The sequence below is a fragment of the Psychrobacillus antarcticus genome (genome assembly GCF_029533155.1).
Taxonomy (GTDB): Bacteria; Bacillota; Bacilli; order Bacillales_A; family Planococcaceae; genus Psychrobacillus; species Psychrobacillus antarcticus.
This window is the reverse complement of sequence record NZ_JAIZDB010000038.1, coordinates 1-57,671: the sequence shown is the minus strand read 5'-3', so window position 1 is coordinate 57,671 and position 57,671 is coordinate 1. Positions and strand designations below refer to the sequence as shown.

Below are 57,671 nucleotides of genomic sequence, written 5' to 3'. Positions count from 1 at the left end.
TTCTGCCATCGAATGGAATGTGTTTCCACTATGTGTAAAGAATACTGCTCCTCCACCTAATGGATATAGAGAGTTTTCTAGTAAAAATTCAGAGTCAGACGTTTTCCCTAATCCTGTTTGATGATAAAAATTTGAGAAATAGAACGTGTCTTTATCTTGCGTTAATGAATTTAAAAACGGAGTAACTACATTACCATTCATATCATTATTAATAACAAAAGATTGTAAGGATTCCATCGAAACTACGATTAAATTACGACCCTCAGCAACTCCAAACATTTCTTCATTCGCATCTACTTGGTTTGATCGGACATAGTTATTTACTTCTACTAACTCACTTCCATCAGCAAGTGCTCTTTGCGCATGTGATTTAGATTGGACATACATATCATACAAATGATAATTATATGGACCAATATTCTTTACAAGCACTTCACGATCAAAGCTTCGTGTTAATAGTTGTGGTCGTTCAATTTCAGATAAGCCTAAGTTTAAAAATAGAATTGCCGCGGACATGACAAAGTAAACTCTTCTTACTGCAGGCTTTACAACTGTAACTTTGTCTCCCATTTTGAACCATTTCAATGCTATGATGATAATCGCAACATCTGTAAAATAGAAAATATCAGTTAAAAAGATACTTTCTGCAGCAGATGAACCTAAATCACCAAAATTACTTGTTTGAAATAGTACCGGTATTGTGATGAAATCTGTGAAAAAACGGTAAAATACAGCATTTGCATATACAACACCCGAAAGAATTATACTAGTAATTACAATATATCTATTTCTACCTTTGGGACTCTTAAAGAACAAGGAAAGTCCGTAGATAAATAGTAAAAAACTAAGTGGATTTATAAAAAGTATCAGTTGTTGCATCATATTTTCAATATCCATATCAAAGCTGGTGTGGTAAGTAACATATGTTTTTATCCATGTTGCCACAATAGCTAGAATTAGAATAGAATGTGTTGGCCAATTTTTCTTCATCAAGCCTACACCCCCTCTTATTATTCTGTAATATTATTAATTTCATTTAAAGCAGCAGAATTAATCTTAATCCTTTCTTAACAATAAATCAATATATAAGAAGAAGGATTTTGTTACAATTATACAAGTCTTTCATACCATACCCTATATAAGACGGATTCAACCAAGAAAAGTTTCACTTATCTTGTAAAAACATAACACGTCAGAGCAAAATAACTCTGACGTGTTCTACATATTACTATTCCTTTGTTCTCTTCTTAATAATAAAATAGCTATCTGATAGTCATTTGACTCAATCATCTGCATTTTGTATAGCTCTTTAATTTCATCTTCCATTATTTCTAAATCTGCTAGGCGATCTTTTGTGTATACATATATTCCAAATCGTTTTAATAGTTGCATAACGTCATATACTGAATTCATCCTACTCATCCTTCTCACGAATCTGTTTGCATAGAAAAACAGTGTTCGGCGTTATAATTTTATCTACAGGTAGATCAAATACATCGCATTCAACATACTTTACCACTTGGATATCAAATGCCAACGACAATGTATCTCCCTTATAATTCACTAGGAAACGGTCATAATAGCCTCCTCCATATCCTATACGGTATCCTTTTTCACTATATACAATCCCAGGAACCACTAGCATATCAATCTCCTGCGGAGTGACTGCTCTAGACAAATGTGGATTTGGTTCTCGTAAATGCATATACACCTGTTCTAATTGGTCAAAACTTTCTATTTGATAGAATACCATAGATCTATCCAATGGTGAACACTTAGGTACGACGACGTTTTTCCCTAAACTCCATAATTTTTTTATAATGCTCCATGTATCGACTTCTGGGAAGTTAGAAATCGTTATTCCAATAGTAGAAACATTTGAATTTGCTACATATTGAAAAAACTGATCTTCAATTTGCTTAGAATAATTAGTATATGCCACTTCATCTAAAAAGATTAACTTCTCTTTCATATCGTTTCTCATAAGTTTCTTTGTCATTGTCATTCCTCCACACAATAGAAAAAAACCAAAACCATACTAGGTTTTGGTTTAGGTTATTATTTAGTTTCTCTATGAGTAGTCATTTTTTTATCACGAGAGCAATATTTTTTAAGTTCAAGACGTTCTGGATTGTTACGCTTGTTTTTCTTAGAAATATAGTTGCGCTCTCCGCAATCTGTACAAGCTAGTGTAATATTAACGCGCATGGTTGTCCCTCCCACTCTTTGTCAGGATTAAATATAAAACTTGAGCATGATTTATACGACTAACCAATTATAGCATATATCCAAATAAAATCTACTATTAATACAAGAATTTATTCTAATTTTTTTCGAATATGTTAGTATGAGTGTAGGAATATAACAATATGAGGTGAATATTATGGACGTTTCCATCATTATTATGGTTGTAGGTATTGTATTAATTGCAGTTTCTTTTTTCATCAAGGATTCCTCCAAAAAATTAGAATCAGAATTAGAGGAACTATCGTTCACAGTTTATCAAGAAACGAGCAATATTAAGCGCAGACTTAAAGTAATAGAGGAAGAATTACTCATTGAATCTACAAAGGTTTCTACACCACCAAAAAAACAAACTAAGCCCACTATCCATGATATTATAAAAAACCAAGTCTTGGAGTTACACAAACAAGGCTTCTCGTTACATGAGATAAGTGCACGTTCTTCTTTATCCATTGATGAAGTAAAATATGTTATTGGTGGTGGAAAGTGATGAACAAAACCATTCGGAATATAGGAATTGGATTATTTCTTGCTGGTGCTGTCTTTCAAATAGAGGAAACTGTCGATAAAGAGAATATTACTTCTACTAGTGCAATTACTGAGGATGCTTATAATCAGTCTCAACAGGAACTTACTGAAGTAAAAAAACAACTTGCTGAGCTACAACTAGATTTAAGTACTGCACAACAAGTTCAAACGAGCGCACCAATAGAAATTGTTGAGACCGAAACACCGATTGAAGATAGTCCATCTGATGGGTCATTCACTCTTTCCATTCAATTAGGGATGACATCTTCCGAGATTAGTGCAATATTAGAAGATGCCGGTATTATTCTAAATAAGGTGGATATGGATAATTACTTAACGGATCAAGATCTCTCAGGACGCATTCAAGTTGGTAACTACGAGCTGAACTCTTCCATGTCCTTGAAACAAATTGCTGAATCCATTACTCGCTAAAAAACAGACAATAGACGCAAGGTATAGTGTAAGTTTAAAACCTATTTCTATTGTTTTCGAAGGGCTTTGGACAGACTTATCGCTATATAATTGCCGTTTGATTTTTTTAGATGCTGGTCGTGACTGAAGTCACGACCAGCATCTTTTTTTTGATTGTAGTGCAAGTCGACGACTCCGGCGGGAATAGCGTTTGGTGAAGACCCCGCAGCGCATTGAGGAGGTTGAGGCAATGCCCGCGGAAAGCGTCCGACTGGAACGAAAATTAGTAGCATTAATCTATCTTTAAAGTTCTGTAAGCTCAGTGTTCATTCTGTATTTTTATATGCTTTCTTTGAACAAAGGCTAAGAGCGACACCTTGTGTGGCAACGCCTTCGTGACCAACTTTCTATTGGCCTGAGGAGGCTCTGCCCGTCCGCGGAAGTGTCCACCCGAAACGGCAATCAGTAGTATTCTTCAGTCTTGAAGTCCCAAGAATTCAGTGTTCACAGGACTTATTTAAAACATAAAATGGTAGGTATCTATGTTAGATACCTACCGTTATATACAATCACGAATTAATTATTTAATTCGTAATGCTTTCCTTTTAGTAAATATAAAAGGCGTTCTGCAATATTTGTGGCGTGGTCTGCAGATCTCTCTAAATAACGACACACAAAAGATAATTGTGTGACCTGACTTAGCAGGGCAGGATTATTAATCCCCGCAGTCAGAAGTGTACGAATAATATGCCCGTACATTTCATCTACTTCATCATCTAATTTTGCTATATTTTTAGCCTCTTCAATATTCTGAGTTGTAAATGCATCGAGAACCTGTCTTAGCATTATAATCGTTTTGTTGCGCATTTCATCTAGTAATACAATCGGTTCAATATGCTCGTCTTTTCCAATACGGATTGTTTCCTTAGCAATATTACATGCATAGTCACCTATTCGTTCCATATCCGCAGCAATTTTGACAAGCACCATTAATCGTCGCAAATCAGTTGCAACTGGTTGTTGTTTTGCTATTAACAAGATAACTCGATCATTTACTTCTTCTTCCATACGATTAATTTGTTCATCCGAATCAAGTATAGACAATGCACCTTCAATATCTTTCTCAAAAAGATAGTTCATTGAATTATCTAACGTATCAATTGCTGTATTACTTAAATCCAGTAACAAAGACTGAACTAAGTTCAAATCTGCATCAAATTTCTCTCTTCCTACCATTTTAAATAACCCCTTTCATCATCCAAAACGACCTGATATATAATCCTCTGTTCGCTTATCCTCAGGTGTTGAAAAAATAACATCAGTCTTATCGAATTCTACTACTTCTCCATTTAAGAAAAATGCTGTTTTATCTGATATACGTGCTGCTTGTTGCATATTATGTGTCACAATAATAATGGAATAATCTACTTTCAATTCTTGTATTAATTCCTCTACTTTAAGAGTGGAAATTGGATCTAGTGCCGATGTCGGTTCATCCATTAAAATAACATCTGGTTCAATCGCAAGACATCTAGCGATACAAATACGCTGCTGTTGACCACCAGATAAACTATATGCATTCGTCGTTAAACGATCCTTCACTTCATCCCATATAGCAGCTCCACGTAAACTTTTCTCCACGATTTCGTCTAAAATCTTTTTGTTCTTGATACCGTGGATTCTTGGACCATAAGCAATATTGTCATAAATAGACTTTGGAAATGGATTAGGTTTTTGGAAAACCATCCCTACTTTCGTACGTAGTTCCTCTACTCCGTAATTTGCATCAAAGATATTACGTTCACGATATAGGATTTCTCCGGACGTTTTAACTGTTGGAACTAATTCTACCATACGATTTAAAGTTTTAATATATGTTGACTTACCACAGCCAGATGGCCCAATTATAGCAGTAACTTCATTTTCTTTTATTTGTAAATCAATATTTTTTAGTGCATGATGATTACCATACCATAAGTTCAACTTTTGTGTATCATAAACAATACTAGATGTTTCTATTTGTCTTACTGACCCTTTTTCTAACGATTGTACCATTTTATTTCCTCCTAATTTTCATCGCGTTTAATATCGTTTTGAGAATTTATTTCGGATAAAGATAGCAATTGAGTTCATGATAAGTAAGAACCCCATGAGCACAAGAATACCCGCGGATGCAACGTATTGGAAAGCCTCTTGAGGTCTTTTCGCCCAATCATAGATTTGCATAGGTAATGCTGTAAATTGGCTAAGTAAATTATCCGGAAGAAAGTGTACAATTACTGGAATACCAATTACTACTAAAGGTGCTGTCTCTCCAACTGCACGAGAAAGTGCTAATATTGCTCCAGTTAAAATGCCTGGAATAGCTGATGGCAATACAATGTTAATAATGGTTTGCCATTTTGTCGCCCCCATACCATACGAAGCTTCACGTACATCTTGCGGAACAGCTCTTATAGCCTCTTGCGCCCCGACAATGATCACTGGTAATATCAACAAACTCATAGTAAAACCAGCAGCTAATATACTATTTCCTAGAGCTAAAGCACGAACAAAAATCGTTAATCCTAATAAACCAAAAACTACAGATGGAACACCAGCAAGGTTAGATATATTCATTCGAATAAAATCATTTAATTTATTTTTTGTAGCATATTCTTCAAGATAAATAGCTGTACCAACACCTAGAATTATAGATACTGGTGCAACTACGCACATCAACCAGATCGAACCAATTAATGCTGCTTTAATACCTGCTTTTTCAGGCACACGTGATCCAAAATTTTGGAAGAATTCAGGAGTTAAATAACTTACTCCCTGAGAAATAATACGGTAGAAAAGCACCCCTAAAACTAATAAGGCAAACAAAGTTGCAGCAAAGAATATAGTTTTGAAAATACCGTTCACCATTAATCGTTTGTTCATTTTCTTTACAACTGCTTCATGATTTACATATCTCATATTAATACTCCTCCCGATACTTTTTGGAAATAACGTGAGCAAGATAATTCATTAACAGCGTAAAGAGGAATAACGTAAATCCAACTGCATAAATCGAGTAATAAATAGTTGTTCCATAACCTGCATCACCTGAAGAAACTTGAACGATATATGCTGTCATTGTTTGAATTGACTCCGTAACATCCAGATCGAATTTTGGCGTGGATCCACCAGCTAGGGAAACAATCATCGTTTCACCAATTGCACGTGAAACTGCTAACACTACCGAAGCCATAATTCCAGAGAGTGCTGCTGGTAATACTACCCTCAATGCTACCTCTAACTTAGTAGAACCCATAGCTAATGCACCTTCGCGTATCGAATTAGGAACAGAGGACATCGCGTCTTCCGATAACGATGCAATCATAGGTAAAATCATTACTCCCACCACAATCCCAGGACTTAGTGCATTAAAAATCTTTAATCCCGGAATAAATTGTTGGAGTAAGGGTGTAACAAATGTTAGAGCAAAGAAGCCATACACAATAGTAGGAACTCCTGCTAACACTTCTAAAATAGGCTTAATAATTCTTCTTGTTTTGTCAGTTGCATACTCACTTAAGAATATTGCTGATGCAATACCAAATGGCACAGCAACAACAACAGCAATACCAGTAACCTTCAATGTCCCAGCTACTAATGGTAGTATTCCAAATAATTGTTCTGTATTTCCAAAAGGATACCATTCAGTACCAAATAAAAAGTCTGTAATTTTCACATCATTAAAAAATATGACCGTTTCAACTATCAGTGTTCCAACAATTCCAAATGTCGTTAGAACAGAAACAGAGGCTATCAATAAAAGGATAATCGGAATCATTTTTTCTATTAATTTCTTCTGCTTTTTGCCACTCGATTTCTGGATAAGCTCTTGTACCGAAAGCTTTTCAGCCTTTTGACCCACGGTGAATCCCCCTTTACCAAACGCAAGAAATGAGTAGCATGAGCTACCCATTCCTCACCTTTTCGTTTACCTATTTACCCCGGTTTAACAGACTGTAATACGTCTCGTCAACTTTTGAAAGATAACGATAAACAGTCTGTAAAACCCCGATTGGTTTAACTAACATCAGTGAGGGATGAAGAAAATCCATACTGATGGAAGTTTCACTTTATTGCAAATTATTTTAAACCTTCTAGTGTAGATAAACCACTTACATAATCAGCATCTTCAAGACGAACATATCCAACTGCTTCAGCCATATCTCCAGCATTTTCAAGAGAGTATTGCATGAAGTTATAAAGTGCAGGATTTTCTTTAAGTGCTGCGTTACTTACGTAAGTGAATAGTGGACGTGAAAGTGGAGAATATTCACCAGATTCAATAGTTCCATTATTAGGCTCAACCCCACCAATTTTAACAGCTTTGAGCGTATCTTGGTTTGCTAAGTAGTAAGCGTAACCGAAGAACCCAATTGCATTTTTATCCGCTTGTACACCTTGTACTAGAACGTTATCATCTTCTGAAAGTGTCGCTGCTTTTACAAGATCAGCTTCATCCAAAATTACTTCATCAAAGTAGTCATATGTTCCTGAATCTGTTCCAGGGGAGTAGAAGATAATTTCTTCATCAGGCCATTCAGCATTAATATCCGACCATTTTTTTGTTGTTCCATCTTCAATCCACATTTTTTTTAAATCTTCCACTGTTACATCTTCAACCCAATCATTATCTTTACTTACAACAACTGTTAAACCGTCGTTTGCAAGTTTAAATTCTGTATAATCAATTCCTGCTGCTTCTAATTCTGCTTTCTCTTCATCTTTAATCGGACGAGATGCATTAGAGAAATCTGTTGTGCCAGCGATGAATTTTTCAAATCCTCCACCAGTTCCCGAAACACCCACAGTTACTTTAACTTTTTCTTGTACAGCTGCGTATTCTTCAACAAGTGCTTCCATTATTGGTGCTACTGTACTTGAACCATCACCAGAAACTTGTCCTTCTAGAACTGCTTCTTCTTGAGTATCACCTGTTGCAGCCTCTTCTGAATCAGCTTCTTTTACTTCTTCTGTAGTTGAATCATCGCCACATGCTCCTAGTGCAAGTGCCGAACCAACCATTGTTGTTAACATAAAATATTTCCAGCTTTTCATCAGGTAAATCCCCCTATATGTTTTGTTTTCTTTTTTTCTTACAAGCTTTACTTTAAAGGGTTTATGTTTAGTCGGTATGAATGGAGTGTAAAGCTTTTGTAAATAGAATTATGCGGAGAGTTCTAAAATTGTGTGGAGTTTTTGGAGTAAAGAACATTATATAGAAGAAGGTACAGATGTTTTTATAGAAGGTCCTTTAAAAATAGACAAAGTAAAAGGGAAGTGATTCACTCACTTCCCTTTTACTCCCCGGTTGTCGAGAAATTATTCAATTTCTTCTTCATCAATTTTAGCATTTGTAAATGCTGGTTTTATAAGAGATGTTGAAGTTGAATCATTGACTAATGTTGCATTATTTTTTTGTTTAATCTCAAAATATTTGTCTACAAGTCTTCTTGCTATCAGTGTAGAAAAATTGGTTTTATAATTAGTTTCCAAAGAAGCATTGGGGATTACAAGTGCATATGCTATTTCTGGATTGTCATATGGTGCAAAACCGACATGAGTTAAGTTTACAGTGTAAAATTTTTTCCATAATTTGGTGTCAAAATAACTAGCCTGAGCAGTTCCTGTTTTTCCTCCACCAGTGAATGGTGCGTTTCCAAAGGCTTTATTCGCTGTTCCTCTATCACCAAAATACACAAGTCTCATGCCTTGGCGAACACGTTCGATTTCCTCCCGTGTGTTGTCTACTGTGTTTAATATAGTAGGAGTAATTTCTTTAACCATATTACCTAGTTGGATGCCATCTTCAGAAGGCTCTCTAATTTCTTTGACGACATGCGGTTGAATTCTACTACCACCATTAGCAAGTGTAGAAACAAATTGAGCTAGTTGCAATGTAGTGTACGTATCGAACTGTCCAATGCTAAGATCTAGTAGCTTACCATCTTCAAATCCACCAGTGGTTCCGTTTACCTCTCCAGGCAAATCAATACCAGTTAATGCTCCAAGTCCTAATTGAGCATACCCACTTCTCATTTTAAGGAAAGCTTCAGTTCCGAAGTTAATAGACTGGTTCGGTCTATAAGTACTTCCGGCAACTCCAAAAGCTGTCTTAAACATATACACATTGGAAGAACGTTCTAGCGCTTGTAAATCATTCATTCGTACACTTCCGGATCGGTTAAATACGGAACTTTTTGGTTCCGAACCCTTTATACGGATAGGTTCATCCACTAAGGAGCCTCCAATTGGATATACTCCTTCGCGGTAACCTGTAAGTATAGTGCCTGGCTTCACAGTGGAACCAACTTCATATGCATTTGTAAATGCACCAAATGCATAGTCACTAATTTCTTTTGCACCTGTTTCTTCATTTTTTTTAATTCGTTTACCTACTAGCGAAAGGACTTCCCCCGTGAAGGGATCCAACATGATAAAATAAGCATTTTCTAAATATTGAGCACCACTATTTTTACTATATTTAAGTAGCTCTTCTGCTAGAATTTCTTCATGCGCTAATTGAATTTCACTATCCAATGTTAACACTAAATCTTTCCCAGGTTCTCCTTCAAAAACTGTCTGAATATCAATAACTCTTCCTTTTCCATCCGTTATATTTTTGACAATACTTTTTTGACCTTGCAGTACTTCCTCATACTGTTGTTCTATATAACTTGTGCCTACACGATCATTTCGTGAATAGTCACGGGCTAGAAAATAATCTAATCGATCTTTTGGTATACCTACTTTTGGTAAGGTAGTTAAACCTAATATAGCTAATGAAGAAGTTTTTACTCTTCTCCAATCTGTTGTCGTATTTACTCCCTCTAATTCACCTAGTCTTTCAGAGACACGTGCAAATTCTTCGACTGTGACTTCTTCTTTTACGTCATCCCCTTTAATAATCTGAGGAGACAATGCATATCCTGAGGCCATTTCACGATAAATAGCAATAACTTCTAATTCTTCTGGAGTAAAAGAATTCAACTGTTCATCCTTTATTCTATTTCTAGTCAAACGGTCGATTGCTCTATTTTTCTCTGTCTTCTCCAATTTTTCATCCGCTTCTATTTCTTTACGTTCCTCTTCTGTCACCAACTCAAGTGCTTCTTTAGGATATTTTTTTAACCAGAAGTCCTGTAAATCACTCTGCGTAGTATTATTTGGTTTCTTCTCTATTAAATTACTCAATTTTTCTGCAATTATATACATATCTTTTGACTTCGTAGTTTGCATTTTTGTATAGGTTATAGCTCGTTGCGGAAGATTATCAACCATTATTCTTCCTTCACTATCGAAAATTCGACCACGGGGTACGCTAGTATTTACCGGGACTTCTTCCGTACGGGCTAATTTACTTGTATACTCTTCTCCTTTTACAATCTGCAAATAGCCTAATCGTAGTATTAGCATGGTAAAAAGTACAAATATGGAGAAAAACAGTATGTTCATACGAAAAGTAATGGTAGCTCGTTGTTTAGCCTTCATACTTTGTGCGCGCTTATTTGGAATTTTTCGCATGAGATCACCTTCTTTATTTAATAGTTTACTTATGTACAGTGTAACATAAAAAGCACACACTTTTAGACGAAAAAGTGTGTGCAAAGTTTCAATTATTATGGATGTTACCTTACTAAAGCAAAATTATTATTTTGCAGCAGCGAAACGTGTTGATACTTCATCCCAGTTTACTACATTCCAGAAAGAACCGATGTAGTCTGGACGACGGTTTTGATAGTTTAAGTAGTATGCATGCTCCCATACGTCTAAACCTACTAATGGAGTTTTACCTTCCATGATTGGTGAATCTTGGTTTGCTGTAGAAGAAACTTCTAATTCTCCGTTAGCTACTGATAACCAAGCCCAGCCTGAACCAAAGCGAGTTGTAGCTGCTTTAGCGAACTCTTCTTTGAATGCATCAAAGCTACCGAATTTAGCATCAATTGCAGCTGCTAATTCACCAGTTGGGTTCCCACCACCGTTTGGTGATAAGATTTGCCAGAATAGTGAGTGGTTAGCATGTCCGCCACCATTGTTGCGCACTGCTGTACGGATTGCTTCAGGAACAGCATCTAAATTAGCGATTAACTCTTCCACTGATTTGCCTTGAAGATCAGCTTGATCTGCAAGTGCATTGTTTACGTTTGTCACGTAAGTATTGTGGTGTTTAGTGTGATGAATATTCATCGTTTCTTTGTCGATATGTGGTTCTAGTGCATCATATGCGTAAGGTAATTCTGGTAATTCATAAGCCATTATTGTTTCCTCCTAAAGAATGTTTTAGAAAATTCTTTCCATGTATTAGCGTAACAAACTATGAACAATCGTTCAATTAAAATCGACTAAAAAAATGATAATCATACTTTTGACTGAACTTATCCCACATTAACGGGCAGTAATGACTTACACTTCATCAATTTGAGAATTTATGGATATAGTTAAGATCAATTGCCCGTAAACGCCCGCCGTAGAACATAGACGAAAAGCGCCACGTCGTGTGGCTTCGTCTATGTGACTCGCTTCCTACGAGCCTCTGGCCAACAGGATGTTGGACACTCAGGCATTGCCGCACGATGCGGCAATGCCTGAGTTCAGTTTTTCAATCAGTGTGGATGAAGATACTCCCCACTGATTGAAGTTTCACTTTACACGAAGAAAACAAACACAATGAGCATAATGACTAAAACAATAATTTTGACTACAGATGAAGTTAAGAATCCAATTAAAGATCCTACACCCGATTTAATTGCTTGTTTTATCCCAAGGCGTGTAACGATTAATTCTGCAATAACTGCACCTATAAAGGGCCCTATTAAAATACCTGCTACCGGAATTACGAATGGACCAAAAAGAAGACCAATAGTACTTCCCCACACTCCCGCTTTCGTGCCGCCGAACTTTTTCACTCCAAAAGCATTTGCTGCCATATCTGCACCAAACAATAAAACAACAAACAAAATTTGAATTACCCAAAAAAGCCAAGTTAGCTCAGTAAAGGAGAAAAATAGCCCGTAAACTATATATCCCAAAAGCATAAACACTACAGATGGGATTATAGGATAGAACGTTCCAACAAAGGCAACAACGAAACATAAAACGACTAGGATCCATCCGATAATTTCGATCATATTCTTTTACCTAATACGGCTTCTGCAATATTCGAAGCGTGATCACCAATACGCTCTAAGTTGCTTAAAATATCAACAAACACGATTCCAGCCTGGCCAGAGCAACTACCTTCATTCACACGAATTATATGATTCTTTCTAAATGTACGTTCCATTTTATCTATTGATTTCTCCTGTTCCAACACAATTTGCGCCATTTTAACATCGCTCGTGTCTAATGCTTCCAATGCTTTCGATACAGTTGTTATGGTAAGATCAAACATTTCAGAAACATCTTTTAAAGCATCTTCTGTAAGGATTAAACGATTCACTTCTTTATAATCTATTAATTCAATGATATTTTCAAAATGGTCCCCAATTCTTTCGACATCTCGTACAGTATTCATTAAGATATTATGTCTTGCAGAATCTTGTGCCGATAATGATTCTGAAGTGATTTTCACCAAATAATCTGTAATTTTTTGATCTAAATTATTTAATGCATCTTCTATTTGATAACCTAATTCTGCTTCTTTTTTGAGATTCGTTTTTAAATAAGAATAGGTCGTTTCTAGTCCTTGAATACTTAATGCACCCATACGTAATATTTCCTCTTTCGCTTGTCCAATCGCAATTGATGGGGATTGTTCTATAAAGCGAATATCTAAGTGTTTTGGTTTATATATAATTGAAGCATCTTCCCCTGGGATAAGTTTAGTAACTAAGTAAGCCCAAGCTCCGATAAGCGGGAATTGAATAATTGTATTTGCCACATTAAATGATCCATGTGCAAATGCAATTTGCATTTTATTTTCCAAATTAAGTACTCCCGATATCCACTCGATATAGATTGTGAAAGGTGCCAACAGCATTAAAAATACGATACTACCGACCACGTTAAAAAGTACATGCGTTGCTGCTGCACGTCTAGCTACAACTGAAGCTCCTAAAGATGCGAGTACTGCTGTAATAGTCGTACCAATATTATCTCCGAATAGAACCGGGAGAGAGCCAGATAATGAAAGTAGGTTTTCCGCATAAAGTCCTTGTAGGATTGCAACAGTTGCACTTGAACTCTGAACAATTAGAGTGAAAATGGTTCCTGCAATTAATCCAAGAATAGGGCTATCACTCATACTAAGCGTAAAATCTGTAAAAGCAGTTATTTCTCTAAGCGGCTTCATTCCTCCACTCATTAACTCGAGTCCTAGGAATAATCCTCCAAAACCAAAAATTACTTCTCCTAAACTCTGAACTTTGTTTTTCTTAAAGAAGAACAAAAGAAATGCTCCAACTGCCATGATTGGCAGTGCATATGCTCCAACATCAAAACCGATGATAAAAGCGGTAATAGTTGTTCCGATATTGGCACCCATGATTACACCAATAGCCTGTCTAAGCGTCATAAATCCAGCACTTACTAAACCAACTGTAATAACAGTTGTCCCCGAACTAGACTGAATTAGAACTGTTACGATAATACCAACTAAAACACCCATAAAAGGGTTGGTCGTATATTTATCTAAAATGTCACGAAGTTTATCCCCCGCGGCTTTTTGAAGTCCATCTCCCATAAATTTAATGGCGAATAAGAAAATACCCAGACCACCAAAAAATTGAAAGAGCATTTCCTGCCAATTTAATTCCACTCGATACTCAACTCCAGTTTACGACAATTTTCACATACTAACCTATTATTATGAATTATGAAGTCATTGTAAAGAGATTAAAACATTATTTACAATTACTTAACAAAGCGACATCTACTTTTTGTCACCGCTTATTCTTTGATGCTAGAATAGAGATGAAAGGGTGACATCATTTGAGTTTATTTCAACTATTTAAATCTAGCTTAACTAGTCCTAAAAAAATGGCTGCATTTCGGCTTATTCCTATTGGAAAGGTGATGCAATATATATTTATTTATATATGTATAATGTCTATTATCTCCTTTGTTTATTTTATCCAAGGAATTTCTGACCAACAAGAATCTATGGAAGGTTTACTTGAGTATTTTTCTCAAATTCAATGGTTATTATATCCATTCTCCTTTTTGTTCTTATTCGTATTGAATACATTATTTATTTTTGTTCGTATTAGTATTTTTGCATACATAGGGAGCATTATCCTGCTTATTAGAAAGAAAAAAGGAGAGTTCCGTCATATTTGGCGAACAGCTCTATTTGCAAGTACGATTCCCATGTTACTATCCATCATTTTTTCCATACTGGATGTTTCAAATAACTATATTCAACTCGTAAACTATATTGTGAGTTTAGCAATTCTCGTTTTAGCAACTAAATACTATCCGTTGAAAAGATAATACATAGTATCCCCTTATTCTGCATAAAGTAGGTTAAGGGGGTTTTCATATGAAAATATTCGTAGCAACTATTCTATTACTAATTTCTTTTTATATCATAAAAGTAGATTTAATCGAAGGAACGATCCCACTTGCCTACTCTTCCCAACCAGTTGAATGTGAAAAAAATTTAGACTATATAACAGTAGAGGTTATGGCTGGAGATACTCTACAATCCTTGTTCTCCTTATACCCTACAGATAAAGTTATTACTTATACAGAGAGATTAACTGATTTTTATAATCTCAATCCTCATTTTATCAATCAGACCTTTAAAGTAGGGGAAAAGGTTTTTTTACCTACCTATTCAGCATCAATTGAATGTAAATAATGTAAAGAAGAGCGTTCTTTCTTGTCATTTCATTCAAAAGACTGATAAAATGATGAATAGTGATGGCATATGCCTCAAGAAGGAGAGAATTTCATGACTGGAGTAATTCATCGTTCCAAAACTCGTCCAGTACGGGTTGGAAACTTAACAATAGGTGGTAGTAATGAACTTTTTATACAAAGTATGACAACAACAAAGACACATGATGTAGAAGCTACGGTTGCCGAGATCCTACGACTAGAGGAAGCCGGCTGCCAAATCGTACGTGTCGCATGCCCAGATGAGCGCGCAGCTTATTCTATTGGAGCAATAAAAGAACGGATTAATATCCCTTTAGTAGTGGATATACACTTTGACTATAAGTTAGCACTTATTGCAATAGAGCAAGGTGCTGATAAAATACGGATTAACCCAGGTAATATTGGTCGTAAAGAAAAAGTAGAAGCTGTTGTAAATGCCGCTAAAGCAAAAGGAATTCCAATTCGAATAGGGGTTAACGCTGGTTCTCTAGAAAGAAAAATTGTAGAAAAATATGGTTTTCCAACTGCAGATGGAATGGTAGAAAGTGCGTTACATCATATTAAAATTCTAGAAGATTTAGACTTTCATGACATTATCGTCTCTATGAAGGCATCGGATGTAACACTAGCTGTTGAAGCTTACCGTAAAGCCTCAGAGGCATTTGACTACCCTCTTCACTTAGGAATTACTGAGTCTGGTACCCTTTTCTCAGGTTCCATTAAAAGTGCGGCTGGATTAGGAACATTGTTAAGCATGGGAATAGGAAATACAATGCGTGTATCTTTAAGTGCAGACCCAGTAGAAGAGATCAAGGTAGCCCGCGAACTTTTAAAAGTTTTCGGATTATCTTCTAACTCCGCTACACTAATTTCATGTCCTACTTGTGGACGTATTGAAATTGACTTGATAAAAATTGCAAATGAAGTAGAAGAATATATTTCTCATATTAAAGCACCTCTAAAAGTAGCAGTACTTGGCTGCGCAGTGAATGGTCCTGGTGAAGCTCGTGAAGCTGATATAGGAATCGCAGGTGCTCGTGGTGAAGGTCTGTTATTCATGAAAGGCAAAACAGTTCGTAAAGTACCAGAGGAAACAATGGTAGAGGAACTAAAAGTGGAAATAGACAAACTTGCTGCAGAGTATTTTGCAAAAAAAGAACTAGAAGAACAAGAAAAACAACAAGCTTAAGGAATGGTGCAATTGACGAATATACGATTTGGTATCGATATAGACGGGACAGTAACATCCCCTACTTCTTTGCTTCCTCATATTAACGAAGCATTTAAATGTAATTTACAGTTAGAAGATATTAAAGAATATGATTTAACTAAGGCATTTCCAGTAAGTGAAAAAGATTTTTACGAGTGGTTTAAGAAAGCAGAACCTACTATTTATGCTACATCTCCTATTCAACCTGATGCACACGCTGTATTATCAGCTTGGAAAGAAAAATACGAGTTATATTTCATTTCTGCACGTGGAGACAACGTGATGGATATTACGTTAGACTGGTTCAAACAACAAGAATTGCTATATGATCATATTGAACTGATAGGTACACATAACAAAATTGAGACAGCTCGTAAACACGGTGTTCATGCATTTTTTGAGGACAAACATGACAACGCGGTAGAAATTAGTGAGGAACTTGATATTCCGGTAATATTATTTAATACACCTTATAATCAGATGCCAGCTCCAAATCGTGTGATCCGAGTGAATAATTGGATTGAAGCAAATAATTGGATTGAAAAGGAATTTTCGATGTCGATTAAATAAAATAAATAATCGAGTATAAAATCGCTGAGGTTTTATACTCGATTTTTTTTTTTTAGATTAGACTATTTTCTTTATTAACACATATCTCAAAAATTTATGAATTACTAAAAAGGAGATTGAAGGATGAATATTATAGTATTTGGGGCAAGTGGTGGCGTCGGAAAGCATTTTACTAAACTAGCTTTAGATAAATGTCATCAAGTTACGGCTTTTGTGCGATCCCCTGCTAAATTAGGATTAGAACATGAACAACTGACTATTATCCAAGGAGATGCCTTAGATAAAGATATGGTGAAATCAGCTATTACTGGTAAGGATGCTGTCGTTTCGTGTTTAGGCTCTTCATCTGGTATGAAAAAATCTACACAGCTAGCAGATATGACAAAGATTGTGGTGGACGAAATGGTTGCAAATAATGTCCAACGAATTATCTATATTGCTTCCGCAGGAATAGAAAATGAAATACCTGGGATGATGGGTAAAATAATAATGAAAATGCTTGGAAATGTATTATCCGATCATGCAAACGCAGTCAATTATATAAAGAAAAATAGCTTAACTTATACGATAGCAAGACCAATGAGCTTGAAAGACAAGGCATTTACGGGTATTTATAAAGAGGCCATGATGGGGGTACCTAGTACAGGGAAATCTATTTCTAGAGCTGATGTAGCCGATTTTATGTATAAAGCTCTCATGAATAGTGAATATGAGAATACTTCAGTTGGATTAAGCGATTGAAATAAATAGACAATCATATTAATTAAGTAACAATACAAAAAGTAGCGCAGACAATTGGTCTACGCTACTTTTATTAATGGCAAGATGGGCAATTGCCGTATATTTCAAATTTATGGTTTTCTATCTCGTAACCAGGAATTGCATGGTGAAGAGATTCCATTGGACAAAATGGGATTTCTTTTATATTGCCACAGGACATGCAGATGAAATGGTGATGATGATGATCAGCTTCACACTGCATTCTAAAATGCTTCTCCCCTGTCAGTTCCGTTTCTTCCAATATTCCAAGACCCACAAATGTGCTTAAATTTCTGTAGATTGTATCATAGCTCATCCCAGGATGTTCTTTTTTCATTACATTTAATATATCTTTTGCCGTAATAAATTTTTCCGTTTCTGATAAAATAGTGAGTATTTGCTCACGCTTATCTGTTTTTTTGAAACCTTCATTTTTTAGGATATCCCATGCTTTATCAATATTCACCCTGAAACAACTCCCTTGCTCTCTAGCTTTTTCGATAAAATAGTTAGAAGTAAAATAATAATCGATGTGACAACAATTGTTCCACCTGGAGCTAAATTTAAATAGAATGCACTTATTAAACCGATAATGACCGCCAACTCACCGAATAATACTGAAAGGAAAATTGACTGCTTAAAGCTTTTGGAAATACGCATCGCAGCAGCTACCGGCAACGTCATCAGGGACGACACTAGTAAGATACCAACAATCCGCATCGACCCCGCTATAACTAATGCAGTTACAATCATAAATAATACATGAATCCATTTAGCTGGAAGACCAGATGCTTTCGCATATTCCTCATCGAAAGAAAGGACAAATAATTCTTTAAAAAATAAACTTAAAAATACGATCACAATCACCGCAATACCTATAACAATCCATAAATCCTGACGACTTACAGCAGATACAGAACCAAATAAATAACCGAATAAGTCAGAACTAAATCCTTCTGCTAATGAGATGAAGATTGCACCAAAACCAAGACCTGCAGACATGATGATTGGTATCGCAAGTTCCTCATAGTGTTTATATAATCTTCTTAATCTTTCAATAAACAATGAGCCAGTTACCGATGCTACAATCCCTAAATACAGTGGGTTTAGTGAAGCTAGTGCCCCTACAGATTGACTTAAATACAAACTTCCTGCAATACCAGCAAGTGTCACATGGCTCAGTGCATCAGCTATTAACGAGAGCCTACGCACAACGATAAAAACACCTAATAATGGAGCAATAAAACCAATGATTAAGCCCGAGGAAAAGGCATTTTGTAAAAACTCATACTGGAAAATGGACTCAATCATGATTTTACCTCACTTTGATGATCGACTTTACGAACTGCGTGACCATACCAAGCCTCTAATTGTTCATCACTCATCTGATCCATCTCGTTTTTAAAGCCATGAAAATGAATTCTTTTATTTAAACAGGCTACATGACTAATACTTTTTGAAACGGCATCGACATCATGTGTAACCAAAACAATCGTAATATTATGTTCCCGATTTAAGTGACTTAACATATGATAAAACGATTTTACATTTTTGCTGTCTACCCCTACTGTTGGCTCGTCTAGTATTAATACATTTGGATTGCTGATCAACGCCCTTGCGATAAAGACACGCTGTTGTTGCCCTCCAGAAAGTTCACCTATATTTTTCATAGCGAATTCGTCCATACCTACTGATTTTAGTGCTGTCTTCACTTCTTTATTAACGTTAGCTGGATATCGATGAAATAATCCTATTTTCTTTACTAAACCGCTTCTTACTACCTCTGTTACAGTAGCTGGAAAACCTGTATTAAAGGAATTTGATTTTTGAGATACGTACCCAATGCGTTCTTTCTCTTTAAACTGAGGTACTGGCTTTCCAAAAAGAAGTACTTCTCCTTTTGTCGGCTTTAATAACCCTAGGATTATTTTCAATAATGTAGATTTCCCTGAGCCATTAGGTCCGATAATTGCTAGGAAGTCACCTTCTTCAATCTTTAAATTAATATCGATTAACGCTTTAGTTTGTTCGTATTGATACGAAATATTATGTAAGTTGATCAACGGGGTTGCCATTATAATTCCTCGATTCTAATTAAGAATGATTACGATTTACAAAGTATTAGTATAGTGTATAATTTCCCATGTGTAAATAAAAATTGCTTGAAAGGATGTTTTTTACGGATATCCAGAAATTTATTCAACAGCTACAAACATGTACTTTAAAAGAGTTTAAAACAATTGTAAAAGGGTTTGATATACAATTGTCCGACAAAGAATTGAAAAGTGTTCATCCACTTTTAAAAGAAATCTCACTTTCCTGGCTTGTTTTCGGGGTTCCACTCGCAATTCAACAAAAGTTAATAATAATACTTGGAGAACAGCGTGCAATGGACCTTTATAAAGAAATAAAAGAAAAAGCACCATCTTCTTTTGGATGAAAGAAGATAATGCCTTTGAATTTCTTCGGTATAATTGCAATGCAATAATACTACTGATTTCCGTTACAGGTAAAGGGACAAAGGCTAAGAGCGCCACATCGTGTGGCGACGCCTTCGTGCACTCCAATCAATATATTGAGTAGTACTAAACAATTAGATTAAGCATAACTTATCGATTAGATGATAATAGTAGACTAATTAAATATTGTAATAAAACCTACTGCCTAGTTAGGGGTAATTTTCTGTAATGAATGATCAAACAAGTAGATTTCCTTTTTACTAGTGTAAATAAAGAAAAATAGTAAGTTTTCACTAAATAAAGAAGCGAAATAGCAAATGAAATTGTATCTTCAGGCCCGCACGATGCGTGTCAGGCAGTCGTTGCGAAATATTTTTATATTTTGGGCCGAGCTTTGCGAAGAAGCACCACGATGTCGCGTACTTAAACTGTCATCATCTCTCTTCTCGATATCGGAAATTAGCTTTTCTCTAGTTAACCAAAAATGTACTAACCTATTTCTAAAAGTTGTAGAAGGGCTCTGGACAGTTAATAGCCATAAGATTACCGAGAAAAAAAGATGCTGGTCGTGACTTCAGTCACGACCAGCATCTTTAAAAATCAAACGGTAATTATATAGCAATAAGTCTGTCCAGAGCCCTTCGAAAACGATCGAAACAGGTCTTGAACTAATAGGACTGAGCATGGGCTCGGTTTTTCTTAACGTAATGCATCAATAGCTTCTGGGTTAAACTGTTTAGTACGAAGCATTTCAATCTCATATTTGTATGGTGTTTCCTTCGATTTAGCATCTACACCAACAAATGGTGTTTCCAAAATTTTCGGTAGCTCTATCAATTGTGGATGATGCACAATATATTGCAATGCCTCGAATCCAATTTCCCCAAAACCGATATTTTCATGTCGGTCTTTTGCTGCTCCACGAACATTTTTACTATCATTGATGTGAAGTACTTTTAATCGATCAATACCAATTATCTTATCGAACTCATTTAGGACACCATCAAAATCATCGACGATATCATAACCAGCATCATGAATATGGCAAGTATCCATACAAATGGATAATCGATGATTATTTACAACACCATCAATAATTTGTGCAAGTTCATCAAAAGTACGACCACATTCTGACCCTTTTCCAGCCATTGTCTCCAAAGCTATTTGAACGGGAAAATCAGTTGCTAACACTTCATTTAAACCTTCAATAATTCTTGCTATACCAGCATCGGCTCCAGCTCCAACATGGGCTCCTGGATGCAATACAATTTGAGCTGCGCCTATATGCGCAGTTCTTTCAATTTCTTTTTGTAAAAACTCAACCCCAAGAGCAAAAGTCTCCGGTTTTGTCGTATTCCCTAAATTGATAATATAAGGAGCATGTACAATGATATTGGACATCCCATTTTCTTTCATATGAGCGATACCAGCTTCAATATTCAATTCTTCAATTGGTTTTCTTCTAGTATTTTGTGGTGCTCCTGTATAAATCATAAAAGTATTTCCACCATATGATGCAGCTTCTTTACTCGAACCCAGCAGCATTTCTTTTCCACTCATTGAAACATGTGAACCTAATAACACAATAGCAACTCCTTATCTCTTGCGGTTTTTAATACGTCTCTCTCTTTTCTTCACTATATCCATTTCCCATTGCATATTACGCTTGTAGTTTGGTTTTACTTTTTTAGGCTTACGTACTTTGGATTTAGCAATTGCATCTATATCATTTTCATTTTTCGTACGGTTTTTTCGTGCGTGACGCTCTTTAAGTTCTGACCATTCTCCGTCGATCACATCTTTATGTTCAAGGGGGATACCCATTTTTTCAAGACGAACTAAAGCATCCTCATCCGATGGTTCATATAATGAGATAGCAATACCTGTCAATCCAGCACGAGCTGTTCTTCCTACACGGTGAACAAAAAACTCTAAATCATCTGGAAGTTCATAGTTGATAATATGGCTGACTCCAGGAATATCAATACCGCGTGCAGCTAGATCCGTTGCTACAATATATTGAAATTCTAGTTCATGGATTTGTTTCATTACACGTTTACGATCACGAGGTGATATATCCCCATGGACTACGCCAACTTTAACTCCGTTACCTTCTAAATACTTTGCTACTTCATCAGCATGTGATTTTGTATTTGCAAAAATAATAGCTAGGTATGGATTAATACCTGCCATAACATCCAGCAAACGTTTCTTTCTAGATTTGCTTCGAACAGGAGTTACAATAAATTCAATACCCTCTGCTACTCGACGTTTCTCGCCTATTTTTATATGAACTGGTGAGTCCATATATTTTTTTAAGAAAGGTTGTAAACTTTCTGGAATTGTAGCAGAAAATACAAACATTTCTAATTTCTCTGGCATGCGAGATGCAAATTGATCGATTTCATTAATAAAACCAAGATCAAAAGCTAAGTCAGCTTCATCTACTACTAAAATATTTGCAGTATGAACAAGTAATGCTTGCTCAACTGTAAGATCACGAAGTCTACCTGGTGTTCCCACAACAATATGTGGTTGCGTTTTTAATTTTTCGATTGAACGGGCTTTATCCGTCCCCCCGATAAATAATTTCGTCTGAATTTCTGTGCCTTCTACTAACTTGTTCAACTCTTTATAAATTTGTGTTGCAAGCTCTCTTGTTGGTGATGTAATAACTGCTTGTACTTCTTTTTTACTAGCATCTATTTTTTCAACAATTGGGATCAAAAAACTATGTGTTTTTCCTGTTCCGGTATGAGCTTGACCAATCGCACTCTTCCCCTTCAAAATAAGCGGAATAATTTCTTTTTGAATTGGCGTTGGTTCCTGGAAGCCTAATTTTTCTATTGCATCTTGTAGAAAAGGCTGAAAACTATAATCTGTATATTTTGACATCTACGTCACTCCCTCACATTTCTTTATTGTACCACGATTGTACATAAAACGTATAATTTGCATAGAATATAATAGTCTTTGTTGTTCGAAAGGAGATGAAAAAATGCGCTACCAATCTTTTTATCCATTCGCCCAAAATCGGGGAAATGATTTTTTTGGCACGTCTAATCCTAGCCCTCAAAATGCCCCAACCAATTCGTTCGATTTTTGGGGAGGGAATCAAGGGGCTCCACAACCACCACCTGCAGCTGCCCCTTCCCCTGCAGGACCAGCAACTAATTTTTTTAGTCAGTTTCAGTCAGCTCCCACGGGAGGCTTCCAACAGGGTCAACCAGCGTCCAAAACAATGGGTTACTTACAAACAGCCGACAAATTTTTAAATACAGCTCAGCAACTTACACCTATGGTCCGACAATTCGCCCCTATGATACAAAATGTACCAGCTCTGTTGAAATTATACCGTGGTTTTCAATCTGTACCAGCTGCTACGACTGCTGTTGCCGGTGCTTCCGCTGCATCCACAGCCGCCAGATCAGCTAGCACCGTAGCATCTGTCACAAATGGAGCATCCTTGCCTCGCATCTTTCAGCCTCCAATTTAATTTTTTGTAATCATCATCGTGCTCCGTTATAATATGAGTATGCTCGTATTGAAGGGAGTTACGTAAAATGTTAGTACAAAAAATTTCGCCTAGAGGATACTGTTACGGTGTAGTGGATGCAATGATCATTGCTCGTAATGCTGCATTAGACAAATCTCTTCCAAGGCCTATATATATTTTGGGAATGATCGTCCATAACAAACATGTAACAGATGCATTTGAGATGGATGGAATAATTACTTTAGACGGAGAAAATCGCTTAGATATATTATCTAAAGTAGAGACAGGTACGGTTATTTTTACCGCGCACGGTGTTTCTCCAGAAGTAAAAGAATTAGCGCGTAAAAAGGGTCTTGTTTCAATAGATGCTACTTGTCCAGATGTTACAGTTACCCATGACCTTATTGAAGAAAAAACGGCTGAAGGCTATGACATTATTTATATCGGTAAAAAAGGACACCCAGAGCCAGAGGGTGCCATTGGAGTAGCACCTGACAAAGTTCATCTAGTTCAGACATTAGAGGACGTTGAGAATTTAACTATCACGACAGATAAATTACTCGTTACAAATCAAACTACAATGTCTCAGTGGGATGTTGTTGATCTAATGAAAAAATTAGAAGAGAAATTCCCACATATAGAAGTTCATAAAGAAATCTGTCTAGCCACTCAAGTTCGTCAAGAAGCGGTCGCTGAGCAAGCTGGAGAAGCCGAACTTCTAATAGTAGTTGGCGATCCAATGAGTAATAACTCTAATAGACTGACACAAGTTTCAGAGGAAATCGCCGGAACTCCTTCTTACCGCATTGGCGACATTTCTGAACTGAAATTAGAATGGTTGGACAACATTGCTCATGTAGCTGTCACAGCAGGTGCTTCCACACCTACTCCTATTGTAAAAGAAGTTATTCATTTTCTAGAGAAGTATGACCCAAAAGATCCTACAACTCATGATATAACGAAAAAAACACTGCCTGAAAAGATTCTACCTAAAATTAAAATACCAAAACCGGTAGATCGTATCGAACCCTATACAGTTAAATGACAAAAGCTGCTCAATAGTGAGCAGCTTTTTTATATGAAGTATATTAAAATGTGCCATGTAAGCTGAGTTCATGGGACTTGAAAGAAAGAAAGAATAATACTACTGATTTCCGTTTCAGTCGGACGCTTTCCGCGGGCTTGGCTTCAGCCTCCTCGTCGCAAGCTCCTGCGGGGTCTTCAGCTCAAGCTAATCCCGCTGGAGTCGCCGACCTTCACTACAATCAATTATGTGAGTAGTACTCTATTATAAGATATAGCATAGCTTTTCGCTTAGATGATAAGAGTAGTCCAAGTAAATATAGGGATAAAATCGTCTGTTGAATTAGAGACACTATACTGTAATGAAGATGAAATTGTAGATTTTCTTTTACACAAGTGGAAATAATGAGAAATAGTAAGTATTTACTAAATAAAGAAGCGAAATAGCGAACGAAATTGCATCTTCAGGCCCGCACGATGCGGGTCAGGCAGTCGTTGCGACACGATGTCGCGTACTTAGACTGTCATCTTTCTCCCACTTCTCTATATAGGAATTTAGCATTTCTTTAGTTAACAAAAAATGAACTAACTTGTTTCTAGAAGTTGTAGAAGGGCGACGGACAGTCAATAGCCATAAGATTACCGAGAAAAAAAGATGCTGGTCGTGACTTCAGTCACGACCAGCATCTTTAAAAAATCAAACGGTAATTATATAGCAATAAGTCTGTCCAAAGCCCTTCAAAAAAAGTAGAAACAGGTTTAGATCCTAAATTACCGGGCGTTTTTTGCCAGGTTTTTCTTATTTTCCCCTGATTAAATTAGTTGAAAAGGCTCCGTTGAAATGTTTGATGGGATGAATTCAACGGAGAGTTTGTTCTGATTGCAAACCTTTGTCATATACTCCGCGACTCCATTTTTCATGATTTGTTCTACATGATGTCCAGGATCGATAACAGCTAATCCAATAGCTTCTGCATCTTGGGCTACATGGAAATATAAATCGCCAGTTATAAATACATCTGCTCCTGCTCGTTTAGCTGTCTGGATATACTTGTTGCCATCTCCACCAAGTACCGCTACTTTCTGAACTTCCTTTGTTAAATCGCCTACAACTCTAACAAAAGGCGCATTTAGCTGCTGTTTTACTACTTGCGCATATTCAGCCAATGTCCGTTTTTCAGGCAGCATACCAATTCTTCCTAGACCTAGTTGATTTACTTCTGATTCCAACAATATTAAATCATATGCAGGCTCTTCATATGGATGATTGGCCAGTAAAGCTTTTAAAACCTTATTTTTCATCGAAGTAGGAAAAATTACTTCTATTTTGTCTTCTTCCACTAATGACAATTCATTCGCTTGACCAATGTAAGGGTTTGCTGCGTCTGAAGGTTTAAACCTACCTTCTCCTGAAGATGTAAAGCTACAAGACTGATAATCCCCAATTTCGCCTGCTCCAGCAACACTTAATGCAGTTCTTACTTCCTCTGTAGACTCTTTAGGCGTAAATACTGCTAACTTCATCAGTTGTTCGGAGGTAGTTTGCTCTAGGATATCTATATTTTCTAACTCCAAAGCAGTAGCAAGTAAATCGTTTACTCCACCTGTAGCAATATCTAAATTCGTATGTGCAGCATATACCGCAATATCATGCTTGATCAGTTTCTCGATTAATAATCCCTGAGGTAAATCTGTTCGCATATTTTTCAATCCTCGAAAAATAGGAGGATGATGAGCAATCATAAGCTCACAGCCATTTTGAATGGCTTCTTCTACTGTATCCAGATTCACGTCTAAAGTAACCAACACTTTTGTGATTGATTTATTTAGCGTACCAATTTGTAAACCTACTGGATCCCCATCGACTGCCAAAGATTTTGGTGCCCATTGTTCAAAAAGGGAAATAATATGTTGCCCATTTGTTTCTTTCATCGTTATAAAGTCTCCTTCACTAACGCAATTTTATATTCGAGCTCAGCTTTCTTTTGTTGAACTTCTGCTCCTTCTATTTTATTTAGCTCATTTACTATTCTTTGCCACTCATTTAGCTCATTGTTCCATTTCTTTTGATAGACAGGAGATTTTTCTTTACTTAGAATTGGACCAACTAATAGCTCCTTTTCTGATAACAGCATACTGCCTTTTTTTAATACTAGAATCTCATAAATTTTATCGTGATCTTCTAGAATTACTTCCTGCTCAATCTTCCATTTTTCTTGAATCGCCCATTCTCGTATAGCTTTGGCATGTATATTTGGCTGTAAAATTAATGTATCTACTTTGGAAAGTTTGTCTTTTCCAGACTCTAATATAGAAGCGATAAGTGGACCACCCATTCCAGCTATAGTAACTGTTTGGACATTGTCCCCATCGGAGATTACCTCTAAACCGTTACCAAAACGAACATCTATATTATTTTGTAGCCCTTCACTCATCACTTGTTTTTGAGCAGATTGAAATGGACCTTTTACTACCTCTCCAGCAATAGCTTTTGATATGACACCCTCATGTACTAAAAAACATGGTAAATAAGCATGATCACTGCCAATATCCGCTAAAATAGTATTTTCTTCTACAAAGGAAGCAACTGTTCTCAGTCTATCTGATAAATTTTTTGCATTCATTATGTCAACACCTCTTCAATAACTATTATACCAAAAAAGAAAAAAGACCTCGATTCTTATACAGAATCGATGGCCTTTTATTTAGATACTATTCTAAAGATTTTACCCATGCCGCCATAGCGTCAATGTTTTCAGCAGGTACTAACCCAGCTGGCATAGCGCCTTTACCATTTGCTAAAATGTCTTTAATTTCGTCTTCAGACAATGCAGTTCCAACTAATGAAGGGCCTACACTACCTTCATAACTGTTCCCGTGACAACCGATACATGATTGTTGAGCTTTAGCTTCTGGATCAAACCCTCCAGCTACTTCTTCTCCACCTTCAGTTCCTTCTGCGTGCTCTTCAGTTGCAGCGATTTCTTCTTTGTTCCCTACGCCATCCATAGACAAGAAGAAAATTAAACCAATACCAAAAGCCATAATTAAGATAAATGGAATTATTGGATTTTTTTGCATAGTTAACCCTCCCTTTTAATACAATCTTTTCTAATTTATAATTAGTCAACACTAATATTGTACTGCATTCTAGGGAAAACTAAAAGTCTTTGAACTGAAGTTTCTTAGATTGTGACATTTTGGACATAATTTTAGCGTTTTTTCTACTTTTAACAACCAATATGACGAGCTATTACCATTCTTTGAACTTCAGAAGTTCCTTCACCAATCTCCAGTAATTTTGCATCACGCATATAGCGTTCTACTTCGTATTCTTTCATATAGCCATACCCACCATGTATTTGAATAGCTTGATCTGCTACTTCCATTGCAATTTCGGATGCATATAGTTTACACATGGAAGCTTCCTTACCAAATGCACGCCCTTGATCTTTCAACCATGCAGCTTTGTGTACCATTGTGCGGGCAAGTTCAATTTTCATTGCCATATCTGCCAATTTAAATTGGGTTATTTGGAACTCCGAAAGTGTTTTTCCAAATTGCTTGCGCTCTTTAGAATAACGGAGTGCTCTGTCAAACGCAGCTTGTGCAATTCCTACTGCCATTGCACCAATACCAATCCGACCACCGTCAAGCGTTACTAGGAATTGTTTAAATCCGTTCCCTTTCTCTCCTAACAAGTTTTCCTGTGGCACTCGTACATTTTCTAACACTAGCTCCGTTGTATTAGATGCATTCAGCCCCATTTTCTCATAGTTGTCAATGACCGTAAATCCTTCAGTATCCGTTGGTACAATAATTGCTGAAATTTCTTTTTTTCCATCTTTAACATCTGTAATAGCTGTTAAAGCTAAGTGTTTCGCATAGCTAGCATTCGTTATAAAGGCTTTGTTTCCGTTAATAACAAAATCATCACCGTCAAGTTTCGCAGTTGTCTGTGTACCACCAGCATCTGATCCTGCATTAGGCTCAGTTAAACCAAAAGCTCCGAATGATTCACCTGTACAAACTGGAACTAGATATTTTTGTTTTTGCTCTTCTGTACCAAATAGATTAAGTGGAGCACCACCAAGCGATATATGCGCAGAATAAGTAATACCTGTAGAAGCACATGCTCTACTCAACTCTTCCGTAACAATTGCAAAACTAACTGTATCTGCTCCTGCTCCGCCATACTCTTCTGAAAACGGTAAGCCCATCATCCCCATGTCGGCTAACTGTTTAAAGATTTCTCTTGGAAATGCTTTCGTTTTATCGCGCTCAATTGCTCCTGGCGCTACAACCTCATCCGAAAACTCACGAATTGTTTTGCGTATCATTTTATGTTCCTGTGTTAAATCAAAATTCATTTATTTCATCCCCTTTGTAAATAAAAACGCTTACATTCCTATTATACTGAAAATATTAGAAATTCAAAGATTTATTACAATAAACTTATAATAAGTCTACCTTATATTAAAAAAATACCATCAATCAGTCACATATGTGAATAATTGATGGCATTTGATGAACTTTGTCTATATATATATATTTGGAGTAATACTTGGATAAATTAATTGATCATAAAATAGCCAATAATTAATAAAAGTCCTAAAATCCCGGAAATACTAAAATACACTAACTTCATCAGTAACCCAGAAAATAGCCATAACAAGCAGTTCCCAAAGATTAAACCGATTAATAATAAGGGATGATCTACAAAGTATACATCCCAGACCTTAAAGGATAATCCTAATAACAATAGTGCTGAAAATACAAAAAGAAGTGGTGCCATTATAGATTTATTTTTTACTAGTTTAATAGCTATGTATAAAAAAGAAAGAATAGCAATTGCTACAAGAATAATAGGTATAAAAATTGCTGTTGTTACAACAAACAGAGATGCTAATAATAAGGCGGTTAATAAACCGACTATTGTATATAATAATAATTTATTTTTTTGTGTTTTTGCTAATACTGCTTTAGAGGCATTCTCCGCTAGTTCGTTCCCCTGATTTTCTCCTTGGGCGTATAAAGCTAGAAGGAAATCACAATAATGCTCTGGTAGCAGCTTATTTTTTTTCCAAAACGCAATTTCATTCATTATAATTTGCTTACGCTGCAGCGACATATCTAGTCCTCTTTTCATCTGGTCCAACCAGTATAGTAAGAATCATAGAATATAGAAAAAGACACCCGTAGCGGATGTCTTACATTCTATTCTAAAAAGTCTTTCAGACGTTTACTTCTAGAAGGGTGACGCAGTTTGCGTAATGCTTTTGCCTCAATTTGACGAATACGCTCACGAGTAACTCCAAATACTTTCCCAACCTCTTCAAGGGTCCTCGTACGCCCATCATCCAAACCGAAACGTAAACGTAATACGTTTTCTTCTCTATCCGTCAGTGTATCCAAGACATCTTCCAATTGCTCTTTAAGAAGTTCATAAGCAGCATGATCCGAAGGTGATTGTGCATCTGCATCTTCTATGAAATCTCCTAAATGAGAATCATCCTCTTCTCCAATAGGAGTTTCCAAAGAAACAGGTTCCTGAGCAATTTTCAAAATTTCACGTACTTTTTCTGGCAGCAAGTCCATTTCTTCTCCAATTTCTTCAGGAGATGGTTCACGACCTAAATCTTGCAATAATTGACGTTGAACACGAATTAATTTGTTAATTGTTTCGACCATATGAACAGGAATACGGATCGTTCTAGCTTGGTCTGCGATTGCACGTGTGATTGCTTGACGAATCCACCATGTTGCATACGTACTAAATTTGAATCCTTTACGATGGTCAAATTTTTCTACTGCCTTAATAAGACCCATGTTACCCTCTTGGATAAGGTCAAGGAATAGCATTCCACGCCCAACATATCGTTTTGCAATACTTACAACTAAGCGAAGATTTGCTTCAGCTAGACGTTTTCGTGCTTCTTCATCGCCTTGCTCAATACGCTCAGCTAGCGCAACCTCTTCAGAAGCTTTTAGTAAGTCTACTCTTCCAATTTCCTTCAAGTACATTCGAACAGGGTCATTAATCTTAACTCCAGGTGGTACACTTAAATCATTTAAATCGAAGGTCTCTTCCTTCCCTTTCATTAAACGATCCAAATCTTCTTCATCACCATCTTTACGGCTAAGTTCAATATTTCTACCTTCAAGATTCTCGATAAACTCCTCGATTTGATCAGATTCAAGTTCGAAATGAGCTAATTTATCTGCAATATCATGGTAAGTTAGTTCACCATTTTTTTTACCTAAATCGATTAATTGTTTTTTTGCCTCTTCTAATGATAATTCAATATCTGTTTCTTTTGTACGTTCGGACTTGTCCGCCATAAGAAATTCCTCCTTTTGCTACCGGATAGTTACTCTAAAGTTCTCAAAGACTTTTTCAACTGTATCGCTTCTTGAGCCAGTTCCAAAGCCTTGGAAATATCACTCATTTTTTCTGCTTCTTTTGCTTCATGTAACTTACGTGTAATACGTAGTTCAATCCGGTATTTTCGTATATGGCGCAAACAGTCCATGACTTCCTCTGTTTCATGCTCTGGATCACGTTCTGAGAGCGCTGCTTCCATTACTATTTTCCTTAATTCTGCATCATTTAAAACTTCTAAAAAACGTTGGAAATCACCATCAGGATACTCTTCATAAAATCCAGTTAATCGAACAAATACAACTTCATAAGTATCTCTGATAAAACATTGATCTTCTAAATTTCTTCTTGCAATATCGATTACACCAGGATTATGAAGCATATGGGACAGTAATATTCGCTCTGCTCTTTCATCTGCGGATATTGCTTTCTTTATCTTCGTCATTTCCGGTTTTATTGCGAGAGGAATAGAAGTTTCCTGTTTAGATTGTTTTGCTTTTTTCCCTTGAATTTTACGTAAATGCTGATAAATTGCTTCTTCTGACACATTAGTTTCTTGTGAAAGCTGACGAATATACAAATCACGTTCAACGGAAGAACTTCTATCACTCAGTATTTCCAATATCTCTTGGATATACTGTAAAGTATCATTTTCATTATTAAAATTCTTGTCTCTCTTAGAAACAATCATCATAAATGATAAATATGAATGTGGCTTTTCGATAATCTTTGTTCGAAATGCCTCTTCTCCATAATTTTTAATGTAATCATCCGGATCCATTGCATCCGGTATAATTGCAATCTCCGTCTGTATTTTATTGGCCTGCAGAGCAGTAGAAGCTTTTTTAGCTGCTTCCATACCGGCACGGTCACCATCAAAACAAAGCGTGACATGAGAAGTGAGCCTGTTTAGTTTGGTTATATGTGAAGACGTCAACGCTGTACCCATAGTTGCAATTCCATTCTCAATACCTGCCTTAGATGCCGCAATTACATCAAGAAAACCTTCAAAAACGATCACATTACGTTGTTTTCGAATATCTAATCTTGCTTTATCTAAATTGTAAAGTACCTGGCTTTTTTGAAATATGGGAGATTCTGGACTATTTAGGTACTTGGCTTCATTTTCATTCTTTTCGAGTATTCTACCGGAAAAGGCAATGACAGAGCCAGTTTCATCAAAAACTGGAAACATAATTCGCCCACGAAATCGATCAAAATACTTTAATTCATTTTCTTTTCGGATAATGAGACCAGTTTTCTCAATTTCTTGTAAATCCATACCTTTACGTTCAAGTAACGTAGTTAATGCATCCCATGTTGGTAGGGACCATCCTATTTTATACTTTTCGACAACCTCTTTAGAAAACCCTCTTTCCTCCAGGTAATGTAACGCATTTTCTCCTTCTTCTGTATAAAGCAGAAGATGATGAAAATAATCACACGCAAACTCATGCGCTTTTTTCATCAGGGAGACCTCTTTAGAAACAGGTACTTTCGACTCTGTATCGCTAGAAGAACTTTCCTCAATAGTCAATCCAATTCGACTACCAAGTTTACTTACAGCATCTTGAAAGGAAAGATTTTCAATATCCATTAAAAATGTAATTACATTTCCACCAGCTCCACATCCAAAGCAATGAAAAATTTGCTTTTCATGTGTTACTGAAAAAGATGGTGTCTGTTCACCATGAAAAGGACATAAACCAAAGTAGTTTCGACCTCTTTTTGTTAGTTGAACATATTCGCTAATGATGTCGACAATATCATTGTTATTTCTAACTTGTTCGATTATCTCTTCTTCTATACGACTCGACAATTTCTCACCATCTTTACTTGCTACTTTAATAATTCGAGAAATGAAAGAAAAATCCTGCAAGAATCGACAAAAAAATCATATAAAAAATTTCATAATAGTTATTTTTCCACAAACTACTATTATAAAACATTTTAAGCTATTAATATATACTTTATTTATTCGATAGACAATAGAAAAAACCTTTTCACTAACGTGAATCGGTTTAAAAAATCCTGAATTATTTTTGTTGGATATGATTAATAACTACATTAGCAGTCTCTTCTACAGCTCTGTTCGTTACATCAATTACAATACAACCGATTTTTTTAGCGATTTTCTCAAAGTGGATAATTTCCTCATTGATTCTTTCTATTTTAGCATAACTTGCATCATCATTTAAACCAATTGCTTTCAATCTTTCTTTTCTAATAGAATTTAGTTTTTCTGGGGTGATGACTAATCCCACACATTTAGCTGGATCTACTTGGAAGAGTTGCTCCGGTGGTTCAACTTCTGGAACAAGTGGAACGTTTGCAACTTTGTATCTTTTATTCGCCAAATACTGTGACAATGGCGTTTTCGATGTTCTAGATACCCCTATTAGAACTATATCCGCTTGGAGCAGGCCTCTAGGATCTCTTCCATCATCATATTTTACAGCAAATTCAATTGCCTCAATTTTTTTAAAGTAATCTTCATCTAACTTTCTAACTAAGCCAGGTTCCTCAAAAGGCTTTTCACCTAATTCTTTTTCAAATAGATTAATAACCGGGCCTATTAAATCGACAGATTCTAAATTATATAACTGACAATACTCTATTAATGCTTGACGCATTTTAGTTTGAACAAGTGTATACAAAATTATTGCCCCTTGCTCTTTAGCAAGTTCAGTAATTTCTTTAATATGGTCTAAAGAGTCAATATGAGTAAATCGCTTGAATTTAGTAAGCTGTAGACCAGGTCTAAATTGACTTACTGCAGCTTTTGCTACTAATTCGCCCGTTTCTCCTATGGAATCCGAGACTATAAACAGGTTTAGCATTTTCATCGTTTCACTCCTTATAGATCATGGTCATCGGCTAATGATAAAAACGCACGAGTAATATTAGTCTTTGTAATTCTACCAAGCACTTCTAACCCATCTTTTCCTTCTTTTACAACTGGTAATGAATCGATTTGCCGACTCATTAATTTTTTGGCCACTTCAAAAAGTGTATCCTCTTTCAAACAATATGTGATGTTAGGCATTCTTGTCATAATCATATGTACTGGAATTTTGTTCAAATCTTGGTTACCAATACTTGTTCGTAAAAAGTCTTTCCTTGAAAGAACTCCCGTAAGCAAAGAATTTTTGTCTAACACAAATAATGACCCTACATCCTCTAAAAACATATGGCAAATAGCGTCATACACAGTCATACTTTCATCAACCACGACTGGTATCGATTGAAAATCCTTTACCATCATTTGTGCAATATTGTCTGAAATTGCTTGGCTTGTCTTTTTGCCAGAATAAAAGTACCCTACACGTGGACGAGCATCTAGAAAGCCTGCCATTGTTAATATTGCTAGATCCGGTCGTAAAGTAGATCTTGTTAAACCGAGTCGCTCCGCAATTTGTTCGCCAGTGATAGGTCCATTTCCTTTTACTATGTCCAAAATTTCGTTTTGCCGTTTGTTGAGTTCGATTGGACTCACCGCCTCAAAGTGTTATACTTAATACTAGATTATTATATACTATTTGCTAGGTGATTGCGAAGTAAAGTGGCTCGTGATACAATAGCAACAAATAATAAAGCGTTGAAGAGCATTATAATTACTACACCTGAAGCGAGTGGGGACAGTGAAAGCCCACAATGTAGGAAACGGCAGCTCGGAGCTTTGCTTTTAAAGAGGATTGTTTTTTAACAATCAATCGGGGTGGAACCGCGGGTTTATAACTCGTCCCCGGGCACTTATTGCCCGGAGACGAGTTTTTTTGTTTTCCGGGAAAAATGCAGATATATATTAAATGGAGGGTTTCAAATGACAATTACAATGGAAAACGTAGTTAGTTTAGCAAAACAAAGAGGGTTTGTATTTCCTGGATCTGAAATTTATGGTGGTCTAGCTAATACATGGGATTACGGTCCCCTTGGTGTAGAACTTAAAAATAACATCAAAAAAGCATGGTGGAAAAAATTTGTTCAAGAATCGCCTTATAATGTGGGATTAGACGCAGCAATCTTGATGAATCCAAAAACTTGGGTAGCATCTGGTCACATTGGTAACTTTAATGATCCAATGATTGACTGTAAAAAGTGTAAATCACGTCATCGCGTGGATAAAATTATTGAAGATGCACTAGATAAAAAAGGCATTGAGATGATAATTGACGGTCTTTCATTCGAGAAAATGGAAGAAATTATGAAAGAACATAATGTTGTTTGTCCGTCATGTGGTGCATTCGATTACACTGATATCCGCCAATTCAACTTAATGTTCAAAACGTTCCAAGGTGTAACAGAAGCTTCTACAAATGAAATCTTCTTACGTCCTGAAACTGCGCAAGGTATTTTTGTCAATTATAAAAATGTTCAGCGTTCTATGCGCAAAAAAATGCCATTCGGTATTGCACAAGTAGGTAAAAGCTTCCGTAACGAAATTACACCAGGTAACTTCACGTTCCGTACGAGAGAATTCGAACAAATGGAACTTGAATTCTTCTGTAAGCCTGGTGAGGATATGGAATGGTTTGAATTCTGGCGTACTTATTGTAAAGAATGGTTGTTAAACTTAGGTGTAGCTGAGGATTCTATTCGCTTACGTGACCATTCAGAAGACGAACTTTCTCATTACTCAAACGCAACAACAGATATCGAATATAAATTCCCGTTCGGTTGGGGTGAGTTATGGGGTATTGCGGATAGAACGGACTTTGATTTAAAACAACATATGGAGCATTCTGGGGAAGATTTCAATTATATTGACCCAATTACAAACGAACGTTATGTACCTTATTGTATCGAACCATCTTTAGGAGCTGACCGTGTAACTCTAGCATTCCTTTGTGAAGCATATGACGAGGAAGAATTAGAAGGCGGAGATATTCGTACAGTATTACGCTTCCACCCTGCATTAGCACCAGTTAAAGCAGCTATTTTACCACTTTCTAAAAAATTGTCCGAGGGTGCAACGGCTTTATTCACAGATTTAAGTAAGCACTTTATGGTAGATTTCGATGAATCTCAATCTATCGGTAAACGTTACCGTCGACAAGACGAAATCGGTACTCCTTTCTGTATCACATATGACTTCGATTCAGAAACAGATGGTCAAGTAACTGTACGTCACCGTGATTCCATGGAACAAACAAGAATGCCTATTGCTGATGTAAAAGCATATATCGAAGAGCATTTACAGTTTTAACTAAATAATATTGTATAAATAACGCCAGAATTTCGTTCAGCCCGCTGAACAACATTCTGGCGTTTTTGTACCCAATAAAAAAGAGAGATGGATCCATGAGATACTCTCTACACGGTTGAACGCTTGCGCTCCTACATCCCTTATGAAAAACATTATTAGCTTTCATGTAAATGAAATGTCGGGCATAAATGGACAAATCCCGTTCCCCGAGTAAGTCGGCCATATGCGCAAGTAACCACCGATCCAAGGCGAGTGTTATGTCAAACTAATCTTTTTGGTTGGAATTAACAGAGAAAAATATAGCTCCAATCTTGTAAACGTCTTGACTGACTATGAAGTCTTCTAGCTTATTGAATGGCTTCAGTCAATCTTCCTTCTTTTTCTAGTTTCATAGCGCAAACAATTGTCAACGAGTGATAATTTCGACTTCACAACTTCCTTCCTTTAGCTACGTCTTCAGAATTCAAATAACCTCTTTTATCGAAATTAAAGCTTTTGAAGCGGAACTTGCAATACAAGATAACGAGCTGCTCCTGCAACACAAAAATCATCGTATAGAATACAGCAAAGCATAAAACTGTTATGACATTCTCTTCGATATCGGCTAAGTTGAAAGTTCTCACGGCAAATTGAATGATAAACAAAAGAGCAGTACTTCCAATAATGACGGTTGGAATATACGTTTTCGTTTCGAATTTCGCTCGAAGTCCATCTCGTGTCGAACCCTTGCGATACTTCCCTTTCTCCAATAAAATAGAAAATCGGATGACAGTAGCAATAAAGCAAGACTCCAAGTGACAATGTCACCATTGTAAATGTCTGTAGTGACTTTTCTGAGATTTCCTGGTTCTTCCCTAGTAAAAATAACCCGCTGATGTATAAGAATACTGCAGCAATATTTTGTGACACTAAAATAGATACTAGATATTGTGTTTTTTGACTTCTTATATAAATAAACGGAATTGCATAAATTACGGAGAGGATTACTAACACTAATGTAACCCAGAAATGAACGGTAAGTATCTGTTCTTTATACGGGAAGTTCGTCACTCTTCCCAGTACTGTATATTCCAGATAGTAAACCAGGATTTGCATGAAGACCCCCCAAAAAATTGCTCCGCCGAGTGCTTTGGGGCTCTGCCTGCCTGATACCAATGGTTCACGTAGTACAGCTACATCTTCGATTGTTAACTTTTTCAACAAAGCGGGGTCTTTCGTTACAATAAGATATATTGGCGTTTTCTCGCGTTATATGATCGGTCTCCCCACACAAGAGGAATGCATCGGAAACTCATTCCTCTTGACGCACTTGAATCGAATGCTTAGTTAAATATTCCCTTTTAAAACCAGGATAGTAAGAGATCCAAATGTTATGTACAAAATACAAAAATGGCAGCGCGGCTACTGGCATTAGAAATAAAAGGAACCAATATGGACTCTCCTTAATGCCTAATATAGCACCGCCTATGATACCAAACAGAATATAAAGCATGGAAATAAAACAAAGACTTGCATAGACAAGAAAAAAACCGGTATTCATATAAACTAATACATACATTTTCATCTTTTTACTTTTTCCTTGTACGAGTTGACCAACCTTCCAATTCGCCTTTATTTCCGTAGCAGATTGTTTCAATACTTCCCATACGTTCCTCATAATTTTCTTCACGTTTTCTAGACCTCTATAATTTCCCTAAACATAAAAGTACTACAACTTTTATGTTTCGAATTCGAATTTATCGTTTTCAATTTTCTTTGTTTTGTTTTCTTCATTCATCAATTGAAACAGTTATTTACCCTCTAGTGTAACTGGAACGGTAAACGTAATCGTATGCTTATTTTATGGCTACTTTTTTGGGTTTATTTCGGGTAACTATATGATTCTTTTGGCTTTCAATTGAATCCACGTTTTTTTAATCATTGGATCATAATTCAACTGGAACATTTTATCAGGATCTTCATTTATCCATAGAGTAATAGACTTTTATGCTCCAAATTTACAACTTTTCAACAACTAGCTTAAAGAAAAAAGTATTGAAGTAGGAACACTAAATATAAATAATGAAACTGGACTTGGTGGATTCGGATTTAAGGATCCAGATGGAAACTCATTAAGTTCATGCAACACTTTTCACTCAGTCCAATATTAATCTTTTCACACCAATAATCCTGTTGTACTAATAAAAAAATCCAAGTCCAAAGAAGTTACTCTTCTTCAGGACTTGGATCTACTTGTTTAGGTGGAAAAAACTCTGGCGTTTTCTCCATTTGGTCTAAAAAATGTTGTGACTTTAATCTTATACCGACTTGTTCACTATAAATCGTGCGAACAATCTTTTTGATAAAGCTCTTTGTTTCTTTTTTTAGAGTTAACTTACCTACTTGATCAATAGGAACTGTATAGAAAGTTCGAATAAGCTTCACTTGGGATGGAGAAAGTCTAATAATATACGGGTCAATTGAGAAACATCGATGACAAAGAAATCCGATTTGAGAAAAGGAAAAAGCAAATTCTCCATCTATCGCACCGCAATTGGTGCATTGGTGAAGGGTTGGGTAAATACCTGCAGTAGGCAGAAGCTTCCACTCCACAAACAAACTTATCGCCTCTGGATCATATTCTTCTGAAATTGCATGCAATGCCTGTTGCAAGATTTCAAATAAATGAGGCTTTGGCGCTTCATCATCGATTAATTTATCAACCAATTCCATAATAAAACTTGCATACGCAGTAGTAAAAATATCTTCCCGGATAGATCTCATCGAGTCAATAATTTCACCTTGCTGCAAAGTCCCCATTCCTCTACCTTGCTGAATCAAAAAATAGCCGTAAGTAAAAGGCTGTGTAATAGAAGCTAAACGGCTCGTTGGTTTTTTAGCCCCTCGAGCCATAGCAGCTCGCTTTCCTAATTCACGCGAAAAAATGGTCACGATTTTATTGGATTCGCCATAAGAAGAAGCCCGTAAGACAATACCCTCTACTTTTTGTAGCAATTGCCTTCCCTTCTTTCTTAGTACTCGTCGTCTCTAAAACCATAATCTTTCAAGTGAGCTGATTTATTACGCCAATCTTTTTGTACTTTAACCCAAAGCTCTAAGTAAACATTTGTTCCTAAAAGCATTTCGATATCCTTACGCGCTCTGATTCCCACTTCTTTCAGTAAAGCACCTTTTTTACCGATGACAATTCCTTTTTGGGAATCTCTTTCGACAATAATTGTAGCAGAAACACGGATCATATCTTTTTCCGTATCTTCTTCTTTTTTAATGTTATCTATTACAACAGCAATCGAATGTGGAATTTCTTCTCTCGTTAAATGCAAAACTTTTTCACGAATTAGCTCTGAAATGATAAAACGTTCCGGGTGATCCGTTACTTGGTCTGCAGGATAATATTGAGGCCCTTGTGGTAAATACGATTGAATTGTTTCCAGTAGTTTATCCACATTATTCCCTTGTAGAGCAGAGATTGGAAGAACTTCCGCGAAGTCATATTTTTTAGTGTAGGATTCAATGATACCCACTAATTTTTCAGGATGCACTTGGTCAATTTTATTGATTACAAGAAATACTGGTGTTTCATTGTTTTCTAGCATTTCCATTATATAATCATCAATTTTACCTCGTGGTTCTACTGCGTTTACCATAAATATAATGACATCTACTTCGCGAAGGGTATTTTTTGCAACCTTCAGCATGAAATCACCAAGTTTATGTTTTGGAATATGAATTCCAGGTGTATCGATGAAAATCATTTGACTGTTTTCTAACGTTAGAACACCTTGAACTTTGTTTCGAGTTGTTTGAGGCTTATCACTCATAATGGCAATTTTTTGGCCGATTACGCGATTTAGAAATGTAGATTTCCCTACATTTGGTCTTCCTATTATTGATATAAACCCTGATTTATAGTTCTCATTGTTTTGCAGCATAATCCAAATCCTCCGTTGTAAAGGCTCCAGGTAATAATTCTGCAACCGTTGTTTCTAATACATTTCCTTTTAAATTTGTTAAATAAACAGGCATGTCTTTATCACAAAATTCTGCTAGAACTTGTCTGCATGCCCCACATGGTGAGATAGGTCCCTCGGTATCGCCTGATATGGCAATAGCAACGAACTCTTTTTTTCCTTCTGACACTGCTTTAAAGATTGCAGTGCGTTCTGCACAGTTTGTTAACCCAAATGATGCATTTTCAATATTGCAGCCGAGAAATACTTCTCCATCTTTTGTTAAAAGTGCCGCTCCTACTGGAAATTTAGAATATGGGACATACGCTTTTTCTCTTGCTGATTTTGATGCTTCTAATAACATTTCTTTGTTCAAATAATTCACCTCTATAATAGTATACCCGACCATTTCGGGATAAATATGATTAAACCAACAATTACAGTACAAATTGCATATACTAAACATGCTCCTGCGGCTAAATCTTTTGCTTGTTTAGCTAGCGGGTGTAATTCCGGAGTTACCAAATCGACGACACGTTCTATCGACGCATTTATTAATTCTATCATGAACATACCAAAAACGGATATAACAATGATTATCCATTCTATTTGAGATAAACCAGTTAGCCATGCGGCGATTGTAACAATTAGTGCAGCCAGCAGGTGAAAACGAAAGTTTTGTTCACTTTTTACTACATGATAAATTCCGTTTGCGGCGTATTTAAACGAACGAAAAAATTTAATAAAGTTCATGGCCTTCTCGTTTTAACCCAAAAGCTTGAAGAATAGATTCTTGTAAACCAAACATCTCTTTTTCTTGCTCTTCCGTCTCATGATCATACCCTAATAAATGCAAAAACCCATGGATTGCAAGGAAGCATAACTCTCGGTCAAATGTATGGTTGTATGACGCTGCTTGTTCCGTTGCACGTTCTACAGATATGATAATATCTCCTAACAACGTCGGAATATCTGCATTCATAATTTCTACTTCTCCCTCTCCCATTTCTTCCATAGCAAAGGAGATTACATCGGTTGCCACATCTTTGTTGCGATAGGTTTTGTTCATTTCTTGAATAGTATCATTCGATACAAATGTTACACTAACCTCACTGCCTTCTTTAACTGAAAGCTGTTCCCCAGCTGACTGTAATACCTTCCTTACGAGAGTAATGGTCTCCTCGGCTATGGAATTTGTTTCATCCATTAAATCTAGTTCAATCATATTAAAAGCTCCTCACATCATTATTTGGGATATTCAATCCTCGAGTGAAATGTTCCATTCATCGCTGTACAAAAACTTTCTTCCATTTTCTTTATTTCCTTTAATGATAAATCACATTCATCGAATTGCCCATCTAATAATTTATCTTTAATAATAGACTGTATCAATTCTTGAATTTTATCAGCATTCGGCTCTTTCATCGAGCGAACAGCCGCTTCTACACTATCCGCTACAGAAATAATCGCTATTTCTTTTGTTTGTGGTTTTGGACCTGGATAACGGTAATCTTCTTCTTTCACATTACTATTCGTGTCTTTTTCTTTAAAATAAAAGAATTTCAATAAACTAGTACCATGGTGTTGCACCGCTATATCTACGAGTTCTTTCGGTAATTTATGTTTCCGCAAAATCTTTGCACCATCCACTGCATGTGCAATAATAATATCTCTACTTGCTTCTGGTGACAAATTATCATGTGGATTATATCCATTTTGATTTTCGATGAAAAACCCTGGTCGATTTGTTTTCCCGATATCATGATAGTAGCAACCAACCCGCGCTAATAATCCATTAGCACCAACTACTTCGCAGGCAGCTTCGGCTAAATTGGCAACCATTAAACTGTGGTGATAGGTGCCAGGTGTCTCGGTTAATATTTTCTTCAACAAAGGGTGGTTAGGATTCGATAATTCTATCAGTCTCATTGTAGATAGAATTCCGAAGAAAGATTCAAAGAAAGGCAGAACACCAATAGTCATAGCCCCGGATAGTACGCCTGACAGCAAAGCTGCTCCAACATAAAATAATATATCTGTAAATTCATAAGAAGCCTTAGTCATTAATAAAAAAAAGATGATAAACACAATATTAATAGATGAAACGATTAGACTGGAGCGTAATATTTGAGAATTTGTATGCATCCGTTGCATAGCAAAAATACCTGCAATCCCGCCAAATAATATATATAACGAAGCTTCCATTTGAAATACATTTGTATATCCTTCTTGAAAGATTAAACCTGCATAAGCAGCGGACACAAAATTAGAAATATAAGCTGCACGTTCGTTTACCAATAAATATACAAGCATCGCAACCATCGCTGTAGGAAATAAAAACGCTATGATTACATCAAAATTATAGGAAACAGACTGAATCACCTTCATCATTAATACGGATAAAATCACACTAAAAGCAACAACTATTAAATTTTTGGAGTTATTAAATGTTTTTTCTTTTTTAAGGATTGTTTGTCCAAATAATAACCACATCGTAAGTGCAATAAATACGATTACTCCAAGATATGGCTTATAGGACGCCTTATTCGTCAGCATCCCTAGCAACTCAAGCTGCCGATAGACCTCTCTATCGATAATTTCGCCCTTCTGAACGAGTATTTGTCCCTGTAGTATTCGTGTCGGTTCAACGCTTGCTTTGGCCTGTTCAATACGTTCTTCTGTTAAACTTTCATTAACTACTTCTGTTGGGACTATGGAGGTTTTTGCAATACTTACGAGTACATCTTTATAATTCTGCGAATAGATAAAAACATCATTTACTTGCTGAGCAATTTTATCTCTCGAAATAGATATATTTTCTAGTCTAATGGATTCATTTAAACTGGTCTCCACAAGTTCGGATAACTTTATCTTTGAATCTTCTAAGATGATGTTATTTTGCTTTATTAATTGGCCTAACATATCATCATTGAGGGGTACATAACTTGCGTTCTCTGCCAACTCTTGCATATCTATTTTCAGTTTGTCAACTAAAGTAGCCGTGGTATCTTCTTCTTGATTTGCATTATCTTTTACGTGTAATACACTATCAAAAATAGATTTTACTATAGAAGCTTGATTAGCAGCGGTTTCGTCTTGAAATTGATAAACAGATGGAACTTCTTGCTCCGATTTATTACGTTCTTGTTCCGTTTTCTCGGCATCTTCCATTGTTTTAACTGCTCTGATCGTATCAGGTGAAAGCTGGAACAATTCAAAATCATATTTACTTTCCTTCACATTTCCGATGAGTAAAAAGAACAAGCATATAGCTGTAATAAAAGTAACGATGAAAGGGAGATACTTACTATTTTTCCATTCTCTCCACTTTATAAGGATTGTTTTCATTTATTCTCATCCCCCCACCAACTAGTTATTCCATTATACCTTATTCTTTTCACAATTCACTAATGTTTCCCAAATACAAAGAAGCAATAGTCTAAACGTAGACCATTGCTTCTTTTTGAGTTGGTTATTTTTCCTCTTCATAGGCTTGTATAATTTTAGCAACTAGTGGATGACGCACTACATCTCCTTGCTCTAAATACTGAAAATGAATTCCCGCAACATTTCTTAATATTTTTTCTGTTACGATTAACCCTGATTCCGCCCCTTTTGGTAAATCTATTTGGGTTTTATCCCCTGTGATTACCATTTTAGAACCGAATCCAAGTCGTGTTAAAAACATTTTCATTTGGGCTTTTGTCGTATTTTGAGCTTCATCTAAAATAACAAAAGCATCGTCTAATGTTCGACCTCGCATATAGGCTAAGGGTGCAATTTCAATCGTACCTCGTTCCATTAGTCGATCTGTCTGTTCTGTCCCCAACACATCATGCAACGCATCATATAACGGCCTTAAATAAGGATCTACCTTCTCTTTTAAGTCTCCGGGCAGGAATCCTAGACTTTCCCCTGCCTCCACTGCTGGACGTGTTAAAATGATTTTTTTCACATGCGCATTTTTTAGTGCCTGTGTTGCCATTACTACTGCTAAATACGTCTTTCCAGTACCCGCAGGACCAATACCAAAAGTAAGGTCAGTATGTCTTATTCCTTGAATATACTCTCTTTGCCCTATCGTTTTCGCTCGTATAGCCTTACCTTTTATATTTCGTGCAATTTCTTCATCGTATAAACTAGAAAAATATTCGATTGTACCATTTAAACTCATCTCAACTGCAGAAGTTACATCACGCAAATTAATATTGATCCCTTTTCGAATGACTGCCAATAATTGAATCATTAACTGTCTAGCGTCTTCTGCATTTTTTTCTTCACCAATAATTTGAATTTGTTCACCTCTTGTAATAAGTTTAACTTTTAACTCTGCTTCGATAAGTTTTACATTTTTATCCGAGATGCCGAGAAGCATTACAGCTTCGGCTGGATCTTGCAATTTAATATCAAGTTGTTTATGTTCGCTCATGCTTCGTCTCCTTGGGGTATAACATGGGGTATTGCAATATTTTCATTTATCAGTAAAAGGATCTTCCCTACTACTTTATCACCTTGTATTGATACCTGTAAAACTTTATCTTCTAATAATTGTGTTCCAGGAGGTAATTCTTTGATGATTTTTTGAAATAGTAGCGGTCGTATGAGATGTTCTATGGATTCGTCTGTCAGCGAATAGCTTACTTGATGATTCTTTTGTACATAACCAGCTTGAACATACTTTTGAATGAATGTTGGTAACTGTATTTCTTTCCAAAACACCTGTTTGTCATCTACTTTTCTTTGAATGATCAATTCCTTTGAGTTCGGATTAATAACTGCAACTTGCGTTGGAAGTTCAAATGATAGCTCTAGCCAATAACTGGCGTATACCTTACCTTCTGCACTCGTAATTATCATTTTGTTTCCTTGGGTTACAAAACCATGTACTAATACATCGCCTTTTTTAACGGATATATTCTTTCCAACTGCTCTCACACCTTTAGTTAGAGAAAAATCTGTTATTACTCCACTTCTTTTTGCCACCAGACTTACAGCTGGTTCATTCTCTAGTTCTCTTTCTGTTTGTGGAGGTGCGAGCATTGGAGACACAGTAAAGGTAGAGCCTGATTTAGAAAAGTGTACCCAAGAAAACTCTTTATGTTTCAACAATATAGTTTGACGTATATCTTGTTCCTCTGGCAGTTTAGATGCAATCATTCGCTCTTTAATATCCATTTCTTTTAATAGTTCTGTTAGCATAATATTACTTTCAGGTGAATCTGATTCAACTTGTATGTTCCAGATGAATTGCGAAAATAATACTGGAATTAAAACAAAAAAGAATACTCCTATTATGGAAACCGAATACATGGGAATAGTACTCTCTTTTAGTTCATCTTCTAATTTAATCGACAATTTCATTTTTTTCCTTACTTTACGAAAAGCTTTCAAATCCTTTGCTTGAATTGAAAAATTTATATGGTGCTCATTTGTATGAAGCTGGTACACTTCGATATTTTGTTGCTTTAAATTTTGATATAGAGTAAATTGATCGGTAGAAATGGGTGCTTGTATTTTGACCAGACGCCTCATACCGTTTTTTCCTTCCTAGTTAGATTAAACAACTGAAGATTTTGCACATGAAGATGTAGTCTATCGCTAGACATAGATTTTATATGCAATTTTTCGGCTTGAATTTCTAAAAGAAAATGGTCATATGTACAAACTATACTATTTTCTTTCAAGCGAACTAGTGAAAATTCATTATCCAATATAATGTCATCAAAGCTATCTACCATAATACTCGCATGGAGTGGAAATAATTGCTTCACGAAAAAACACCCCTTTACATGAATTTATGCATGTAAAGGGGTGTTCATGAGTTATCTTTTAGATTTTGGTGGAGCAAGTACTTCAGAAAAAATAATAGCTCTGATTAATTCGTCCTCATTACTTGGTAGTATAGAGCTCACTACCGGTGTAGACTTTGGACGTAGCGGTGTATTTCCCTGATGTGTGCTCAACCTGCCAGAAGTTCTTGCAACTCCTTGATCGCGTTTATGCTCTCGCTCCATTTTCGCAACAACGGGCTCTTCTTTCACAACAGGAGGCTTTGTTTTCCTCTCTTGCTGTCGTTCACTCGTAAACTGTTTAGCAAAATCACCTAATTCTTTAAAAGGATTTTCTGAAACAGTTTTACGCACTGGAGCGCTATTTACAGGTTTTTCAATCGTTTTTTTGTTTGGTTCTTTCTTGTTTTTAAATAAAAAACTAAGAAGTGCAACAATGATTATAGGAATTAGACCTTCCAAGGAGATTGCCTCCTTTCTGTCATTATTTTAGCTCGTCAGTAGAAGGTTTATCTCCGCCGACTTTACTAATAGAATCTCTCATACCAGTATCAGCCTTGATGTTATTATAATTCATGTAATCCATCACGCCAATATTACCTTCACGTAATGCTTCAGCCAGTGCTAATGGAACAGCAGCTTCGGCTTCTACTACTTTCGCTTTCATCTCTACAACTTTCGCTTTCATCTCTTGTTCAGATGCTACAGCCATTGCACGACGTTCTTCTGCTTTTGCTTGAGCAATTTTCTTATCTGCTTCGGCTTGCTCTGTTTGTAATTCTGCACCAATGTTTTTACCTATATCAACATCCGCAATATCAATCGATAGAATTTCAAAAGCAGTTCCAGAATCTAATCCTTTTGCTAAAACTGTTTGAGAGATTAAATCTGGATTTTCTAGTACTCGTTCATGACTTACGCTAGAACCGATTGTAGAAATGATCCCTTCACCAACACGGGCTACGATTGTTTCTTCACCCGCACCACCGACTAAACGGTCAATATTCGCACGAACAGTAATACGTGCTTTTGCTTTCACTTCAATACCGTTCATCGCAACACCTGCGATAAATGGAGTTTCGATAACTTTTGGATTTACGGACATTTGAACCGCTTCTAAAACGTCACGCCCAGCAAGATCGATTGCTGCTGCTCTTTCAAATGTTAGTTCAATATTAGCTCGATGCGCTGCAATTAAAGCATTAACTACACGGTCTACATTACCTCCAGCTAAGTAATGACTTTCCAATTGATTGATAGAAACGTCAAGACCTGCTTTATGTGCTTTGATCAATGGATTTACGATACGTGAAGGTATAACTCGACGTAATCTCATCCCTACTAATGTGAAAATACTAATTTTAACCCCTGCCGCTAATGCAGAAATCCATAGCGTAATTGGGAAAAATGTGAAAAATACCGATAATACTATAAATGCTAATACGATAACGACGATTAAAGTAATTGTTGAACTTGTAATCATTCTGTTGCCTCCCCTTCTACTGCTTCTCGTACAACTATACGAGAGCCTTCCACTTTAATAACTTTAACATGTTTGTCTTTCCCAATAAAACTTCCATCTGAAACTGCATCTATTCTTTCATTATCGATACGAATAGTTCCAGAAGGTCTAAGTGGTGTCATTGTTATAGCAGACTTCCCTACTAGTTCCACTCTATTTTTATTGGAAACATATCCTTTTTCAGTTGTTGTCGCATCGGACAAGATCACTTTATTGAACACTTTTAGCCCCTTACCAAAAAACTTCATAATAATCACCATTCCCACTATAGCTACTGTTAATGCAATTATAACGGCGATAATCATTTGCTCAATATCACCACCAGCTAATACTATACTAAAAATAATAGCTGCTGCCCCTAATATACCACTAATTCCTCCGGGCAGGAAGAACTCCCCAATAATAAGTATTACACCAATCACAAAAATAATGATAGTTTCATAACCAGCTAAGCCTGCAACTAAATGTCCAAAAAAGAACAGAACTAAAGAAATGAGACCCATTGTACCAGCTACACCAAAACCAGGTGAATACAGTTCAATGATTAAACCTAAACTCGCTATCGACAATAGAATTGGCACGATGATTGGATTTGTTATAAAGCGTGCAAGCGATTCCATAAATGTCTCTTCTGTTTCAACTACTTTTGCGCCAGCAAGGCCAGTTGCTTGAAGTAATTCATCAAATGAACTAACTGTTCCTTTTGAATAACCTACCTTCAGAGCTTCGGCTGAAGAGAGGCGTCAATAGTTTGCCTACAGGTGCTCTGTATTCAGGTAAGTCAACGGAATCATCTGCCATTGCTTGAGCAAATTTCGGATCTTTTTCGGTTAGCTGTGCTGCATTTATCATTTTCGCTTTCCAGGCACTATTCGCTTTTTCACCTGCGGTATTTCCACTACCTTCAATTACTGCAGCTGCACCGATTGTTCCACTTGGGGACATATAAATTACATCCGTATGAAGTGCCAAATAGGCACCCGCTGATAATGCTTCTGAGTTAATATAAGCAATTTTACGAATCGATGTTGAATCCATTAAATTAGCAATATCTTCTGCAGAATCTACATAGCCTCCAGGTGTATTAATCTCGAAAATAATCGCCTTTGCCCCAGCCTCTTCTGCTTCATGGATAGAGCGTTTCAGAAAAGCATACAACCCTTTTTCTACTTCCTCGCTTATAGGTATTTTATAAACTTCTGTAGTCTGCGCTGTAATACTAGGGATCATCATTCCAAATGATACAATTAATAAACAAAGAGAGACGACATAACGAGTCAATTTCACCACTTAACCTCCTTTCTTCTATATGTATACTCCTATTTACGTAGCAACTACCTATAAAGTTTCAAAAATAAAAATAAACCGAGAAAATAAATTTTCTCGGTTTACATAATTGTAAATGTTAATCATAAAGTACGTGTTTTGAACGTAGGGATAGTTGGGATAAAATACCACTTACGCTAACTTGCAGCTTCTGATTTCTTTTTACGTTTCCGCTCAGGTTTTAGAAACCATAGCTTCGAAGCTTCATAAATTAAAGTAAATTAGAATTTACGTTTACGGGCAGCTTCAGATTTCTTTTTACGCTTTACGCTTGGTTTTTCATAAAACTCGCGCTTTCTTACCTCTTGAATTGTACCACTTTTAGATACAGTACGTTTGAAGCGGCGAAGAGCATCTTCAAGCGATTCGTTTTTACGAACGACAGTTTTTGACATCTCTTTTTCCCTCCCTCCGAACACACGTCAAGCACATAACCTAGTGCTATGTACTAAAAAATTATACCGTATTGTAAAGACTTGGTCAATACTTTAGTATAAATTAATAATCAGATTTACTTTCTAGCCCTTTAACAATTTCTATTCCAGAACTTGCACCAATTCTTGTTGCTCCGACTGCAACCATTGCTTCAACATCCGCTAGACTTCTAACCCCACCAGAAGCTTTCACTCCTAAATTCGGACCTACTGTTTCGCGCATTAGTTTTACTGCTTCAATTGTTGCTCCTCCAGTAGAAAAACCGGTAGATGTTTTAACAAAATCTGCACCTGCAGCTTTAGACAACTCACTTGCTTTAATTATTTCTTCGTTTGTTAATAAACAAGTTTCTAAAATAACTTTCACAATTGCTTTATCTTTTGCAGCAGTTACTACTGCTTCGATATCTTTTTGTACTAAATTATAATCTTGGTCTTTTAGTGCACCAACATTTATGACCATATCAATTTCATCTGCACCATTTTCAATCGCATTAGAAGTTTCAAATGCTTTAACAGCTGAAGTACTTGCACCTAAAGGGAATCCAATAACAGTACAAACCTTCACTGGACTTTCTTTAAGTAGTGATGCGCTCAATTTTACCCATGTAGGATTGACACATACGGATGCAAAGGTATACGTTTTTGCTTCCTCACATAGTTTTTCAATTTGGTTTTTAGTTGCGTCTTGTTTTAATAATGTATGATCTATTAATGCTGCAATATTTTCAGTCATTTGTTATTCTCCTTTCAAGATGTACGTACCTCTTAATAATACGCCTAGTTAGTTCGAAAGTGCAAGTGCAGTGGTTATTTTGCTTTTCCTATGGATATGGAACTTTCTAATTTTGTGCGTAATCAAGTAAATAATATTCAGGATACAATGTTTATTCTCTACACAGATTTGCGCTGCCGCACGCTACGCATGAGCCTTCTTGCGGCTTGGAAGGCGCGCATCCTGGTTAACACTGATGAACTAGAAATTAATTTCTAAAGTTATTAATCATTTCTTCTTTTATTAACTTTCCCCAATCATTGTTTTATTAATATTAAATCGAGTCAACTTTAACATTATTACCTACTCATTTATTGATTGAAGTGCAGCGCGGCAAGGCCAGCAGGATGTTGGTCACGAAGGCGGTGCCACTCGATGAGGCGCCCTTAGCATTCGTTCCTTTGTAAACACTCTGTTGTGTCTTGACATTCACACTTTTCAGGAGGGTCGGCCTCGCCCGCGGAAGGTATCCGCGTGAAACGGAAATCGTAGTATTACTTCTTTACTAAAATGTTTATACAAAAAAACCAGTGAAATGTGATCACCGGTTTTTATTCTTATACTAATTCTGCTATTTCATCTAGAACCCGAACAAATTGTCCTTCATTGTATGGATATCCAGCTTTCGTAATTTTCACACGAACTAATTTCCCAATTAAATCATCATATCCAGGAATGGCCACCTTTAAGTAATTATCGGTATAGCCTTCCACCATATTAGATGATGAATCTAGTTTATAAGCTTCCTCTGGGATAATTTCTAGTACTTCGCCCTCAAATCGGGATGCATACTCTACAGCCAATTGATCATTTAAAGTGATTAATCGATGTACTCGTTCGTTTTTAATATCTTCATCTACCTGGTTATCCATTCTAGCAGCAGGTGTCCCTGTACGTTTGGAATATGGGAAAACATGGAGCTCTGAGAATTTTTGGTCACGAATAAAGTTAAACGTCTCTCTAAATTCTTCCTCTGTTTCACCTGGGAAGCCAACAATAACATCCGAAGTAATAGCAAGATCAGGCAACGCTTCTCTTAGGCGATCCAATCGATTCGCAAAAAATTCCATTGTATATTTTCTACGCATTCTTTTCAAGACGGTATCTGAACCAGATTGAATTGGAATATGTAAATGTCTCACTACAACTTTAGAATCTCTTAATACATCTATTACTTCATCCGATAATTGGCTCGCCTCAATAGAGCTAATTCGAAGACGTTTTAAACCTTTAACGTTGCTTTCAATATCTCTTAATAGTTGAGCTAGATTATAATCCTTTAAATCTTCTCCATATCCACCTGTATGGATACCAGTAAGGACTATTTCTAAATAACCAGCATCTACTAATTGCTTAGCCTGTCTAACAACTTCTTCTGGGTCTCTAGAACGCATTAGACCACGAGCCCAAGGAATAATACAAAAAGTACAGAAGTTATTACAGCCTTCTTGAATTTTTAAGGATGCACGTGTTCTATCTGCGAAAGAAGGTACGTCTAATTCTTCATACACTCGGTTTTTCATAATATTTCCTACCGCATTAATCGGTTTTCGTTCTATTTTATACGTTTCAATATAATCCAACATTTTGGTGCGTTCCTGTGTACCTACTACAATATCTACACCTGGAATTGCCATAATTTCTGCAGGAGAAGTTTGTGCATAACAACCAGTTACACAAATAACAGCGTCTGGGTTTTGACGAATAGCGCGACGAATAACTTGACGGCTTTTTTTGTCCCCAGTATTTGTTACAGTACAAGTATTGATCACATATACATCTGACTGTTTTTCAAACTCTGTACGGTTATACCCATTTTCTTTAAATAATTGCCATATAGCTTCTGTTTCATAGTGATTTACTTTACAACCTAACGTATGGAATGCAACGGATGACAAATTATCACACCTCTTTCATTCAAATTCATAAGAAATTGCTGACAGCGCATATAACGGTGCAGTTTCAGTTCGAAGAATCCTAGGTCCTAGCGCAATTGACTGGAAATCATTTTCTAATAATAGCTTTATCTCTGCACGATCTAGTCCACCTTCTGGACCAAATACGATGAGTATTGATTGTTTATCATAATTTTTTTTTAATTGTTCAGCAAACTTTTGACGTACCTCAATTTTTGCGTCTTCTTCATCTGCCACATACAAAACATCGTATGTCTTAGATATTTCTACCAACTCTTTTAAAGAGATTGTATTATGTATTTGTGGGATAGTAGAACGATGAGATTGCTCAGCTGCTTCTTTAGCAATTTTTTGTAATCTCGCTACCTTCTTCTCGTTTTTGGAGTTATCCCATTTGACGATAGATCTTTTTGCTTCAAACGGAAATAATTCAAACATTCCCAGTTCAGTTGCCTTTTGAGTAATCCATTCCAGCTTATCTCCTTTTGGAAGACCGCAAACAAGAGATACTTTCTTCGGCATTTCATTGGTAATGGCAAGAACTTCTTTTACGACTAAATGCACAGCTTTAGAAGTACCATCTATGATTTCCATTGTATATGTTTGGTTATTTGCCACAACAAAAACTTGATCACCTGGTGACATACGCATCACTTGAATCATATGATGCGCATCATCTCCGGTAATTGTCACTGTATTATTCTCACTTATAGGTTCATTTGTAAAATAACGTTGCATGACAATCTCCTTTATTTAACAGGTTTTCTAGAAATGATCGTAACCCAATCTTCCATCATCATAACTTCCTCGATTTCAAATCCCGCTTGTAGCAAAGATTCTTTTACATCTTCTTTTTTCGTTGCAATGATTCCAGAAGTGATGAATAATCCGCCATCTTTAACAATCTTGAAGGCATCTTCTGTGAAAGTCATGATGATTTCAGCTAATATATTCGCTACGACAATATCTGCTTGCTCATCCACATTATCTAAAAGATTGCCATGTGTTACTTGAACAACTTCGCCTACTTTGTTTAAAGTGATATTTTCTATGGCCGATCTAACAGCTACTTCATCCAAATCTAATGCATGAACTTTAGATGCTCCTAGCTTTGCAGCACCAATAGAAAGCACACCAGAACCAGTTCCTACATCGATAACGGAAGAAGCAGGTTGGACCGTTTTCTCTAAAGCTTGGAGACACATTACTGTTGTTGGATGCGTACCTGTTCCAAATGCCATACCAGGATCAAGCTCGATAATTAATTCGTCTGTATTTACTCGTTCATAGTCTTCCCAAGTTGGCACAATCGTGAAACGATTAGAGATTTTCACAGGATGGTAATACTTTTTCCATGCCGTAGCCCAATCCTCTTCGTCGACTTCTTGAACTGTTATAACGTTATGTCCTAAGTCTATATCGAAATTTGTTAAATTGTTGATGGCAAGTTTGATCTCTTCCACAGTTTCTAATAAAAAACTGGTTTCAGCTAAATAAGCTTTTACACGTACGCCATCTACCGGAAAATCATCAGGATTTAAGCTATAAATTTCACCAAATAAATCCTCTCGTTCTCTTCCTAATTCATCTGAGTCTTCGATAACTACACCACTTGCACCAGCTTCATGCAAAATATTACTTACCGCTTCAACCGCTTCATTTGTAGTATGGATGGATAGTTCAGACCATTTCACTTGCGCCAACTCCTTTATTCGCCTTTTAATGTCTTTTTAATCTTATCAAATAATGAACTGCCTTGCTCTTCTGGAATGTCTCCACTGATTTCTGCAAATTCGCGTAATAATTGTTTTTGTTTTTCTGTTAACTTTTTCGGAGTAATTACTTTTACAATGACATGTTGATCTCCAACACCGTAGCCATGTACATTTTTTATACCTTTACCTTTTAAGCGGAAATTAGCTTGTGATTGAGTTCCAGCCGGAATCTTGAGTTTTACTTTTCCTTGCACTGTAGGAACTTCAATTTCGTCGCCAAGTGCTGCTTGAGCATACGTTAAAGGTAACTCGTAATAAACATCGTCGCCATCGCGTTCAAAACGTGGATCTGCTTTTACACGGAAAACGATATATAAATCGCCTGCTGGTCCCCCGTTTACTCCAGGTTCACCTTGGCCACTTACACGTAGCTGTTGCCCATCATCTACACCAGCTGGAATAGTAACTTTAATTTTTTTGCGTTTGTGAACCGTTCCTTTACCATGACAAGTTGCACATTTATCTTTAATCAGTTTACCTGTACCTTGACAGTGATTACATGCACGTTTTGTTTGTACACGGCCGAATGGAGTATCTTGCGTTACATTTACTTGACCATGTCCATTACAATGCGAACATTTTTCTGGTTGTGTACCAGGTTTTGCACCTGAACCAGCACATGTTTCACAATTTTCTTCTTTAGATACTTCTATCTCTTTTTCTTTACCAAATACAGCTTCTCCAAACTCAATTGTCATGGAATATTGAAGATCATTTCCCTTTCTAGGTGCATTTGGATCACGTCTTCTTGAACCGCCGCCACCACCAAAGAATGAACTAAAGATATCTTCAAACCCAAATCCATCTGCACTACCGCCACCGAATCCTTGGTTTGGACCTGCGTGGCCAAATTGGTCGTAAGCTGAACGTTTTTGTTCATCACTCAATATTTCATATGCTTCGGATAATTCTTTAAATTTCTCTTCTGCTCCAGCTTCTTTGTTAATATCTGGGTGAAATTGTTTCGAAAGCTTTCGATATGCTTTTTTTATCTCGTCTTGTGTTGCGCTCTTAGAAACACCAAGAACCTCATAATAATCACGTTTATTCATCTTTCACTCTCCTGCTCTGTTAACTTGCACATAGGAATAATTGTATCATGTACAAAATCCTAATAGCAAAACTTTAAAAATTTAATCATCCGAATCACTTTCATCATTCGGCTTTATTGCCAACAGTAAGAAAAGCCAAAGCCGGAACCGGTCTTTGACTTTTTGCTTACCGACACTTAAACAATCTTACTTGTCTTTATCGTCTTTTACTTCTTCAAATTCTGCATCTACAACACCGTCATCAGTTGGACCAGCTTGTTCTCCATTAGCTGCAGCATCCGCTTGGGCTTGTTCATACATTTTCATTGTAAGCTGTTGTACAATTTCATTTAATTTATCTTTTTTCGTTTTGATATCTTCTAAGTTTCCAGCCTCTAAAGCAGCTTTTAACTCTTCTTTTGCATCTTCAGCAGATTTTTTCTCTTCTTCGGATACTTTATCTTCTAGATCTTTTAATGTTTTTTCTGTCATAAATACTAATTGATCCGCTTCGTTTTTCACTTCAGCTTCTTCTTTACGCACTTTATCTACTTCTGCGTTAGCTTCTGCTTCTTGAACCATGCGTTCGATTTCTTCGTCTGTTAGAGAAGAACCTGATTGAATAGTAATATTTTGTTCTTTCCCAGTACCAACATCTTTCGCTTTAACATTTACAATACCATTTTTATCAATGTCAAACGTTACTTCGATTTGTGGGACTCCACGTTGAGCTGGTGGAATATCTGAAAGTTGGAAACGGCCAAGTGTTTTATTGTCCGCTGACATTGGACGCTCACCTTGTAATACATGAATATCTACTGCTGGTTGGTTATCTGCAGCCGTTGAGAATGTTTGTGATTTTGAAGTTGGGATTGTCGTATTACGTTCGATTAGTTTTGTAAATACTCCACCCATCGTTTCGATACCTAGAGAAAGTGGTGTAACGTCTAAAAGAACGATGTCTTTCACATCTCCTGTTAAAACTCCACCTTGCACTGCAGCACCCATTGCTACTACTTCATCAGGATTTACACCTTTATGTGGCTCTTTGCCAGTTTCTTTTTTAATAGCTTCTTGTACAGCAGGTATACGAGTAGATCCACCAACAAGAATTACTTTGTCGATTTGAGCAGATGATAACCCTGCATCTTTCAATGCTTGGCGAGTAGGTACCATTGTACGTTCAACCAATGCAGCAGTTAAATCGTCAAATTTCGCACGAGTCAACGTTACTTCCAAATGAAGAGGACCAGCTTCTCCAGCTGTGATGAAAGGAAGTGAGATTTGAGTTGATGTTACACCAGACAAATCTTTTTTCGCTTTTTCAGCCGCATCTTTTAGACGTTGAACAGCCATTTTATCTTTTGATAAATCAATACCGTTATCTTTTTTGAATTCTGATACTAGGTAATCAATTAATATTTGGTCAAAGTCATCCCCACCAAGACGGTTATCTCCAGCAGTTGCTAATACTTCAAATACGCCATCACCAAGTTCTAGGATAGACACATCAAATGTACCGCCACCTAAATCATAAACAAGAATTTTTTCATCTTGATCTGTTTTATCTAAACCATAAGCAAGTGCCGCAGCAGTTGGTTCGTTAATAATACGTTCCACTTCAAGACCAGCAATACGACCAGCATCTTTAGTAGCTTGACGTTCTGCATCATTAAAGTATGCAGGAACTGTGATAACTGCTCTCGTTACTTTTTCACCTAAGTATTCTTCTGCAAAACCTTTTAAGTATTGAAGAATCATTGCCGAAACTTCTTGTGGTGTATACTCTTTGCCTTCAGCTGAAACTTTTTCATTTGTACCCATTAAACGTTTAACAGATGCAATTGTGTGAGGATTTGTAATAGATTGACGTTTTGCAACTTCCCCAACTTGTCTTTCACCATTTTTAAACGCTACAACTGATGGAGTTGTACGGTTACCTTCTGGATTTGGAATTACTTTTGGTTCTCCACCTTCTAAAACAGATACACATGAGTTTGTTGTTCCTAAGTCAATACCAATAATTTTAGACATTTACATTTCCTCCTAATATATAACTAGCTATTTTATTTTATTTTTTATTCATTTACTTTGACCATGGAAGGTCTTAAAACACGATCTTTTAACTTGTACCCTTTTTGGAGTTCTTGAAGCACAATTCCAGATTCTTGTGAATCGTCTTGCTCTTGCATTACTGCTTGATGGAAGTTTGGATCAAATGCAACACCTTGTGCATCTATCTGTTCCAGTCCTTCTTTTTTAACAGCTTCTAGTAGGGTGCGGTAAACCATATCCACTCCCTTAACTAAAGAAGCTGCTTCCTCAGAAGTTGTTTCTACCGCTAGTGCTCGTTCAATATTATCAAGCACAGGTAGTATATCCGTCAAAACCGACTGGGCACGGTATTTAAAATCCGATGCTTTATCTAATTGTACCCGACGCTTATAATTCTCAAAGTCCGCTCTTAGGCGAATAAGCTTATCTTGTTCTTCTTCTATTTGTTGTTTAGCAAGTGTCAGTTCATCTACTTCTTCCACTATTTCTTCCAACTGTTCAGGTTCTTCATGTGCATTCTCTGTTACTACTTGCTCTTCTAAGTTCTCATCTTTAATCTCTGCCATTTGTTGCAACTCTCCTTATCCATGATGTCCATGTAATATTCTCGATAATTCTCTAGACAGATCACTACTCATAACATCTAGTAATGACACTACTTTCCTATAGTCCATTCTTGTTGGACCAATAATAGCAATCGAACCCATCTGTTCTTCACCAATTCCATATGATGCAGTAATAACACTACATCCCTCCATGGCAAGATCATTATTTTCTGAGCCGATTCGGATTTGGATGCCTTTTTATCCAAATGGAAAATACCTGGAATTTGATTTACATGATCCATCCAATTCATAATACTTCGTGCTTTCTCTACATCGTTAAATTCTGGTTGGTTTAAAATTTGCAGCTTCCCGCCATAATACACTTTTTCTTCATGCTCAATAG

General features: G+C 36.4%; 60 protein-coding genes and 2 pseudogenes (1 of these 62 running past the window's edge). 11 read left to right on the top strand and 51 right to left on the bottom strand.

Going from position 1 to position 57,671, the window contains the following annotated elements; translation table 11 throughout:
- From LDK52_RS17605 to rpmG, 4 genes are all read right to left on the bottom strand, one after another.
- On the bottom strand, positions 1-990 hold the 5' portion of the coding sequence (locus tag LDK52_RS17605) for an LTA synthase family protein (protein WP_277587224.1). Its footprint begins 915 nt before the window's first position; 990 of the gene's 1,905 nt are visible here — the first part of the coding sequence; the start codon lies at positions 988-990; its stop codon lies off the left edge, out of view.
- Positions 991-1,218: 228 nt separating this feature from the next.
- The gene (locus LDK52_RS17600) at positions 1,219-1,413 is read right to left on the bottom strand and encodes a YqgQ family protein (RefSeq protein ID WP_277587223.1); all 195 of its coding nucleotides are present in this window, start codon (positions 1,411-1,413) and stop codon (positions 1,219-1,221) included.
- 1 nt (position 1,414) lies between these two features.
- Positions 1,415-1,999, bottom strand: a complete 585-nt coding sequence (locus LDK52_RS17595) for a 5-formyltetrahydrofolate cyclo-ligase (protein ID WP_277587222.1) — start codon at positions 1,997-1,999, stop codon at positions 1,415-1,417.
- 59 nt (positions 2,000-2,058) lie between these two features.
- A complete protein-coding gene (rpmG, locus tag LDK52_RS17590) occupies positions 2,059-2,208 on the bottom strand; it encodes a 50S ribosomal protein L33 (RefSeq protein ID WP_093538394.1) in 150 nt (49 codons plus the stop codon).
- A gap of 175 nt (positions 2,209-2,383) precedes the next feature.
- Between rpmG and LDK52_RS17585 the strand changes: the two genes are divergently transcribed.
- A complete protein-coding gene (locus tag LDK52_RS17585) occupies positions 2,384-2,734 on the top strand; it encodes a hypothetical protein (RefSeq protein ID WP_277587221.1) in 351 nt (116 codons plus the stop codon).
- Positions 2,734-3,204 carry an MltG/YceG/YrrL family protein gene (locus LDK52_RS17580; protein ID WP_277587220.1) on the top strand — a complete coding sequence of 157 codons (471 nt, stop codon included), beginning with the start codon at positions 2,734-2,736 and terminating at the stop codon, positions 3,202-3,204. Before LDK52_RS17585 ends, LDK52_RS17580 begins: the two co-directional genes overlap by 1 nt.
- Positions 3,205-3,759: 555 nt before the next feature.
- Here LDK52_RS17580 and phoU read toward each other — a convergent pair.
- The 9 genes from phoU to LDK52_RS17535 form a co-directional block, all read right to left on the bottom strand.
- A complete protein-coding gene (gene phoU / locus LDK52_RS17575; RefSeq protein ID WP_277587219.1) occupies positions 3,760-4,419 on the bottom strand; it encodes a phosphate signaling complex protein PhoU in 660 nt (219 codons plus the stop codon).
- A gap of 18 nt (positions 4,420-4,437) precedes the next feature.
- Entirely contained in the window at positions 4,438-5,238 is an 801-nt protein-coding gene (gene pstB, locus LDK52_RS17570; protein WP_277587218.1) for a phosphate ABC transporter ATP-binding protein PstB, read from the bottom strand.
- A 27-nt stretch (positions 5,239-5,265) separates the two neighbouring features.
- Entirely contained in the window at positions 5,266-6,144 is an 879-nt protein-coding gene (gene pstA / locus LDK52_RS17565; protein WP_277587217.1) for a phosphate ABC transporter permease PstA, read from the bottom strand.
- A 1-nt stretch (position 6,145) separates the two neighbouring features.
- Positions 6,146-7,138: a phosphate ABC transporter permease subunit PstC gene (gene pstC, locus LDK52_RS17560; RefSeq protein WP_277587216.1), complete on the bottom strand. Its 993-nt coding sequence runs from the start codon at positions 7,136-7,138 to the stop codon at positions 6,146-6,148.
- Between the two features lie 167 nt (positions 7,139-7,305).
- Entirely contained in the window at positions 7,306-8,280 is a 975-nt protein-coding gene (locus tag LDK52_RS17555) for a PstS family phosphate ABC transporter substrate-binding protein (RefSeq protein ID WP_277587215.1), read from the bottom strand.
- A gap of 264 nt (positions 8,281-8,544) precedes the next feature.
- A complete protein-coding gene (locus LDK52_RS17550) occupies positions 8,545-10,746 on the bottom strand; it encodes a peptidoglycan D,D-transpeptidase FtsI family protein (protein ID WP_277587214.1) in 2,202 nt (733 codons plus the stop codon).
- A gap of 126 nt (positions 10,747-10,872) precedes the next feature.
- Positions 10,873-11,481: a superoxide dismutase gene (locus tag LDK52_RS17545; RefSeq protein ID WP_277587213.1), complete on the bottom strand. Its 609-nt coding sequence runs from the start codon at positions 11,479-11,481 to the stop codon at positions 10,873-10,875.
- A gap of 389 nt (positions 11,482-11,870) precedes the next feature.
- On the bottom strand, positions 11,871-12,350 hold the full coding sequence (locus tag LDK52_RS17540) for a DUF456 domain-containing protein (RefSeq protein WP_277587236.1): 480 nt from the start codon (positions 12,348-12,350) through the stop codon (positions 11,871-11,873).
- Complete coding sequence (locus tag LDK52_RS17535) at positions 12,350-13,981, bottom strand: Na/Pi cotransporter family protein (protein WP_277587212.1); 1,632 nt, start codon at positions 13,979-13,981, stop codon at positions 12,350-12,352. The genes LDK52_RS17540 and LDK52_RS17535 overlap by 1 nt, the downstream gene beginning before the upstream one ends.
- Before the next feature lie 173 nt (positions 13,982-14,154).
- Between LDK52_RS17535 and LDK52_RS17530 the strand changes: the two genes are divergently transcribed.
- The 5 genes from LDK52_RS17530 to LDK52_RS17510 all read left to right on the top strand — a co-directional run bounded on the left by LDK52_RS17530 (position 14,155) and on the right by LDK52_RS17510 (position 17,566).
- A complete protein-coding gene (locus LDK52_RS17530; RefSeq protein ID WP_277587211.1) occupies positions 14,155-14,655 on the top strand; it encodes a DUF1189 family protein in 501 nt (166 codons plus the stop codon).
- Between the two features lie 49 nt (positions 14,656-14,704).
- Entirely contained in the window at positions 14,705-15,025 is a 321-nt protein-coding gene (locus tag LDK52_RS17525; RefSeq protein WP_277587210.1) for a hypothetical protein, read from the top strand.
- Between the two features lie 93 nt (positions 15,026-15,118).
- Positions 15,119-16,234 (top strand): flavodoxin-dependent (E)-4-hydroxy-3-methylbut-2-enyl-diphosphate synthase, encoded by a 1,116-nt coding sequence (gene ispG / locus LDK52_RS17520; protein ID WP_277587209.1) that lies wholly within the window; start codon positions 15,119-15,121, stop codon positions 16,232-16,234.
- 12 nt (positions 16,235-16,246) lie between these two features.
- Positions 16,247-16,825: a hypothetical protein gene (locus tag LDK52_RS17515; protein ID WP_277587208.1), complete on the top strand. Its 579-nt coding sequence runs from the start codon at positions 16,247-16,249 to the stop codon at positions 16,823-16,825.
- Positions 16,826-16,948: 123 nt separating this feature from the next.
- Complete coding sequence (locus LDK52_RS17510; RefSeq protein ID WP_277587207.1) at positions 16,949-17,566, top strand: NAD(P)-dependent oxidoreductase; 618 nt, start codon at positions 16,949-16,951, stop codon at positions 17,564-17,566.
- A gap of 73 nt (positions 17,567-17,639) precedes the next feature.
- Here LDK52_RS17510 and LDK52_RS17505 read toward each other — a convergent pair whose 3' ends face one another.
- From LDK52_RS17505 to LDK52_RS17495, 3 genes are read right to left on the bottom strand one after another with little or no spacing between them, the layout of a single operon-like run.
- On the bottom strand, positions 17,640-18,050 hold the full coding sequence (locus tag LDK52_RS17505; RefSeq protein ID WP_277587206.1) for a Fur family transcriptional regulator: 411 nt from the start codon (positions 18,048-18,050) through the stop codon (positions 17,640-17,642).
- On the bottom strand, positions 18,047-18,895 hold the full coding sequence (locus LDK52_RS17500) for a metal ABC transporter permease (protein ID WP_277587205.1): 849 nt from the start codon (positions 18,893-18,895) through the stop codon (positions 18,047-18,049). The genes LDK52_RS17505 and LDK52_RS17500 overlap by 4 nt, the downstream gene beginning before the upstream one ends.
- Complete coding sequence (locus LDK52_RS17495; protein ID WP_277587204.1) at positions 18,892-19,659, bottom strand: metal ABC transporter ATP-binding protein; 768 nt, start codon at positions 19,657-19,659, stop codon at positions 18,892-18,894. The genes LDK52_RS17500 and LDK52_RS17495 overlap by 4 nt, the downstream gene beginning before the upstream one ends.
- Before the next feature lie 83 nt (positions 19,660-19,742).
- On the opposite strand from LDK52_RS17495, the gene LDK52_RS17490 reads away from it, so the two are divergent.
- Positions 19,743-20,024, top strand: coding sequence for a hypothetical protein (locus LDK52_RS17490; protein WP_277587203.1), 282 nt, complete (start codon positions 19,743-19,745; stop codon positions 20,022-20,024).
- 718 nt (positions 20,025-20,742) lie between these two features.
- Here LDK52_RS17490 and LDK52_RS17485 read toward each other — a convergent pair.
- Together LDK52_RS17485 and LDK52_RS17480 are read right to left on the bottom strand one after the other, a co-directional pair.
- Complete coding sequence (locus LDK52_RS17485; RefSeq protein WP_277587235.1) at positions 20,743-21,630, bottom strand: deoxyribonuclease IV; 888 nt, start codon at positions 21,628-21,630, stop codon at positions 20,743-20,745.
- Positions 21,631-21,639: 9 nt separating this feature from the next.
- Positions 21,640-22,938, bottom strand: coding sequence for a DEAD/DEAH box helicase (locus tag LDK52_RS17480; protein WP_277587202.1), 1,299 nt, complete (start codon positions 22,936-22,938; stop codon positions 21,640-21,642).
- 103 nt (positions 22,939-23,041) lie between these two features.
- Between LDK52_RS17480 and vrrA the strand changes: the two genes are divergently transcribed.
- A complete protein-coding gene (gene vrrA / locus LDK52_RS17475; RefSeq protein WP_277587201.1) occupies positions 23,042-23,539 on the top strand; it encodes a VrrA/YqfQ family protein in 498 nt (165 codons plus the stop codon).
- A 67-nt stretch (positions 23,540-23,606) separates the two neighbouring features.
- The gene (locus tag LDK52_RS17470) at positions 23,607-24,584 is read left to right on the top strand and encodes a 4-hydroxy-3-methylbut-2-enyl diphosphate reductase (RefSeq protein ID WP_277587200.1); all 978 of its coding nucleotides are present in this window, start codon (positions 23,607-23,609) and stop codon (positions 24,582-24,584) included.
- 791 nt (positions 24,585-25,375) lie between these two features.
- On the opposite strand, the gene LDK52_RS17465 is transcribed toward LDK52_RS17470, so the two are convergent.
- The 9 genes from LDK52_RS17465 to ccpN all read right to left on the bottom strand — a co-directional run bounded on the left by LDK52_RS17465 (position 25,376) and on the right by ccpN (position 34,440).
- Positions 25,376-26,494 carry a Nif3-like dinuclear metal center hexameric protein gene (locus LDK52_RS17465; protein ID WP_277587199.1) on the bottom strand — a complete coding sequence of 373 codons (1,119 nt, stop codon included), beginning with the start codon at positions 26,492-26,494 and terminating at the stop codon, positions 25,376-25,378.
- A 2-nt stretch (positions 26,495-26,496) separates the two neighbouring features.
- Positions 26,497-27,186: a tRNA (adenine(22)-N(1))-methyltransferase gene (locus LDK52_RS17460; RefSeq protein WP_277587198.1), complete on the bottom strand. Its 690-nt coding sequence runs from the start codon at positions 27,184-27,186 to the stop codon at positions 26,497-26,499.
- An 88-nt stretch (positions 27,187-27,274) separates the two neighbouring features.
- Complete coding sequence (gene cccA, locus LDK52_RS17455; RefSeq protein WP_277587197.1) at positions 27,275-27,643, bottom strand: cytochrome c550; 369 nt, start codon at positions 27,641-27,643, stop codon at positions 27,275-27,277.
- Between the two features lie 149 nt (positions 27,644-27,792).
- The gene (locus tag LDK52_RS17450) at positions 27,793-28,932 is read right to left on the bottom strand and encodes an acyl-CoA dehydrogenase family protein (RefSeq protein ID WP_277587196.1); all 1,140 of its coding nucleotides are present in this window, start codon (positions 28,930-28,932) and stop codon (positions 27,793-27,795) included.
- Positions 28,933-29,135: 203 nt separating this feature from the next.
- Positions 29,136-29,693, bottom strand: a complete 558-nt coding sequence (locus LDK52_RS17445; protein WP_277587195.1) for a hypothetical protein — start codon at positions 29,691-29,693, stop codon at positions 29,136-29,138.
- Between the two features lie 86 nt (positions 29,694-29,779).
- Positions 29,780-30,904, bottom strand: a complete 1,125-nt coding sequence (rpoD, locus tag LDK52_RS17440; protein WP_277587194.1) for an RNA polymerase sigma factor RpoD — start codon at positions 30,902-30,904, stop codon at positions 29,780-29,782.
- 29 nt (positions 30,905-30,933) lie between these two features.
- On the bottom strand, positions 30,934-32,763 hold the full coding sequence (dnaG, locus tag LDK52_RS17435; protein ID WP_277587193.1) for a DNA primase: 1,830 nt from the start codon (positions 32,761-32,763) through the stop codon (positions 30,934-30,936).
- Positions 32,764-32,980: 217 nt separating this feature from the next.
- Positions 32,981-33,790: a pyruvate, water dikinase regulatory protein gene (locus LDK52_RS17430; protein ID WP_277587192.1), complete on the bottom strand. Its 810-nt coding sequence runs from the start codon at positions 33,788-33,790 to the stop codon at positions 32,981-32,983.
- An 11-nt stretch (positions 33,791-33,801) separates the two neighbouring features.
- Positions 33,802-34,440, bottom strand: a complete 639-nt coding sequence (gene ccpN / locus LDK52_RS17425) for a transcriptional regulator CcpN (protein WP_277587191.1) — start codon at positions 34,438-34,440, stop codon at positions 33,802-33,804.
- A 327-nt stretch (positions 34,441-34,767) separates the two neighbouring features.
- On the opposite strand from ccpN, the gene LDK52_RS17420 reads away from it, so the two are divergent.
- The gene (locus tag LDK52_RS17420; RefSeq protein WP_277587190.1) at positions 34,768-36,150 is read left to right on the top strand and encodes a glycine--tRNA ligase; all 1,383 of its coding nucleotides are present in this window, start codon (positions 34,768-34,770) and stop codon (positions 36,148-36,150) included.
- Between the two features lie 428 nt (positions 36,151-36,578).
- On the opposite strand, the gene LDK52_RS17415 is transcribed toward LDK52_RS17420, so the two are convergent.
- The 24 genes and pseudogenes from LDK52_RS17415 to LDK52_RS17300 all read right to left on the bottom strand — a co-directional run.
- Positions 36,579-36,944 carry a hypothetical protein gene (locus tag LDK52_RS17415; RefSeq protein ID WP_277587189.1) on the bottom strand — a complete coding sequence of 122 codons (366 nt, stop codon included), beginning with the start codon at positions 36,942-36,944 and terminating at the stop codon, positions 36,579-36,581.
- 497 nt (positions 36,945-37,441) lie between these two features.
- Complete coding sequence (locus LDK52_RS17410; protein WP_277587188.1) at positions 37,442-37,807, bottom strand: hypothetical protein; 366 nt, start codon at positions 37,805-37,807, stop codon at positions 37,442-37,444.
- A gap of 548 nt (positions 37,808-38,355) precedes the next feature.
- Positions 38,356-39,144 carry a DNA repair protein RecO gene (recO, locus tag LDK52_RS17405; protein ID WP_277587187.1) on the bottom strand — a complete coding sequence of 263 codons (789 nt, stop codon included), beginning with the start codon at positions 39,142-39,144 and terminating at the stop codon, positions 38,356-38,358.
- A gap of 17 nt (positions 39,145-39,161) precedes the next feature.
- Positions 39,162-40,082: a GTPase Era gene (gene era, locus LDK52_RS17400; RefSeq protein ID WP_277587186.1), complete on the bottom strand. Its 921-nt coding sequence runs from the start codon at positions 40,080-40,082 to the stop codon at positions 39,162-39,164.
- Positions 40,066-40,476 (bottom strand): cytidine deaminase, encoded by a 411-nt coding sequence (locus LDK52_RS17395; protein WP_277587185.1) that lies wholly within the window; start codon positions 40,474-40,476, stop codon positions 40,066-40,068. Before LDK52_RS17395 ends, era begins: the two co-directional genes overlap by 17 nt.
- An 11-nt stretch (positions 40,477-40,487) precedes the next feature.
- Complete coding sequence (locus LDK52_RS17390; RefSeq protein ID WP_277587184.1) at positions 40,488-40,853, bottom strand: diacylglycerol kinase family protein; 366 nt, start codon at positions 40,851-40,853, stop codon at positions 40,488-40,490.
- Positions 40,840-41,325, bottom strand: a complete 486-nt coding sequence (ybeY, locus tag LDK52_RS17385; protein WP_277587183.1) for an rRNA maturation RNase YbeY — start codon at positions 41,323-41,325, stop codon at positions 40,840-40,842. The genes LDK52_RS17390 and ybeY overlap by 14 nt, the downstream gene beginning before the upstream one ends.
- Positions 41,326-41,345: 20 nt before the next feature.
- Positions 41,346-43,448 (bottom strand): HD family phosphohydrolase, encoded by a 2,103-nt coding sequence (locus tag LDK52_RS17380; RefSeq protein ID WP_277587182.1) that lies wholly within the window; start codon positions 43,446-43,448, stop codon positions 41,346-41,348.
- 124 nt (positions 43,449-43,572) lie between these two features.
- Positions 43,573-44,529, bottom strand: coding sequence for a PhoH family protein (locus LDK52_RS17375; RefSeq protein ID WP_277587181.1), 957 nt, complete (start codon positions 44,527-44,529; stop codon positions 43,573-43,575).
- Complete coding sequence (locus tag LDK52_RS17370; RefSeq protein WP_277587180.1) at positions 44,526-45,632, bottom strand: sporulation protein YqfD; 1,107 nt, start codon at positions 45,630-45,632, stop codon at positions 44,526-44,528. The genes LDK52_RS17375 and LDK52_RS17370 overlap by 4 nt, the downstream gene beginning before the upstream one ends.
- Positions 45,629-45,871 (bottom strand): hypothetical protein, encoded by a 243-nt coding sequence (locus tag LDK52_RS17365; protein ID WP_277587179.1) that lies wholly within the window; start codon positions 45,869-45,871, stop codon positions 45,629-45,631. Before LDK52_RS17365 ends, LDK52_RS17370 begins: the two co-directional genes overlap by 4 nt.
- 51 nt (positions 45,872-45,922) lie before the next feature.
- Entirely contained in the window at positions 45,923-46,351 is a 429-nt protein-coding gene (locus LDK52_RS17360; RefSeq protein WP_277587178.1) for a hypothetical protein, read from the bottom strand.
- 22 nt (positions 46,352-46,373) lie between these two features.
- Positions 46,374-47,372, bottom strand: a complete 999-nt coding sequence (gene floA / locus LDK52_RS17355; RefSeq protein ID WP_277587177.1) for a flotillin-like protein FloA — start codon at positions 47,370-47,372, stop codon at positions 46,374-46,376.
- A pseudogene (locus tag LDK52_RS17350) lies at positions 47,369-48,644 on the bottom strand (NfeD family protein). The gene floA and the pseudogene LDK52_RS17350 overlap by 4 nt, the downstream one beginning before the upstream one ends.
- 314 nt (positions 48,645-48,958) lie before the next feature.
- The gene (rpsU, locus tag LDK52_RS17345; protein WP_016426884.1) at positions 48,959-49,132 is read right to left on the bottom strand and encodes a 30S ribosomal protein S21; all 174 of its coding nucleotides are present in this window, start codon (positions 49,130-49,132) and stop codon (positions 48,959-48,961) included.
- 103 nt (positions 49,133-49,235) lie between these two features.
- Positions 49,236-49,907 carry a deoxyribose-phosphate aldolase gene (gene deoC / locus LDK52_RS17340; RefSeq protein WP_277587176.1) on the bottom strand — a complete coding sequence of 224 codons (672 nt, stop codon included), beginning with the start codon at positions 49,905-49,907 and terminating at the stop codon, positions 49,236-49,238.
- Positions 49,908-50,503: 596 nt separating this feature from the next.
- Entirely contained in the window at positions 50,504-51,844 is a 1,341-nt protein-coding gene (gene mtaB, locus LDK52_RS17335; RefSeq protein ID WP_277587175.1) for a tRNA (N(6)-L-threonylcarbamoyladenosine(37)-C(2))-methylthiotransferase MtaB, read from the bottom strand.
- Positions 51,845-51,859: 15 nt separating this feature from the next.
- Positions 51,860-52,600, bottom strand: a complete 741-nt coding sequence (locus LDK52_RS17330; RefSeq protein WP_277587174.1) for a 16S rRNA (uracil(1498)-N(3))-methyltransferase — start codon at positions 52,598-52,600, stop codon at positions 51,860-51,862.
- Between the two features lie 11 nt (positions 52,601-52,611).
- Positions 52,612-53,556, bottom strand: coding sequence for a 50S ribosomal protein L11 methyltransferase (gene prmA / locus LDK52_RS17325; RefSeq protein ID WP_277587173.1), 945 nt, complete (start codon positions 53,554-53,556; stop codon positions 52,612-52,614).
- Positions 53,557-53,570: 14 nt separating this feature from the next.
- Positions 53,571-54,689 carry a molecular chaperone DnaJ gene (gene dnaJ, locus LDK52_RS17320; RefSeq protein WP_277587172.1) on the bottom strand — a complete coding sequence of 373 codons (1,119 nt, stop codon included), beginning with the start codon at positions 54,687-54,689 and terminating at the stop codon, positions 53,571-53,573.
- 186 nt (positions 54,690-54,875) lie between these two features.
- Positions 54,876-56,702, bottom strand: coding sequence for a molecular chaperone DnaK (dnaK, locus tag LDK52_RS17315; protein ID WP_277587171.1), 1,827 nt, complete (start codon positions 56,700-56,702; stop codon positions 54,876-54,878).
- A 44-nt stretch (positions 56,703-56,746) separates the two neighbouring features.
- Entirely contained in the window at positions 56,747-57,289 is a 543-nt protein-coding gene (gene grpE, locus LDK52_RS17310; RefSeq protein WP_277587170.1) for a nucleotide exchange factor GrpE, read from the bottom strand.
- 15 nt (positions 57,290-57,304) lie between these two features.
- On the bottom strand, positions 57,305-57,481 hold the full coding sequence (locus LDK52_RS17305) for a hypothetical protein (RefSeq protein ID WP_277587169.1): 177 nt from the start codon (positions 57,479-57,481) through the stop codon (positions 57,305-57,307).
- A 104-nt stretch (positions 57,482-57,585) separates the two neighbouring features.
- Positions 57,586-57,651: pseudogene (locus LDK52_RS17300) on the bottom strand (hypothetical protein); the annotation flags it as partial.
- Positions 57,652-57,671: the final 20 nt, after the last annotated feature.

Coding starts and splice junctions, on each gene's coding strand:
- pstB (WP_277587218.1), bottom strand. CDS start 5,238: ATGGTACAATCGTTAGAAAAAGGGTCAGTAAGACAAATAGAAACATCT.
- LDK52_RS17510 (WP_277587207.1), top strand. CDS start 16,949: ATGAATATTATAGTATTTGGGGCAAGTGGTGGCGTCGGAAAGCATTTT.
- ybeY (WP_277587183.1), bottom strand. CDS start 41,325: ATGATTGAACTAGATTTAATGGATGAAACAAATTCCATAGCCGAGGAG.
- LDK52_RS17470 (WP_277587200.1), top strand. CDS start 23,607: ATGTTAGTACAAAAAATTTCGCCTAGAGGATACTGTTACGGTGTAGTG.
- floA (WP_277587177.1), bottom strand. CDS start 47,372: ATGATTACAAGTTCAACAATTACTTTAATCGTCGTTATCGTATTAGCA.
- LDK52_RS17460 (WP_277587198.1), bottom strand. CDS start 27,186: ATGAATGCAAAAAATTTATCAGATAGACTGAGAACAGTTGCTTCCTTT.
- LDK52_RS17370 (WP_277587180.1), bottom strand. CDS start 45,632: ATGAGGCGTCTGGTCAAAATACAAGCACCCATTTCTACCGATCAATTT.
- dnaJ (WP_277587172.1), bottom strand. CDS start 54,689: ATGAATAAACGTGATTATTATGAGGTTCTTGGTGTTTCTAAGAGCGCA.
- era (WP_277587186.1), bottom strand. CDS start 40,082: ATGCTGCAAAACAATGAGAACTATAAATCAGGGTTTATATCAATAATA.
- LDK52_RS17580 (WP_277587220.1), top strand. CDS start 2,734: ATGAACAAAACCATTCGGAATATAGGAATTGGATTATTTCTTGCTGGT.
- LDK52_RS17380 (WP_277587182.1), bottom strand. CDS start 43,448: ATGAAAACAATCCTTATAAAGTGGAGAGAATGGAAAAATAGTAAGTAT.
- cccA (WP_277587197.1), bottom strand. CDS start 27,643: ATGCAAAAAAATCCAATAATTCCATTTATCTTAATTATGGCTTTTGGT.
- ispG (WP_277587209.1), top strand. CDS start 15,119: ATGACTGGAGTAATTCATCGTTCCAAAACTCGTCCAGTACGGGTTGGA.
- LDK52_RS17330 (WP_277587174.1), bottom strand. CDS start 52,600: ATGCAACGTTATTTTACAAATGAACCTATAAGTGAGAATAATACAGTG.
- LDK52_RS17550 (WP_277587214.1), bottom strand. CDS start 10,746: ATGCGAAAAATTCCAAATAAGCGCGCACAAAGTATGAAGGCTAAACAA.
- LDK52_RS17525 (WP_277587210.1), top strand. CDS start 14,705: ATGAAAATATTCGTAGCAACTATTCTATTACTAATTTCTTTTTATATC.
- dnaK (WP_277587171.1), bottom strand. CDS start 56,702: ATGTCTAAAATTATTGGTATTGACTTAGGAACAACAAACTCATGTGTA.
- grpE (WP_277587170.1), bottom strand. CDS start 57,289: ATGGCAGAGATTAAAGATGAGAACTTAGAAGAGCAAGTAGTAACAGAG.
- LDK52_RS17375 (WP_277587181.1), bottom strand. CDS start 44,529: ATGAGCGAACATAAACAACTTGATATTAAATTGCAAGATCCAGCCGAA.
- vrrA (WP_277587201.1), top strand. CDS start 23,042: ATGCGCTACCAATCTTTTTATCCATTCGCCCAAAATCGGGGAAATGAT.
- pstC (WP_277587216.1), bottom strand. CDS start 7,138: ATGGGTAGCTCATGCTACTCATTTCTTGCGTTTGGTAAAGGGGGATTC.
- LDK52_RS17585 (WP_277587221.1), top strand. CDS start 2,384: ATGGACGTTTCCATCATTATTATGGTTGTAGGTATTGTATTAATTGCA.
- LDK52_RS17450 (WP_277587196.1), bottom strand. CDS start 28,932: ATGAATTTTGATTTAACACAGGAACATAAAATGATACGCAAAACAATT.
- LDK52_RS17600 (WP_277587223.1), bottom strand. CDS start 1,413: ATGAATTCAGTATATGACGTTATGCAACTATTAAAACGATTTGGAATA.
- phoU (WP_277587219.1), bottom strand. CDS start 4,419: ATGGTAGGAAGAGAGAAATTTGATGCAGATTTGAACTTAGTTCAGTCT.
- LDK52_RS17465 (WP_277587199.1), bottom strand. CDS start 26,494: ATGAAAGAAACAAATGGGCAACATATTATTTCCCTTTTTGAACAATGG.
- LDK52_RS17545 (WP_277587213.1), bottom strand. CDS start 11,481: ATGGCTTATGAATTACCAGAATTACCTTACGCATATGATGCACTAGAA.
- LDK52_RS17430 (WP_277587192.1), bottom strand. CDS start 33,790: ATGAAAATGCTAAACCTGTTTATAGTCTCGGATTCCATAGGAGAAACG.
- rpmG (WP_093538394.1), bottom strand. CDS start 2,208: ATGCGCGTTAATATTACACTAGCTTGTACAGATTGCGGAGAGCGCAAC.
- LDK52_RS17445 (WP_277587195.1), bottom strand. CDS start 29,693: ATGTCGCTGCAGCGTAAGCAAATTATAATGAATGAAATTGCGTTTTGG.
- LDK52_RS17500 (WP_277587205.1), bottom strand. CDS start 18,895: ATGATTGAGTCCATTTTCCAGTATGAGTTTTTACAAAATGCCTTTTCC.
- LDK52_RS17410 (WP_277587188.1), bottom strand. CDS start 37,807: ATGAGGAACGTATGGGAAGTATTGAAACAATCTGCTACGGAAATAAAG.
- LDK52_RS17555 (WP_277587215.1), bottom strand. CDS start 8,280: ATGAAAAGCTGGAAATATTTTATGTTAACAACAATGGTTGGTTCGGCA.
- LDK52_RS17420 (WP_277587190.1), top strand. CDS start 34,768: ATGACAATTACAATGGAAAACGTAGTTAGTTTAGCAAAACAAAGAGGG.
- pstA (WP_277587217.1), bottom strand. CDS start 6,144: ATGAGATATGTAAATCATGAAGCAGTTGTAAAGAAAATGAACAAACGA.
- LDK52_RS17480 (WP_277587202.1), bottom strand. CDS start 22,938: ATGTCAAAATATACAGATTATAGTTTTCAGCCTTTTCTACAAGATGCA.
- deoC (WP_277587176.1), bottom strand. CDS start 49,907: ATGACTGAAAATATTGCAGCATTAATAGATCATACATTATTAAAACAA.
- LDK52_RS17495 (WP_277587204.1), bottom strand. CDS start 19,659: ATGGCAACCCCGTTGATCAACTTACATAATATTTCGTATCAATACGAA.
- rpoD (WP_277587194.1), bottom strand. CDS start 30,904: ATGGCGGACAAGTCCGAACGTACAAAAGAAACAGATATTGAATTATCA.
- rpsU (WP_016426884.1), bottom strand. CDS start 49,132: ATGTCAAAAACTGTCGTTCGTAAAAACGAATCGCTTGAAGATGCTCTT.
- LDK52_RS17305 (WP_277587169.1), bottom strand. CDS start 57,481: ATGGAGGGATGTAGTGTTATTACTGCATCATATGGAATTGGTGAAGAA.
- LDK52_RS17390 (WP_277587184.1), bottom strand. CDS start 40,853: ATGAACTTTATTAAATTTTTTCGTTCGTTTAAATACGCCGCAAACGGA.
- LDK52_RS17595 (WP_277587222.1), bottom strand. CDS start 1,999: ATGACAAAGAAACTTATGAGAAACGATATGAAAGAGAAGTTAATCTTT.